Consider the following 57,671-nt stretch of genomic DNA (forward strand, 5'->3'; position numbering starts at 1 on the left):
GGCAGCGCGCCCGCGTGGTGGCCGATGCGGCGGGGCTCGACCAGCAAGACCAGGTGCGCCTGGCGACCGCGCTCAGCGAGGTCGGCCGGGAGGTGCTCACCCAGGCGGGGGGCGCGAGAATAGCCTTCTCCATCGACGGTTCGCTGCGGGTCCGCGTCCGCGGCTACGGTCCGCTCAGCCCGGCCGCCCCGGGCTTCGCGGCGGCGGCCCGGTTGGTCGACGAGGTGTCGCACGAGGGGGAGGACGTCATCCTGAGCAAGGGGTTGCCCCCCGGCCGTTACACCGGCGACTGGCTGCGCAACCTGCGCGCCCTCCTGGCGGGGTTGGCCAAGCCGAGCCCGCTCGACGAACTGCGCGCCCAGAACCAGGAACTCATGGCGGCGCTGGAGGACGTCCAGTCGCAGCGCGACGAGCTGGAGGAGACCAACCGGGGCGTGATGGCCCTCTACACCCAGCTGTCGGAGGAGCTCGAACGCACCAACCAGGGTGTGGTGGCCCTCTACGCCGAGCTGGAGGACAAGTCGGCCCAGCTGCGCGAGGCGAGCGAGGCCAAGAGCCGGTTCCTGGCCAACGTCAGCCACGAGCTGCGCGCCCCGGCCAGCTCGATCCTGGGCCTGGCCCGCATGCTGCTCGAACTCGGCGAACCCCTCGACGACGAGAAGCGCCGCCAGGCCGAGCTGATCCGCGAGTCGGGCCGCGACCTGCTCAACCTCGTCAACGAGCTGCTCGACCTGGCCAAGGCCGAGTCGGGCCGCATCGAGCCCGAGGTCGTCGACGTGTCGCTGCGCGGCCTGCTGCGCCGCCTCAAGGAGACGTTGCGGCCGATGGCGCGCGAGGGGGTCACGCTGGTCGTCGACGACCCCGACGGCGTGGAGATCCTGCAGACCGACGAGCTGATGCTCACCCGCGTGCTGCGCAACCTGCTCACCAACGGCCTGAAGTTCACCGAGCGCGGCGAGGTCAGGGTCGGCGCCCACGCCGACGGCGACCACGTCCTGCTGCGGGTCTCCGACACCGGCATCGGCATCTCCGATGAGGAGATCGAGCGTATCTTCGAGGAGTTCCACCAGGTCAGAGGCCCCATCCAGGCCTCGGTGACAGGAACCGGCCTGGGCCTGCCCTATGCCCGGAGCCTGGTCGCCATCCTCGGGGGCGAGATGTCGGTCCGGAGCGTGGTCGGGGAGGGCACGGTCTTCGAGGTACGCCTCCCGCGCCTCGACCGCATCCGGCTGGGCCGGGTCGTCATCGCCGACGACGACGCCGCCTTCCGCACCATGCTGCGCGGCCTCCTCCACGGGGTCGCCGAGGAGATCGAGGACGCCGCCGACGGCTACGCCGCCCTCGCGGCCGTCCGGCGGGCCCGGCCCGACCTGCTCCTGCTCGACCTGCGGATGCCCGGCCTGACCGGCGAGGAGGTCATCAGGGAGCTGCGCGCCGACCCCGACCTGGCCGCCACCCGCGTCATCGTGGTCACCTCGACCGACACGGACGGCATCGACGGTGTGGCCCTGGACAAGTCACGCCTGACCCGGGGGGAGTTGCTCCGGGCGGTCGGCGAGATCGGAAAACGCGATGCCTGAACGAATCCTCGTCGTCGACGACATCAGCGCCAACCGCTACGTCATCGCCACCTGGCTCCAGCACTCGGGGTACGCGGTCGTCGAGGCCGCCTCCGGCGGCGAGGCGCTCAGCCTGATCAAGGAGTCGCTGCCCGACCTGGTGCTGCTCGACGTCCGCATGCCCGACATGTCGGGGTTCGAGGTGTGTGAGCGGATCAAGGCCGACCCGGTCAGCGCGGCCGTGCCGGTGATCCACCTGACCGCGTCGGCGGTCGGGGTCGGCGACCGGACGCAGGGCCTGGCCCGCGGCGCCGACGGCTATCTCGTCGAACCGGTCGAACCCGAGGTGCTGCTGGCCACGGTCAACGCGACCCTCCGGTACGCCCGCGCCCGCCGCCAGGCCGAACGGCTGGCCGGGCGGCTGGCCGGCCTGTCGGACACCACCCTCGCCATCAACATGGCCGGGACCCTCGACGAACTGCTCGGGGCGGCGGCCGAGGGCGCGCTCCGGATGTTCGGCGGGCCCGCGACCGTGTTCGCGCCGACCGAGGTGGGCAGCCGCTTCGTCACCTGCGATCTCGACGGGATGGTCGCGGGCGATTCGCCGCTGCTCGACCCCGGCGGGGTGCCGCGCGGGCCGACCCTGCGCACCACCCCCGGGTCCGACTGGGCCGGGGTGCTGGCGCCGTCGGTCGCGGCCGAGGAGGTCAAGGTCGCGCTGGCCCGGGTGCAGGGGAGGCCACCGGTGGGGGTGCTCGTGGAGGCGGCGCTCGCCTTCGGCGACGACGACGCCCACGTGCTCAGCCAGCTCTCGATGGGGGTGGCGCTGGCGGTCGAGGCGCTGCGGTCGATCGACGAGGAGCGGCGCATCGCGCTCACCCTCCAGCGGGCCCTGCTGCCCCGGTCACTGCCCGAGGTGGAGGGGGTCGAGCTGGCCGCCCGCTACGTGCCGGCCAGCTCGAATGCCGAGATCGGCGGCGACTTCTACGAGGTCATCGAGATCGGCGGCAAGCTCATGGTCGCGATCGGCGACGTGATGGGCCACTCGCTGCACGCCGCGACCGTGATGGCCGAGATCCGGCACGCCGTGCGCGCCTACGCCAGCGAGGGCCACCCGCTCGACGAGATCCTGCGGCAGGTCAACCTGCTGATGCTCCGGTTCCTGCCGCGTGAGCTGGCCACGGTGGCGCTGCTGCTGCTCACCCCGTCGACGGGTGAGATCGTGATGTGCAACGCGGGGCACCTGCCGCCGCTGCTGGTCTCGAAGCGGCGTACCGACTATCTGAGCATGCCCGGACCGCTGCTCGGCGCCCGCCTGCACCGGCCCGGCGAGGCGCGGTTCACGCTCGAACCGGGCGAGTCGCTGGTGCTGGTCACCGACGGGCTGGTGGAGCGCCGCGACCTGACCCTGCAAGAGGGCATGGCCCGGCTCCAGGAGCTGTCGGGCAGCGTCGAGGACGACCTGGAGGCTTACTGCGACCGGGTGATCGACGCGATGATGCGCCCCGATCACGAAGACGACGTCGCGCTGGTGGTGCTGCGCAGGGCGGCCTGAGGCCGGAAGGTCTGCCGGTAGGCGATGGGGGAGACGCCGACCGCCGCGTGCAGGTGCTGGCGCAGCGACACGGCGGTGCCGAACCCGGCCTGCCGGGCCACCTCGTCGACCGGCAGGCCGGTCGTCTCCAGCAGCCGGCGGGCGTGCTCGACCCGCTGGCGGTTGAGCCAGCGGGCGGGTGACAGGCCGGTCTCCTCGCGGAAGCGGCGGGTGAAGGTGCGCACGCTCATCCGGGCGTGCGCGGCCAGCGCGTTGAGGTCGAGCGGTTCGGCCAGCCGCGACAGCATCCAGGCCCGGGTCGACTCGGTCGAGGCACCCTGGGCGGGCGGCAGCGGACGTTCGATGAACTGGGCCTGGCCGCCCTCGCGGAACGGCGCGGTCACGCAGCGGCGGGCCACCCGGTTGGCGACCTCGGTGCCGAAGTCGGACCGGATGATGTGCAGGGCCAGATCGGTGCCGGCCGCGACGCCCGCCGAGGTGAGGATGTCGCCGTCGTCGACGAACAGCACCTCGGGGTTGAGCAGCACGTCGGGGTAGAGCCGCCGGAACCGGTTCGCGTTGCGCCAGTGGGTGGTCGCGGCGCGCCCGTCGAGCAGCCCGGCCGCCGCCAGCACGAACGCGCCGGTACAGATCGACACGATGCGCTTGCGCCCGGCGACCGCCCGGAGCGCCTCGGCCACCCCGGGTTCGAGGGAGCCCTCGAACGGCAACCCGCCGTGGACGCCCGGGACGATCACCGTGTCGGCGTCCTCCAGGAGCGACAGGTCGTGGTCCGGCACGATGGCGTAGCCCGCGGCGCAGCGGACCGGCCCGCCGCCGGGCGTGCAGGTCCTGACGTCGTAGAGTTTCCGCCGGTCGGCGTCTTCGGCGATGCCGAAGAACTGGCCGGGGATGCCGACGTCCATGGTCGCGAAGTCGTCGAGCACCAGCATGGCCACACGATGGAGCATGGCCCGATTCTTTCACATATTGGCTTATGGGCCACTAGTGCCCTCCACCTGCTCTTGAGCAGGATGTCCGGCATGACCATCACACGGGGGGTGACCCGGCCCGCACGCGTGCACCGGGCCTGGATCGTGGGCGGCATCGCCCTGATCGCGATCATCGGCGCGGCCGGGTTCCGGGCGACGCCCGGCGTCCTGATCACGCCGCTGCAGGACGAGTTCGGCTGGTCGCGCGGCACCATCGGGTTCGCCGTGTCGATCAACCTCATGTTCTACGGCCTCACCGCCCCCTTCGCCGCCGCCCTGATGGACCGCTTCGGCATGCGCAGGGTCGTCACCTACGCCCTCGCGCTGGTCGCCCTCGGCAGCGGCGTGACCGTCTTCATGACCGCGAGCTGGCAGCTCGTGCTCTGCTGGGGCGTGCTCGTCGGGCTCGGCACCGGCTCGATGGCGCTGGTCTTCGCCGCCACGCTGACCCAGCGGTGGTTCGTGCGCAGCCGGGGCCTGGTGACCGGCATCCTGACCGCCGGGGGCGCGACCGGGCAGCTCATCTTCCTGCCGGTGCTCGCGCTGCTCGTCGAGGGCAGCGGCTGGCGGACCGCCGCACTGGTCGTGGCGGGCTCGGCGCTGGCGGTGGTGCCGCTGGTCTTCTTCCTGCTGCGCGACCACCCCGCCGACGTCGGGCTGCTCCCGTACGGCGCCACCGAGCCCCCGCCGCCCCCCGTCCCCGCCACGGTCGGACCGGCCACGCGCGCCCTGTCGACCCTGCGGAGGGCCGCCCGGACCCGGTCGTTCTGGTATCTGGCCGGCGGGTTCGCCATCTGCGGCGCGTCGACCAACGGCCTGGTCGGCACCCACTTCATCCCGGCCGCCCACGACCACGGCATGGCCGAGCCGGTCGCGGCGGGCCTGCTGGCGGTCATCGGGATCTTCGACATCGCCGGGACGATCCTGTCGGGCTGGCTGAGCGACCGCATCGACGCGCGGGTGCTGCTGGGCGTCTACTACGCCCTGCGGGGCGCCTCGCTGCTGATCCTGCCGCAGCTCTTCAGCGACTCGGCCCACCCCAGCATGGTCGTGTTCATCGTCTTCTACGGCCTCGACTGGGTGGCCACGGTCCCCCCGACGGTGGCGCTCTGCCGCAAGATCTACGGCGACGACGGGCCGATCGTGTTCGGCTGGGTCTTCGCCTCCCACCAGATCGGCGCGGCCTTCGCGGCGACCCTGGCCGGGGTGACCCGCGACCACCTCGGCACCTACGACCTCGCCTGGTACGTATCGGGCGGACTTTGCGCACTTGCCGCCATCATGTCGATACGGATCGCGCGCGGGGCTGGCAGTATTGGCCGGTGAGCCAATACGTGCTGCCGCTGGTGGTCCGGATCGAACGGGCGACTCCGCCACGGCGTACCGACGCGCTTGAAGCCGCCGCGCTGGCCGTGCTGCGCATGGTCAACGACCACCGTTCGGGCGGCGAGGGCGAATGGGCCGAGGCCGTCCGGGGCTGGGAGAGCCACGGCATCCGCAAGGTGGTCCGCCGGGCCCGCGGCGCCGAATGGACGCGGGTGCTCCAGCTGCCCGGCGAGACGGTGACCGCCGGAACCGCCGCCGTACGCGTCCACCCGCCCATCCCGCTCGACGGCTGGCCCAAAGACCTGTCGCGGCTGCAGGTGTCCGGGACCGACCTCGACGACCCCGAGCCGCCGGGGCCCGCCGGGGCGCCCTGCGTGCTGTGGATCAACCCCCACCTGGAGATGACCGCCGGCAAGGCGATGGCCCAGGCCGGGCACGCCGCCCAGCTGGCGTGGTGGGCGACCACGCCGTCCGACCGCGCGGCGTGGGCCGAGACCGGGTTCGCGGTGTCGGTCCGGACGGCCAGCCCCTACGACTGGGCCAAGCTGGCCGAGGCCGACCTGCCGGCCGTCCGCGACGCGGGGTTCACCGAGATCGCGCCGGGCTCGGTGACGGTCGTCGCCACCGCGCCGTGGCTGCGCGAGGGCGGCTTCCGCCCGGCGGGCCGGGGCCCGCTGCGCAACACCTAGACGGTCAGCACGTCGGCCCAGACACCTTCGGGCGTGAGCCGCGAGGGTGAAGGGCTGTCGTGGACGATCATCAGCTGCCCGTCGCCCAGCACCGCCAGGCCTTCGGGGCGGTCGTCTCTGACGCCCGTCGCCAGGTCGGCGACGTGGATGGGCGGGTCGGCGAAGCCGTTGCCGGGCGTCCAGCGCACGATCTTCACCGGACCGTCGTGGGTCATGGTGGGCCCGGCGAGAATCAGGATCTCCGCGCCGAGCGGGCACAGGTCGCGGATGCCCAGGCCGTCGAGGTCGACGAAGTGGGTGCGGTAGCGGGCGTCGCCGACCGGAGCGAAGCGCAGCCGGCTCTCGTCGTGGGGGTCGGGCTCGGGGCGGATCTCCAGGATGACGGCCCAGCCGCGCAACACGGGCCCGCGCAGGCCGACGAACACCCGCTCGCCGATGACCGCGATGCCCTCGATGTCGACGCCGTTGTCCTTGCCCGGCAGCCGCAGGAACGGCGCGAGATGGGGGTCGTGTTCGAGCATGTCGGCCAGGTTGCGCCCGGGTCCGCACAGGATGGCGGCCCGGCGCGCGCCGTCTCTGCGCACCGGCACGGGCAGGCCGTCGCGGTCGACGAGAGGGAGGCGTACGAGAACGAAGCGGTTCTCCTCGCGCAGGACCGTGGCCAGCCGCTTGCGGGCCTTGTCGCCGTTCTGGCCGGGTTTGACGCGCTTGCGCTTGAGGCTGTGGGAGCCGACGGCCCAGAGCCAGCCGTCGGCGCGGGCCAGGCCCTCGATGTCGGCCTCGTCGTCGGGACCGGCGGGCAGGTCGACGAAGTCGGCCAGCCGGAAGGTCTGGTGATCCTGGAAGGCGCCGTCGCGCCACGTGAGCCGTTCGACCCCCGCCCACTCGTCTCCGGCGACCCAGAGACACCGGCCATCCTGGCGCACGGCGGAAAGATCGTGATGGATCGCCGATCCCGGGGCGAACCGGAGCTCTACCTGCACCCAGTCATTATGAGCCGCAAACCTCGTTCCCGAAGTGTGATGGCTATCGCACCCGAATTGCCGTGATTTGCCGTACGCTCGCCGACGTGCCACCTGGGGACTATGGGACGAAGGCCACTCCTTCGTACGTTGCGGCGGAAGCGGAGACCAGCCCGTTACCGAAGATCACGATCCCGGACCCTCCACCACCGCCGTCGATCAAAGGCCTGGGCGATCTGCCCATGCGGCTCGTCTACCGGACCGCCGCCGTCGTGACGGTCGTCGCCGCCCTGGGAGTGGTGGCCGCAGGGGTCGTCCTCACCCGCAACGACCCCGGTGAGGCCGCCGCGGCCGCGCCCGCCCCCAAGGCCGACCCGGTCACGGTCGCCGCGACGACCGCGCCGCCGCCCTCGCCCTCGCCGGTGCTCCCGAGCCCGCCGCCGTCCCCCTCGGTCAGCGCGCTCTCGACCGCGATGACCGACGCGCTCGACGACCCCCGGGTGCCCGAGCTCCCCGGAGACCAGAAGAAGCTGCGGACCTTCGCCGGCAAGCCCGCCAAGATCCGCGGCTCGATCAAAGACCAGCGCTCGGGCGTGGCCTTCCCCCGCTTCGCCGGCGACTGGGATCTGGCCTCGGCCTCGCCGTTCGCGTCCCGCCAGCAGCTGCCCAAGGTCAAGGGGTCGGCCTACCGGGGCCTGCTGGTCTCCTGCCCGGTGCCGATCGAGGTGCAGGACGACCTGAAGGACACCGCCTTCCTGGCCGCCCGCTGGACGCTCAACCACCACCCGGCCGGCGCCACCCTCAAGTGGACGTCCGCCGATCTGACCACGATCGACGACCGCCCGGCCTGGGTGCTCGGCTACGACGTCACGTACACGATCAAGGGCGACAAGCGGAAGTCGACCGCCGCGATCGCGCTCGTGGACGTGCCCGCCGCCAAGCCCGCGCTGGTCTTCATCAGCATCCCGGACAGCCAGAAGAAGAACTACCGCGACATCAACACGGTGATGAGCAAGATCAAGGTGCTTTAGACCCGGTCTCATCTGGGGAAATATCCCCTTATCTGGACTTCGGGGGGAGCTCCATCATGGCTACATTGATCGCCATCGCGTATGACGACCTCGGTACCGCCGTACAGGTAAGGGACAAGCTGTTCCAGCTCCAGCAGGAACACCTGATCACACTCACGGACGCCGCCATCGTCGAGCACACCGCCGAGGGCAAGATCAAGATGAAGCCGGCCGTCAACATGGCCGCGACCGGGGCGGCGGGCGGCGCCCTGTGGGGCGGCCTGATCGGCCTCATCTTCTTCATGCCGCTGATCGGCGCGGCCGTCGGCGCCGCGACCGGCGCCCTGGTCGGCGCCAAGACGGACATCGGGGTCGACGACAAGTTCATGAAGGACGTCGCCGAGGGCCTCAAGCCGGGCGGCGCGGCCCTGTTCCTGCTCGTCGAGGACAGCACCCGCGACAAGGTGCTGCCGCAGGTCGCGCCCATGGGCGGGCGCATCATCCACACGTCCCTGACGCAGGAGGCCGAGAACCAGCTCAAGGAGGCCATCGAGGCGGCCCGACACCACTGACGCCTGCCATAGAGCCGAGGAGCCGACGTGGGTGAGCCGCCGAACGATTTCCGGGAGGGGGACCGCGACCGCCCGGACAGCCGTCCAGAGAAGAACGGGGACGAGCCGAAGCCCTGGCGGTCAGAAGGGTTGCCACCGCCCAAGCCGAACCGCCCCAAAGTCAACTGGTGGCGGTTCGCGCTGACCATGGCGCTCACCTACGCGGCCTTCTTCATCATCAGCTCGTTCTTCGACGGCGAGGCCCGGCAGACGATCTCCTACACCGAGTTCGCCCGGCAGGTGAACGGCGGGAACGTGAAGGACATCTACGCCACCGGCCTGTCCATCCAGGGCGACCTGAAGAAGGCGCAGCCGATCCCCGGCGACAAGCAGCGCGACACCTTCACCAAGTTCTCCACGGTGGTGCCGGTCTTCGCCAACCAGGAACAGATCTTCCAGCAGCTCAGTCAGCAGAACGTGACCATCCAGGCCGAACCCGCCGACGGTCAGCGGGGCACCTTCTGGAACCTGGTGCTCTCCCTGCTGCCCATCCTGCTGCTCGCGGGCGTGTGGATCTGGCTGATGCGCCGGGCCGGCAGCATGATGGGCGGTGGTGGCGGGGGCCTCGGCGGGATCGGCCGCAACCGCGCGGCCAAACCGGTCGAGAGCGGCAAGGTCCGGGTCAACTTCAGCGACGTCGCCGGCATCGACGAGGTCGAGAACGAGCTCATCGAGATCGTCGACTACCTGAAGGAACCGGGGAAGTACCGCCGCCTGGGGGCCAAGCTCCCGAAGGGCGTGCTGCTGACCGGCCCGCCCGGCACCGGCAAGACCCTGCTCGCGCGGGCGGTCGCCGGAGAGGCGAGCGTGCCGTTCTTCTCGGCCAGCGCCTCGGAGTTCATCGAGATGATCGTCGGCGTCGGCGCCTCCCGCGTGCGGGAACTGTTCGACGAGGCCAGGAAGGTCGCGCCGTCGATCGTGTTCATCGACGAGATCGACGCGATCGGGCGAACGCGTGGCGCCTCGACCATAGGGGGTCACGACGAGCGCGAGCAGACCCTCAACCAGGTCCTCACCGAGATGGACGGCTTCACCGGCAACGAGGGCGTCATCGTCATCGCGGCCACCAACCGTCCGGAGGTCCTCGACGCGGCGCTGCTGCGGCCGGGCCGCTTCGACCGCAACATCGTCGTCGCGCCCCCCGACCAGCAGGGGCGCGTCGCGATCCTGCGCGTCCACACCCGCGGCGTCCCGCTGTCGCCGGCGGTGCAGATCCCGGTCATCGCCAAGAGCACGCCCGGCATGACCGGCGCCGACCTCGCCAACCTCGTCAACGAGGCCGCGCTGCTGGCCGCCCGCCGCGGCCACAACGCCGTCAGCCCGGCCGACTTCGCCGACGCCCTGGAGAAACTCCAGCTCGGTACGGCCCGCGCCATCGTCATGCCGGAGGAGGAACGCACCCGTACCGCCTACCACGAGGCGGGCCACGCCCTCCTGGGCATGCTGCTGCCGGGCGCCGACCCTGTCCGCAAGATCTCCATCATTCCCCGGGGACGCGCCCTGGGCGTGACCCTGTCGACCCCCGAAGACGACAGGTACGCCTACGACGAGCGCTACCTCCGGGGCCGCATCACCGGCGCGCTGGGCGGCATGGCGGCCGAGCAGGTGGTGTTCGGCATCGTCACCACGGGCGCGGAGAACGACCTCGAACAGGTCACCTCGATCGCCCGCGGCATGGTCGGCCGCTGGGGCATGTCGCCGCTCATCGGCCCGCTGACCATTCTCCCGACCGAGGGCCCGCCGCAGGCCGCGTCGGCGACCCTGGCCTCCGTCGACGACGAGGCCAGGCGCATCGTCGACGAGTGCTACGCCGACGCGCAGCGCCTCATCTCCGACAACCGCCACCGGCTGGAGGGCATCGTCGCGGCCCTGCTCGACCAGGAGACCCTCGACGAGGCCGACGCCTACGCGGCGGCCGGGCTGACCCGCGACTGACGCCACCACCGGGCGGTCACCGCCACCGACACGGCGAGCCCGGCGGTCGTCAGCACGCCGCCCTCACCCAGCAGCCAGGGCGAGTGGGGCTGCGTCATGGCCTGCCCGACGAAGTAGATCGCGGCGTTGAGCGCGGCGTGCAGGACCAGCACCGGCCAGATCGACCCCGTCCTGAGCCGGAACCAGACCAGCGGGAAGGCCAGCACGACCGACTGCGCGGTGAACCAGAGCAGCGCGTAGGCCATCGGCACCCCCGGGTCCACCGCGCCCGGGACGAACAGCATCAGCGGCACGTGGAACAGCGCCCACGCGATCCCGACGACGACCGCGACGACGTCGGCGGAGTGCCGCTCCCCGAGCCGCGTGACGAGGAACGAACTCCACCCGAGCTGCTCCCCGAGCGCGAGCAGGAGATAGGGCGCCAGCCCGGGGACGAGCCCCACCACGACCATGAGCAGCGGCGGCATCGGCAGCCCGTGGGCGCCGAACGAGGCCAGCCCGGTGAGCCACCCGGTGCCGTAGGCGAGCCCGACCCCGATGACGGGGATCGCCCAGGCCGTCAGCAGCGTCATCCACGGGACCTTGACGAACCCCCACGGAAACCCGCGCCCCCGGAAGGCGACGGCGGCGGCGATGGCCGGGGCGAGCGCCTGGCCGTAGAGGGCGAGCTGTACGGGAATCGGCGCCTCCCCGATGTGGTCGAGGTCGACCCCCTGGGAGACGGCGTAGGCGACGGCGGGGAGCACGAGAACGGGCAGCACGAGGGCGAACGTGGTGAGCTGGCGGGATATGTCGGTCTTCACGGTGCAAGCAGACCCGGCGACCGGTCCCGACCGCCTGAACACCGGGTCCCCTTGTGGTCCCGCCTCACTCCAGACGGTCCTCCCCGCCGGTGCGGCGCCCTCCGGAGCTCGCGGACTCCGGAGCGGGTCCCGGGACCCACGGGACTCTGGTCCCATTCCGCCAACTGCGGATATCCCTGACAATTGCCGCATGCCGACCGTCCGATGGCCCTGGATCGTGCCCGTGCTCTGCGCGGTCGCCGTGGTCGTGGGCGTCGTCCTGACCGCGGGCGTCGAGCACGCCGACACCGACTATCTGGTCCTGGACGCCATCGTCGGCCTCACCTACCCCCTGACCGGCGCCCTCATCGTCACCGCCCGCCCCCGCCACCCGGTCGGGTGGCTCTTCTGCCTCGGCGGGGCCGGGCTGGCCCTCCAGGCGCTGGCCGGTGGCTACGCCGCCTTCGGGGAGGTCCACGGCTGGCCCGGCACCTTCGCCGCGGGCTGGCTCACGAACTGGGTGTTCCTGACCGGGTTCGGGTCGCTGCTGCTGCTTCCGCTCTACCTGCCCGACGGCCGCCTCCCGTCGAGCCGCTGGCGTCTCCCGGCCGGCCTCATGATCGCCGCGCTCGCGGGGCTGCACGTCGTGCTCATGCTGCGCGACCACATCTGGGTCTGGGGCGTCGAGCGCCCCAACCCCTTCGGTTTCGTCCCGACCGAGCCGCACGTCAGCACCGCCTTCGCCGTCGTCGTGACGGTTCTGGGCATCGGCGGGGCGGCGGCGCTGGCCACCCGGCTGCGGCGCGACCTGCGGCGGCTGCTGCCCGTCTTCGCGGCCGTGGTGACGCTCGCCGCGGCGGTGGTCGCCGACTCCCTGCTGGCCGCCGAGCCGCAGATCGGGGTGGTGCTGCTATCGGTGGCGCTGCCGCTCGTCCCCGTCGCCACGGCCGTCTCGATCTTCCGCTACCGGCTGTTCGACATCGAGATCCTGCTGCGCCGGACCCTCGTCTACACGCTCCTCACCGGCCTGCTGCTGGCCGTCTACCTGGGCGTCGTCGCCACCGCCCACGCGCTCGTGGCCTCGACCGAGGCCCTGATCGCCACCGCTGTGGTCGCGGTCGCGTTCGCGCCGCTGCGGGCCGCGCTGCAGAAGGCGGTGGGCCGGTGGCTGTTCGGCCACCGCGGCGACCCGGTCACCGCGCTCAACCAGCTGGGTGTACGCCTCGAGGCCGCCGCCGACCCCACCCGTCTCCTCGACGACGCGGCCGAAACGGTCGCCTCGAGCCTGCGGTTGCCGTGGGTGGCGGTGGTGTCGGCCGACGGGGTGACCGTGTCCGAGACCGGCCGGAGGGTGGGCGGAGCCGTACAGCTCCCCCTGACGGCGAGCGGGCACCACGAGGGCGAGCTGAGAGCGGCCCCGCGCTCCCCGGGGGAGCCGCTGTCCCGCGCCGACCTGGCCGTGCTCACCGACCTGGCCCGGCACCTGGCGGTCGCGCTGGCGGCGGCCCGGCTGGCGCGCGAGGTGCGCGAGTCGCGCGCCGACCTGGTCAGGGCCCGCGAGGAGGAGCGCCGCCGCCTGCGCCGCGACCTGCACGACGGCCTCGGCCCCGGGCTGGCCGCGATCGGCATCGGCCTCTACCTGATCGAGGCGGCGACCCCCGGCGAGGAGGTCCGGAACGTGCGCGAGCTGACCCAGACGCTGGTCGCGGACGTCCGGAGGATCGTCCAGGGCCTGCGTCCACCGGCTCTGGACGAACTCGGACTGGCCGGCGCCCTGGAAGACCTGGCGCTGGACGCGATCGGCCCCCAGGTCACCGTCACCGTGTCCGACCTGCCGGAACTCTCGGCGGCGGTGGAGGTGGCGGCCTACCGGATCGTCCAGGAGGCGCTGGCCAACTCCCTGAAGCACGCGCGGGCCGACCGCATCGACATCAGCGCGACCGCCGAGGCCGGACAATTGACAGTGACCGTCACCGACGACGGCTGCGGCCTGCCCGACCCCCTCGTCGAGGGAGTCGGCAGCGGCAGCATGCGCGACCGGGCGGCCGAACTCGGCGGAACCCTGCGCCGGACCTCGACGAACGGCACGACAGTGAAGGCGGTGCTCCCGCTGTGAAGGTACTCCTCGCCGACGACCACCCCCTGCTCAGACACGGCCTGCGGGCCCTCCTGGAGCAGGTGGGCGGCGCCGAGGTCGTCGGCGAGGCCTCCGACGGCGAGGAGGCCGTCGCGATGGCCCTGTCGCTGAACCCCGACGTGGTCGTGATGGACCTGGTGATGCCCGGCGTCGGCGGCCTGGAGGCGACCCGACGCCTCATCGACCAGCGGCCCGACCTGGGCGTGCTGGTCCTGACGATGTCCGAGGACGACGCGTCGGTCTTCGCCGCGCTGCGCGCCGGCGCACGCGGTTACGTGCTGAAGGGAACGGCCGGGGAGGACTTCCTCGCCGCCGTCACCGCGGTCGCCAGAGGCGAGGCCGTCTACGGGCCCGCCGTGGCCCGGCGCATCCGCCGCTTCCTGACGACCGGCCCAGGCACCGGACCCTTCCCGGAGCTGACCCAGCGGGAGCGCGAGATCCTCGACCTGCTCGCCAACGGCAAGACCAACGCCGAGATCGCGAAGGCGCTCTACCTCAGCCTGAAGACCGTGAAGAACCACCTGACGAGCGTCTTCGCCAAACTCCAGGTGGCCGACCGCGCCCAGGCGGTGGTCCGGGCCAGGCAGGCCGGCCTCGGCACCTGATCACCCGATGGTGGCCGACCACCGTTCCCGCCTCAGGTGGATCGTCCCGTCGGGGGAGACCGTGACCTCGGCTCCGTAGAGCGGCAGGGCGCTGTGCCGCAGCCAGTGGTCGCGCACCCGGTCGAGCTCGTCCCACAGGCGCCGCGGCCCGCCCTGGTGCACCGTCGCCGGCGCTCCTCCGACGGACTCGGCGCGCGCCCACGACCCGTCCTCGTGCACCATGACGGCCGTCCGGACGTCGCCCTCCTCGGTGTGGACGTGTTCGACGTCCGGCACGTTCACCTCCAGCATGCTGCGGATCTCCCACGCGTCCAGGAGGTTCAGGATCGGGAACCGGGCGGTCGTCACCTCCTCGCCCTCGGCCACGCGGGCCGCCGCCACCTGCCCGGCCATGAGGGGCGGGTAGTCGGTGCCCGTACGCGTGGTCATGAACATCGCCCAGTCCCGCTCGACCAGGCCGGCCGCGCCGCCGTCGGGTGTCTTGACGCCGGTGACGATCAGGCTCGTGTTCGTGATGGTCGTCGCGAAGCGGCCGCCGGTCGGCAGCGCCGCCAGCCACGCCGCCGGGATCGGCCGGACCGCGACGGTCGCCACGATCCGGTCGTACTCCCCGGGCAGCGGCGTCGTGGCGTCCGCGTTCACCAGCCGCGGGCGGTGGCCCAGGTCGGCGAGGCGTTCCGCCGCCACGTCCACCAGACGGCGTTCGACGTCGATCGTGGTGACCCGGTCGTCGCCCAGCAGCCGGCAGAGCAGGGCGGCGCCGTAGCCGCTGCCCGTGCCGACGTCGAGCACGCGGTCGCCCGGCCCGATGCGGGCGTGCCGGAACATCCGCAGCACCAGTCCGGGCAGCGTCGACGACGACGTGGGGCGGCCGCGTGCCACCCGGCCCTCGGCGGCGTCGTCGGCGTGCAGCTCCCCGATCCGGGTGACCAGGGTCTGGTCGGCGTAGGTGTGCCGGAGCCAGCCCTCTTCGTCGGATGACCCGCGGCAGGCGGTCCAGCCTTCGGCGCCCGGCCGCCACCAGGCGGGGACCAGCAGGTGGCGCGGAGTTTCGGCGACCGCCTCCCGCCAGCGGGAGCCGGGATGGGTGACCTGGTCGGCGAGACGGTGCGCGTGCTGACGCCAGTTCATCGATTCGTCCCCTCGCTCGGCGACGCGATCGTCTCAGAAGGGCGGGAGCCGTACCGGCGGATTCCACCAGCCGACCCGCAGGCGAAAGCGGTGATTTGGTGCAAAGCAGGCATTACCCCTAAATCGCGCCGGGCAGATCACTCGCGGAACACTTCTGAAACGGGGGAGAACCGACCGTGAGTCAGTCGAGTCAGTCGATGCACGAAGAGATCATCTCCAAGCTGGGCCCGCAGGGGATCCAGCAGATGGCGTCCCTCCTGGGGACCGACGCCGAGTCGGCCAAGCCGGCCATCCAGGCCTGTCTGGCCACCGTCATCTGCGGCATGGCCCGCAACTGCGGCGAGCCCAAGGGGGCCCAGTCGCTGCGTGCCGCCATGGACGACCACTCGGCCGCCGAGCCCTTCCGGGACATCGCCGCCCTGGCGAACGACCAGGACGGCCAGCGCATCCTGGCCCACGTCCTCGGGGTCCCCGGCAGCCGTCAGGCCGCCGAGGGCATCGCCCAGTTCATGGGGATGAACTCGGGCGCCATCACGAAGATGATGGCGATGGTCGCGCCGATGGCGATGGCCATGATGGCCCAGCGGATCGAGGCCAACCACATGGACGCCACGGCGATGGCCCGTGAGCTCCGCCGCCAGGAGTCGGCGATGAGCACGAGCAGCTTCGGCGACATGCTCAGCGGTGTCCTCGGCAAGATCTTCGGTGGCGCTCAGGCGCAGGGTGGTGCCAAGCCGAAGAGCAAGCCGCAGCGGGGCCAGCGCGTCTAACGCTCCGCCAGCACTATCACCTTGTCACCGGCCGAGAACTCGAGCTCGGCCGATTTGGCGGGGTTCAGCACGACACCGAAGTGGGGCGCTTCGCTGACGCGATCGGCCCGCCGGTAGCCGATGGCCGTCTCGCCCCTGCGGCGGGCCGACTCGATCACCGTCGCGAACGTGACGGGACGGCCCTCGGTGACGTAGTCGCTCGCCGGTCTCGGATAGATCTCCGAGCCGCGCGAGTCGAAGAGGTAGCCGAACACCTCCGACAGGTGCCGGTTCTCGGCCAGCTGCGCGAGCAGCAGGCCGATGACGGTGTCGCTGATGACGATGTCGTCGGCCTCGGTGACCTCGGCGAGTTCGCGGTTGTTCTCGTCGTGCATCTCGCTGACGATCGAGTACCGCTCGTGCATGACCGTCTGCATGTCGCGCAGTTGCAGCAGCGACATCAGCGTGCGCGTGTCGGCGTGGTGGGGCTCGAAGCGGTCGTCCGACAGGACGATGACGTGCTGGTAGAGACCGACGCTGAGCGATTCGAGCGCGTAGCGGTCGGTGGTCTCGCACTCCTTCACGTTCAGCGTGAGGTTGCGCAGCCCGCCGAGTCCCGCGCCCGCGTCGGGATGCCCGGCCGCCACGTCGAGCACCGACCCCGGTGCGACATAGCCGTCGAGGTAGCGCACGATCGTGCTCGCGCGGCCGTTCCACCCGAGCACCAGCGTGCGCTCGGGCTCCAGCCTGGTACGGCTCGCGCGCACGATCGCCGTCTCGTCGACGGCCGCCGGCCGCGCCGCGAGGCTGATCGTGGAGTCGTCCTGCGCGATGACGATGACGTCGTCGCCGTCGGCGATGACCGTCTCGGTGGACGGGTTGAGCTCGACGCCCGTCGCCCGCTTCAGGCCGATGAGGGTGGCGTTCTCGAACGCGCTGAGCGCCTGGCCGTAGGTCTTCCCCGTCAGCGAGGGCGCCTTGCGCAGATAGATCTCGCCGTCGTCGAAGTCGAGCAGGTCCATGCAGACGACCGACATGCCCGACTGGCGCGACGACTGCACGATGAGCCGCGCGGCCGTGTCGTCGGAGTCGACCAGGTGCACGCCCGGCCCGCCCGCCAGCCGCGCCGCGGCCATGTTGCCCGAGTCGGCGATGGCGGCCACGACCGGCGGATGGTCGCCCCGGCGCTTGGCCAGCGCGAGCAGGGTCTTGATGACGTGGGCGTCGGGATCCTCCCCGGAGGGGGACAGCACGACGATCGACTTGGCCGCCCCGAGGTTCATGAGGTCGAGGTGGGCCGACTCGGTCGGCCGGCCGGTGCGGCACACGACGCGGACGCGACCCGTGTCGGGGATGCGGTCGCGGAGGTCGTCCTCCATCGAGACCTTGTCCTTGTCGGCGAGGATCGCGATGACCGACTTCTGCTCCCGCGCCTTCACCAGTTCGGCGACGATCGTGAAGACCTGGTCGGACCAGCCCAGGATGACGGTGTGCTGCGACTCGATGATCCGCGACCGGCCCTTGCGCAGGTCTTCGACCTTGGTCTTGAGCCCGGCCGAGAGCAGGCCGACGAACAGCGAGACGAAGAACAGCCCGCCGAGCGAGGCGATGAGCATGATGGCCAGGTAGGGCGCGGTGCCGTCGTCGGAGGCGATCTTGCCGGGGCTGAGCGTGCGCATGAGCGAGGTCCAGAGCGCGCCCGGCACCCCGTTCTCGACCTCGCCCGGCGTCAGCCAGACGGCCAGCATCGCGGCCGCGACGATCAGCGCGGCGCAGAACGCGGCCAGCCAGCCGATCAGTGCCCCGGTTCCCCGGGACATGGTGTTGTCGAACCAGTACCGCGCCCTCTCGCGCGTCTTCGCCTTCGCCACGTGGCCTCCCCGCCGCCGATCAACCCGGACAAGGTACTCCTCATGACCATCAGCCCGCATATCGGTTGACAAACGATGAAAGCGACTTCGGGACTAAGGTGGGCTGACGTGACCGAGCTCATTCTCGCCTCCGCCTCCCCGGCCCGCCTCGGCGTTCTGCGCGCCGCCGGTCTGGAGCCCAAAGTCATCGTCAGCGGCGTGGACGAGTCGGCGATCACCGCCCCGACCCCGTCCGACCTCGCCCTCGTCCTGGCGAAAGCCAAGGCCAGAGCGGTCGCCGACACGCTGTCGGGCCCCGCGCTGGTGATCGGCTGCGACTCCGTGCTGGAGCTCGACGGGGTGGCCTACGGGAAACCCGCGTCGACCGGCGAGGCTACGGAACGGTGGCTCTCCATGCGCGGACGAACCGGACGCCTGCTGACCGGCCACAGCGTGATCGACGTGGCTTCGGGCCGCGAGGCGGCCGAGACCTGCGCGACGACCGTGCGTTTCGGCACCCCGTCAGAGGCGGAGATCGCGGCCTACGTGGCGAGCGGCGAACCGCTGCGGGTCGCGGGCGCCTTCACCCTCGACGGCCTGGGCGGCTGGTTCGTCGAGGGGATCGAGGGAGACCACGGCAACGTCCTGGGCATCTCCCTCCCTCTCGTCCGCCGCCTCCTGTCCGACCTGGGCGTCGAGGTCACCTCGCTCTGGACGACGCGGGCCTAGACCGATCGGCGCAAGTCGGTAGATCGCGGTCAGGGCGCGGATTCGCTAGCCTCGCCCTCATGGTCGGTGGTGGGCCGGTGCGCAGGCAGGCCGGTGGGTTCTTCGATGGTGTCGGGTGCTACCTGCGCGGGATCGGGTGGATGGCCCGGCATCCCCGTTGGTGGCTGTTCGGGTTGATTCCGGCGCTGATCGCGTTCGCGGTCTTCGCGGGGCTGCTCGTGCTGCTGGCCGTCAACGCCGCCGACGTCGCCGCCTGGATGACGCCGTTCGCCGACGACTGGGGATGGCGCGAGTTCTTCCGCACCCTCGTCGGGGTCCTTTTGGTCATCGTCGGGGCGCTGCTGTCGATCGTGCTGTTCACGGCCGTCTCGCTGGCGATCGGGGAGCCGTTCTACGAGAAGATCTCCGAGCAGGTCGAGGAGAGCCTCGGCGGGCCCGTCCACCACGACGACACGCCGCTCGTGCTCAGCATCCTCCGGTCGATCAAAGACAGCCTGGTCACCCTCTGCTATGTCCTGCTGTTCACGATCCCGCTGTTCGTGCTGGGGTTCGTCCCGTTCGTCGGGCAGACGGTCGTGCCGGTCATCGGTGCGCTCGTGTCCGGATATTTCCTGACCGTCGAGCTCACCGCACTCGCCATGGAGCGGCGCGGGGTGCGGCGGAAGTACCGGTTCGCCGTGCTCAAGGCGAACCGGGGCATGTCGCTCGGGTTCGGTGTCGCCGTCTTCGTGACGTTCCTCGTCCCGTTCCTCGCGATCGCGGCCATGCCGTGCGCGGTCGCCGGGGCGGCGATCATGGTGCGCGACCGGATGCTAGTTCAGGGGCCTGGGCAGCCGGCCTTCCAGCCGCCGCCGCGCCGCCTGTAGCTCCGCGATCCCCTCGTCGATCAGGCCGATCCACCTGCGGATCGCCTCGGGGGTGGGCTCGCCGTCGAGCTCGCCCATCAGGTCGCGTACGGCCGTCAGCCGGGGCTCCGGCTTGCGGCCCATATTGGCCATCAGCCCGGCGGTGGCGATCTGGCGGTTGGCGTGGTGGCGGGTGAACCCCCAGCGCTGTCGGCAGTAGTCGTCGAACCCCCCGTAGGCGGCCCGGTAGAGCCGCAGGTCGCGGATGCGGGTCAGGGCGTGGCCGACCCGTCCGAGCCCGCCGATCCCGGCCGCCTCGATCTCGGCCTCGGCCTCGGCCAGGGCGGCCCGCTCGGCCGGTGACAGCGACGGCTTGGCCACCACGCCCCCGGCGAGCCGCTTGAGCACCTGCCCGTGGCACGGCCCGGGGACGCACCAGCACCCGAGGGCCTTGCCACGCAGTTCGGGGACGCGCGCCAGCAGTTCGGGCCGCTCGGTCAGGTAGGACTCGAAGCGGCGCAGCTGCTCGCCGCGCAGCACGTCGTCTTTCTCGTGGGGGTTGGCCCAGTCGCTGCGGGTGTCGATGCGGACGTACAGGCCCGCGGTTCGCGCCCACGCGATCAGGTTCGGATGCCCGCGGCGGCGGTTCATGCTGACGATGACCGTCTCCCCGGCCAGCAGGCTCTCCAGCCGGGCCCGCTCGTGGCCGGACCATTCATCGGTGACCGGAACATCTCGCATGCCCGTCAACGCTGCTCCCCTCGACGCACAACCGTCCCATGCCGCGCGGTTCCTTTTGCGGTTTCCAGAGCTATGCCCACAGCGAACACGGTTTTCCACAACCGGATCCATGTCCGTTTCTCATGTCCCGTACGCCGCCACGATCGCCCCATGCCCACCGACCACCGGCTCCGCCTGTCGTCCCCGGCCGACATCCTGGCGGCCATCCCCTACCTGCTCGGCTTCCACCCCGCCGACAGTCTCGTCGTCATCGGCCTCGAACGTGCCGCCGTCCGCGTCGCGACCCGCTGGGACCTGCCGCTGACCCCCGGCGCCCTCGACGACCTGCGGCCGCTGCTCGCCCGCGAGAAGGCCGACGCGACCGTGCTCGCCGCCTACGGCGAGGCGGCGCTGACCGCGCCCGCCCTCGACGACGCGGCGCGCTTCCTGGCGGCGGCCGGGGTCGCCGTCCACGACGCGTTACGCGCCCACGACGGCCGCTACTGGTCCCACCTGCACGCGTGCCCGCCGGGCGGGATCCACTACGACGCCGCGGCCCATCCCGTCGCGGCCGAAGCGGTGGTGCGCGGCATGGTCGCGCTGCCCGACCGCGCGGCGCTGGAACGCACGGTCGCGCCCGTCACCGGTGCCGCCCGCGCGGCGATGGACCGCGCGACCGAGCGGGCCGAACACGAGGTGTGGGGCTGGGTGGAGAAGGCCGATCCGGCCGCCTACCTGGCCGACGGCATCGCCCGGGTGCGGTCGGCCGTCGAGTGCTACGAGCGCGGCGGCCGGCTGTCCGACGACGACGCCGCGCGGCTGGGCCTGGCGCTGTGGCTGATCCGGGTGCGTGACGAGGCCTGGACCCTCATCGACGACCGCCCCGCCCACCTGACGCTGTGGCGCGACCTGACCCGCCGGCTGTCACCCGGCCTGGTCACTCCGGCGGCGGCGCTGCTGGCGGCCGCGGCCTGGCGGACGGGCGACTGCGCCCTCGCCTCGATGGCGCTCGACCGGGCGCTCGCGGCGGAACCGCGCTACACGATGGCGCTGATCCTCACCGAGGCGATCGCCCGGCTGCTGACCCCCGACGACGTCGGCGAGCGCATGCCGACACCCGAACAGCTCGACCGTGAGATGGGACCGCCGCTGATGAGCTGGTTCACCCCGCTCCTGCGGAGGCTCGCCGAACCGGGGCCGGCCCACGCGACCGGGAGATGACGCGCCGCACGAGGTGTCCGGGCCGCCTCCGCGAACGGCGGCCGGCCCGGTTCAGACCTCGTCCGCCTGGCGGCGGCGTTCGTTGTAGGCCCTCATCCGGGCCGGGTAGCCGACGAGTTGCACGTCGTAGACGGGCAGCCGCAGGTCGCGGGCGACCTTCCGGATGACGGCGGGGGAGCCCACCCGGCGGCGCGTCCATTCGCCGTCGTGGGCGACCGCGACGGCGGTGGTGTCGGTGGCGAAGGTTTCCGGTTCGACGTAGAACTCCACGCCGATGCGGGACTTGGCGAACTCGATCAGGGACTCGATGTCCTGATCGGTGGCCTCCCGGTCGAAACGCTGCACTTTCGGACCCCGGTTACGCCGTAGTCCGTAGCGGTCACGCCATCTCATACCCCTTGTATACCGTCCGATCGGGCGGAGCGCGCCCCTCTGGCGGATCTCCGGGGCGCGTCGGGGTCATCCCCGATTCTTCGCCGTGACGGCTTCGGTCACCATGGAAGGAGGCAGACTCGAAAGACACGTTTCTTCGGAGAAGGGCAGGGGTTTCATGGCGACGTCGTTCTCACCCGCACCGCCGGGGCGCGGACCCGTTCCACCCGCCCGGCTCCGCGTCAGCGACGCCGACCGCGACCAGGTGGTCGAACACGTCAAGGCGGCCTACGCCGAGGGGCGGCTCGACAAAGACGAGATGGACCTGCGGCTCGACCACGCGATGACCGCGCAGACCCACGCCGACCTGATGCCCGTCATGGCCGACCTCTACGACCGCCCGCCCACGCTGACGGTCTACCCGAAGCCCCATGACGAACCGGCCCGCGCCGCCGACGCGTCCGACCGCGTGGTGGGCGCCGCCGCCCATCTCATCACCCTGACCGGCCTGTTCGTCGTCGGCCCGCTCATCATGCTGCTGACCGCCGGCCGCACCTCGCCCTACGTCCGGCGGCACGCCATGGAGGCCCTCAACTTCCACCTGACGGTTTTCGGCGCCACGATCCTGCTGCCGTTCACGGTCGTGGGTATCGTCCTGGTGCCGCTGTTCTGGGTCCTCGGCATCGTGCTGTCGATCGTCGGCGGCATCTCGGCCCTGGCCGACGGAGAGTTCCGCTACCCGCTGACGATCCGGCTCATCAAGTAGGAGCCCGCTCCGTTACGGCTCCGCCCACCCCGGCACCCCCCGCCCCGCCACGGGGCGTGTCAGGCCGGGGGCAGTAGTGCGCGGACCGCCGAGACCGTGTCGGCGTCCTCCGCGCGCTTGTCGGGCCGGTAGCGGAGCACCCGGGCGAACCGCAGCGCCATGCCGCCCTCGTAGCGCGTCGACCGCTGCACCCCGTCGAAGGCGATCTCGACGACCTGTTCCGGCTTGAGGGGCACCGTCCAGTCGGTGGTGGGGCCGTCGGCGAGTTCGAGGAAGCGTTCGGTCTGCCATGCGAGCAGGTCGTCGGTCAGGCCCTTGAAGGTCTTGCCGAGCATCACGAACCCGCCCGTCTCCGGGTCGTAGGCCCCCAGGTGCAGGTTCGACAGCTTCCCCTCGCGCCGCCCGTGGCCCCACTCGGCCGCCAGCACGACGAGGTCGAGGGTGTGCCGGGGCTTGACCTTGATCCAGCCCGCCCCGCGCCGCCCGGCGGCGTACACGGTCCCGGGGGCCTTGACCACCACGCCCTCGTGGCCCTTGCGGACCGCCTCGGCGAAGAACTCCTCGCCCTCCTCGGCGTCGGCGGTGACCAGCCGGGGAGTGATCAGCGACGGCGGCACGGCGGCCGTGAGGGCCGCGTGGCGGTCGGCGTCGGGCAGGTCGAGCAGGTCGGCGCCGTCGACGCGCAGGGCGTCGAAGAAGAAGACGCTCAGGGGCACCTCGCGCGGGCCGACCTTGGTCGCCACCCGGCTCGCGGTCACCTGGAAGGGCAGCGGGCTCGCGTCGTCACGCAGGGCGATGACCTCGCCGTCGAGCACGATGTCGGTCGCCGTCAGGCCGCGGACCGCCTCGACCAGTTCGGGGACCTGCTCGGTGATGTCGTCGAGGGTGCGGGTGAAGACGCGCACCTCGTCGCCCGAGCGGTGGGCCTGGACGCGGATCCCGTCGAGCTTCCACTCGATCGCCGCCGGGCCGCCGATCTTCTCCAGGGCAGCCGTCACGGTGGGGGCGCTCTGGGCCAGCATCGGGGCGACCGGGCGGCCGACCTCCAGGTGGAAGTCGCGCAGCGCCGTCACGCCGCCCGCCAGCGCGGCCGCGCCCACGGCGGGCAGCCAGCCGCGGAGCATCAGCGCGCGGCGCACCTCGGCGGAGGGGACGTCGGCCGCCTTGGCGATGGCCTCGATCATGACCCCGTCGAGCGCGCCCTGGCGGAGCTCGCCCGTCAGCAGGCGGCTCAGGAAGGTCTGCTCCTGGCGGGTCGCGGCGCCGAACAGGTCGGCGACGAGGCCGCGCCGGGCGGCCTGCGAACCGGGGCCCGACTGGGCCTTGATGCGTTCGAGGAAGGCGTCGATCTGGGTGAGGGTGGCGGTCGCGGCCAGGCGGGGTTCGGGCAGGTCCTGGAGGGAGCGCCAGCCGACGCCGATCTGACGCTGGGGGAGTTCGCCCGACAGGTAGGCGATGGCGATCTCGGCCTCTTCCGGCCCCACCCGGGCGAGCAGTTCGGCCAGGTGGCGGATCTTCGCCAGCCGGGCCGAGTCGGCGGCGACGGCCGCGGAGGTCCTGGCAAGATCGATCAGCAACACACCGTAATCCTGCCGTACCCGACCTTCCAATGCCACGGCCCGGCACCCTCTCGGGAACCGGGCCGTGACGAACGGGCGAACGTCAGCTCACGCCGAGCAGGTCGACGACGAAGATCAGGGTCTCTCCGGGCTTGATGGCCCGTCCGGCGCCCCGGTCGCCGTAGCCCAGGTGCGGCGGGATGGTGAGGCGGCGGCGTCCGCCGACCTTCATGCCGGCCACGCCCTGGTCCCAGCCGGCGATGACCCGGCCGCCGCCGAGGGGGAACTGGAAGGTGTCGCCGCGGTTCCACGAGGCGTCGAACTCCTCGCCGGTGGAGAAGGCGACGCCGACGTAGTGCACGCTCACGGTGTGCCCCGGCTTGGCCTCAGGACCGTCGCCGACCACCAGGTCGACGATCTCCAGGTCGGCGGGCGCCTTGCCCTCCGGAAAGTCGATCTCGGGCTTCTCGAGTGCCACGTGGGTCTCCTTGGTTCATGGCGCGCCGCTCGGTTCGCCCGGACACGCCGGCCGGAGTGACGCGCCGCCCCCGACCGGCCGCCGACCGCTCTGCGGGCCGGACCGCACGACTCTACCGGCACCCCCGAGCCGCCCGCCGGGCGTGTCGCCCTCTCGGGTCAGCGGTGCTTGGTGCCCGCGTCGGCGTCGGCGTCCTCGGCCCGGCGCTGGGCCGGGATCTCGTGCTCGGCCGTGGTCCCGTCGGAGGTCGTGGGCGGCGCGGTCGTGGGCGGCACGGTGCCCGCGCTCGGCGGGCGCTCGACGACGACCGTGTCGGCCGGGGCCAGGCCGCCCTGGAGGATGGTCTGCGCCCGCTCCCAGACGCCCGACGTCACCAGGACGTCGTAGCGTCCGGCCACGATCGCGTTGCGCGAGGTGAAGTCGCGGACGCCGCCCTGGAACAGGTGGCTGGTGAAGCCGAACGCCGCTCCGGCGATCGCGCCCCACAGGATCGACCACAGGACCAGCGCGACGAACGAGGTGGTCGTGGTCGTGAACAGGCCCAGGAACAGGCCGACGACGAGGCCGAAGACCCCGCCGCTGACGGCCCAGGTTAAGGCCGCGCGGCCGTTGGTGAGGCGGCCGGTGACCTTCTCCTCCGTACGGAGGTCGGTCCCGACGATGGCGAGTTCCTGGACCGGGAAGCCGGCGTCCGACAGCGTGTCGACGGTCTTCTGGGCGGCGGTGTAGCGGTCGTAGCTGACGAGCAGGCGCCGGTCCGCCAGAGGCATGGCCGGGCCGTGCGTGGGCGTTTCGTACATCAGGGCCTTCTCCTCAGTCGTTCGGTGGAAGACCCGCCCACTACCCGCACGGCCCGGTAAATCACCAGCTCTGGTGGAGCGGCATGCCCTCGCTGTAGCCCGACGCGCTCTGCACGCCCACGACCGCCCGCTCGTGGAACTCCTCCAGGCTGGTGGCGCCGGCGTACGTACAGGAGGACCGGAGGCCCGCCACGATGGCGTCGATCTGGTCCTCCACTCCCGGGCGGGCGGGGTCGAGGTACATGCGCGAGGTGGAGATGCCCTCCTCGAACAGCGCCTTGCGGGCCCGGTCGAACGGGGTGTCCTCGGCGGTGCGCAGTTTGACCGCGCGGGCCGAGGCCATGCCGAAGTTCTCCTTGTAGCGGCGGCCGTCGGCGGCGGTACGGGTGTCGCCCGGCGACTCGAAGGTCCCGGCGAACCACGAGCCGATCATCACGTTCGACGCCCCGGCGGCCAGCGCGAGCGCGACGTCGCGCGGGTGCCGCACACCGCCGTCGGCCCACACGTGGCGGCCCAGGCGGCGGGCCTCGCGGGAGCATTCGAGCACGGCCGAGAACTGCGGGCGGCCGACGCCGGTCATCATGCGGGTGGTGCACATCGCGCCCGGCCCGACGCCGACCTTGACGATGTCGGCCCCGGCCTCGACCAGGTCCCTGACGCCCTCGGCCGTCACCACGTTCCCGGCCGCGATCGGCACCCCCGGGTCGAGGGCGCGCACCGCCTTCAGCGCGGCGATCATCTTCTCCTGGTGGCCGTGGGCGGTGTCGACGACGAGCACGTCGGCCCCCGCCTCGACCAGTTCCTTGGCCTTCGCGGCGACGTCGCCGTTGATGCCGACCGCCGCCGCGATCCGCAACCGGCCCGAGCCGTCGACGGCGGGCTGGTAGAGGGTCGCGCGCAGCGCGTTCGTGCGGGTGAGGACGCCGACCAGCCGGCCCTCCCCGTCGACGACCGGGGCGAGCTTGTGCCGCCGGTCGTGCAGCAGGTCGAAGGCCCGCTGCGGGTCGATGCCCTGGGGCAGCACCTGCGGCGAGGGCGTCATCACCTCGCCGAGCTGCGTGAACATGTCGACGCCCTGGCAGTCGGCCTCGGTCGCGACCCCGACGGGCCGGTTGTCGAGGTCGACCACGATGACCGCGCCGTGGGCCCGCTTGGGCAGCAGGGTCAGCGCCTCGCCGACGGTGTCGTGGGCGGTGAGGGTGATCGGGGTGTCGTGGACGAGGTCCCGGCTCTTCACCCAGGAGATCACGTCGGAGACGACGTCGATCGGGATGTCCTGCGGGATGACGGTGATGCCGCCGCGCCGGGCGACCGTCTCGGCCATGCGGCGGCCGGCGACGGCGGTCATGTTGGCCACGACGATCGGGACGGTGGTGCCGGTGCCGTCAGGGGAGGACAGGTCGACGGCGAGTCGCGACCCGATGTCCGACCTCGATGGGACCATGAAGACGTCGCTGTAGGTGAGGTCGTACGGCGGGGTCATGTCGTTGAGGAATCGCACGTCTGTCCAGACTAGTTGTTTGAGGCAGATTCATGGCGCGAGCCACAGCCGGCCTGCGGCCGTCTGCCTCTCGCTCGGGTTACATAAGATTGCGGCTGATCACCATTCGTCGAGGGGAACGATCTTGATCATTGCCGACAGGCCTGAGCTGCTCGTCGTGGGTTACGCCATCCGCACCACCAACGAGGCCGAGGCCGACCCGGAGCGTGCCGCGCTTCCGGGGTTGTGGCAGCGCGCCGGTGCGCCGGGCGCCTTCGCCCACGTGCCGGGACGGGTCGACGAGAACATCTACGCCGTGTTGACCGACTACGAAAGCGATCACACCGGGGCATATACCCAGATTATCGGCATAGCCGTGCACACCGCCGCGCGGCTGCCCGAGGGCATGGTCGCGGTGCGGGTGCCCGGGGTGCCCTGCCTCCATCTGGAGGTACGCGGCCCGCTGCCCCAGACGCTGATCGAGGCCTGGCAGTTCCTCTGGCAGCACCCCGACCGCCGCTCCTTCACCACCGACCTGGAGGTCCACCACCAGGCCGGCGTCGACCTCTACATCGCGGCCCGGCCCACCTACTCCGAGGCCGGATAGTTCCACAGGGGCTCGTCGGCCTCGAAGCCGACCGGCTCGCCCCACTGGTTGCGGTAGCTCACCTCGTGGACCGGACGCCGGGGGGCCACGCCCCACCTGCCCGTCGGGTAGCCGAAGGTGACCGTACAGGCGAGTTCCCAGCCCTTCCCCTCGGGCACACCGAGGATCTTCATCGCCTCCGCGCCGTGGAACAGGCCCATGACCGTGGTGAGGGCGGTGCCGACGCCGTGGCCGCGGGCCGCGAGCTGGGCGTTCCAGACCGACGGGAAGATCGAGCCGCCGCTGGGGTCGTTGCGGGTGAACGCGAACAGCAGCAGGGGATAGTCGGCGAAGTGGTCGGCCAGGTGCTGCGACGACTTCATGACGTTCAGCGACCGCTGGTCGCCGGTCTCCTCGGCGATCTCGCGCTGGCGCTTGTAGTGGCCGGCGTAGAGGCGGGCCAGCGCGTCCTGGTAGAGGGGCGCGAGCTGGTCTTTGACCTGCCGGTCGTCGACCAGCAGGAAGCGCCAGCCCTGCGCGTTGCCGCCGCTGGGGGCGCGGACGGCGGCGTCCATGATCTGCTTCTGGATGTCGAGGGGGATGGGGTCGGGCTTGACCCGGCGCATCGCGCGGGTCGTGTAGAGGGCCTCCAGCAGGTCCATCAGGCCAGTACTCCTTGTGCTCGCAGGCGGGTCGCCGTGTCGTCGGGCAGGCCCCACGCGGTCAGGTCGTCGAGGCGGGTGGCGGGGGCCAGGTCGCCGGTCGCGGCGCCCAGCAGGCGGGGCGCGGGGGCCGCCTGCGCCAGGCCGCCGATCTCGACGAAGGTGCCGCGCGCGACGTTGTGGGGGTGGTCGGGCGCCTCGGCCATGTCCAGAACGGGGGAGACGCACGCGTCGGAGTCGGCGAAGACGGCCTCCCATTCGGCGCGGGTGCGCGTCTTGAACGCCTCGGTGAGGCGCTCTCTGATCGCCGGCCAATTTCGGGGGTCCTGGTCGGGCATGTCGGGTACGTCGAGCCGGGCCACCAGCTCACCCCAGAACTGGGGTTCCAGGGCGCCGACGGCCATGAACCCGCCGTCCTTGGTCTCGTAGGTGTCGTACATCGGGGCCCCGCCGTCGAGCAGGTTCGTGCCCCTCGGTCCCCAGAAGCCCGACTGGGTGAGCGAGTAGAACATGGAGAACAGCACCGCCGCCCCGTCGACCATGGCGGCGTCGACCACCCGGCCCCGGCCGGTGCGCTCGCGTTCGAGCAGGGCGAGCAGGATCCCGTACGCCAGCATCAGCCCCCCGCCCGCGAAGTCGCCCAGGATGTTGATCGGCGGCGTGGGCTTCTCGCCGGCCCGGCCGAGCTGCGAGAGCACCCCGGAGACCGCGACGTAGTCGATGTCGTGCCCGGCCCGGGGGGCCAGCGGGCCGTCCTGGCCCCAGCCGGTCAGCCGTCCATAGACCAGGCGCTCGTTGACGGCGTGCAGGTCGGCGGGGCCGATGCCGAGGCGTTCGGCCACGCCGGGGCGGAAGACCTCGATCACCGCGTCGGCGTGCCGGGCCAGTTCGAGGAAGGCCGCCACGCCCTCGGGCGACTTCAGGTCGAGCCCGATCGAGCGCTTACCCCGGTCCATGACCTCACGCCGGGGCTTGTCGGTCACCGCGGCGACCCGGTCGACGCGCAGGACCTCGGCGCCGTGGTCGGCCAGCATCATCCCGGCGAACGGGCCGGGGGCGAGGCCCGCCAGTTCGAGCACCCGAAATCCGGCCAGCGGGCCGCCCGTCTCCATGGTCACGGAGCTCAGTAGAACAACATTCGGCAACGACTCGCAACCCGGTCGCAGCGTGTCGGGCGCGGCATGGCAGTCTGAGCGCATGACCGACTTAGGGCGTCCTTGGCGGTTGCTGGCGCTGCCGCCGCTGCCCGCCGACGCGGTTCGCGGGCTCCTGTCCGGTCTGGGCGACCGGATCGACGTCGTCACCCCCGAGACCCGGGACCGGGCCGAGGTGCTCGACCTGCTCCCCGAGGCCGAGATCGTCGTCGGCGACTGGAGTTCCCAGCTCGTCCTCGACGCCGAGGCGGTGGCGCGCGCGCCGAAGCTGGCGTTCGTCCAGCAGCCCGCCGTCGGGGTCGACGGGCACGACCTCGGCGCGCTCGCCGACGCCGGGGTGCCGCTGGCCAACACGGCCGGGGTGAACGCCATCGCGGTCGCCGAATGGTGTGTCGCGGCGGCGTTCGCGCTGGTCCGGCGGCTCGGGCAGGGCGACGCCGCGGTCCGCGCGGGCGAGTGGCCGCAGCTCACCCTCCAGCCGAGGGAGCTCTCGTCGTGCAAGGTCGGCCTGGTCGGGTTCGGCCCGATAGGGGCGGCCTGCGCGCGGATGTTCGGGGCGATGGGCTGCGAGGTGGCCTACTGGTCCCGCTCCGGCAAGCAGGAGACCTACGGCGCGGCCTATCAGGACCTCGACGGGCTGGTCGCCACCAGCGACATCGTGGTGATCGTCGTCGCGCTGGCCGACGAGACGCGGGGCCTGTTCGACGCGAACCGGCTGGCGATGATGAAGCCCGGCTCGTTCCTGGTCAACGCGGCGCGGGGCGGGATCGTCGACGAGAAGGCGCTGATCGAGGCGGGCCAGCTCGCCGGGATGGCGCTCGACGTGTTCACCACCGAGCCGCTGCCGCCCGGCGATCCGCTGCGGTCGGACGAGCGGATCCTGCTGTCGCCGCACGCCGCCGGGGTGACCCCGCAGTCGACCACGCGGCTCATCCAGTGTGTGGTCGGGAACCTCGCGGCGGCCGTCGGCGGGGCGCCCGTCATCAACGTGGTGAACGGGGTGAATCCCGTTGTAAAACGCCGTTGACCAGGTGTGGACAGTTTTCCGGCGCTTAACGTGTCGAGTCTGGTATGCGGGGGTTTAGGGGGATATGGTGCGCTTGGGAAGATCTCTATCACGACTACATATGGGGGTGGCGTCATGCCCGAGCGCATGACCAGTATGACCACCCATAGGAGAGCGGTCGAGCAGATTCGCGACTCCTACGCGGCGATTCCCGACGGGTCGGCCCCACGGCTGGCCAAAGCCACCACGAACCTCTTCCGTTTCCGCGAGCCGGCCAACGGCGCCAAGCTCTCGGCGCGCGACCTCGACCAGGTCATCCACGTCGATCCGGAGACGATGACCGCCGAGGTCCAGGGCATGACGACGTACGAGAACCTCGTCGACGCCACCCTGCCCCACGGCCTGATGCCCTACGTGGTGCCGCAGCTCAAGACGATCACGCTGGGGGGCGCGGTCACCGGCCTCGGCATCGAGTCCACGAGCTTCAAGGACGGCCTGCCCCACGAATCGGTGGAGGAACTGGAGATCCTGACGGGCGACGGGCGCATCCTCGTCGCGCGCGCGGACAACGAGTACGCGGACCTCTTCAACGCCTTCCCGAACTCCTACGGAACGCTCGGCTACGCCCTGCGCATCAAGATCAAGCTGGCGCCGGTCAAGCCGTACGTGAAACTCACCCACCTGCGCTTCACCGACGCGGCCAAGTGCATGCTGGCCATGCAGGAGATCTGCGAGCGGATGGAGCACGAGGGCGAGAAGGTCGACTTCGTCGACGGCACCTACCACTCGCCCGACGAGATGTACGTGACCGTCGGCACCTTCGCCGACCGGGCGCCCTACGCGTCCGACTACACCGGCATGCGCATCTACTGGCAGTCGATGCGCAGCCGCAGCCGCGACTGGCTCACCATTCGCGACTACCTCTGGCGCTGGGACACCGACTGGTTCTGGTGCTCCCGCGCGTTCGGCGTCCAGCAGCCGCTGGTGCGTTCCCTGATGCCGAAGCGCTGGATGCGGTCCGACGTGTACCGCAAGCTCGTCGGGCTCGACCAGCGGCACGGCATCACCGCCCGAATCGACCGATGGCGGGGCAACCCCCCGCAGGAGTCGGTGATCCAGGACATCGAGGTGCCGATCGATCGCGGCGCCGAGTTCCTGGACTTCTATGTCAACCACGTCGGGATGACCCCCGTGTGGATGTGCCCCCTCAGGGCGACGCGCGACTGGTCCCTCTATCCGCTGGAGACCGGACGCCTCTATGTGAACTTCGGATTCTGGGGCATGGTGGCCCTGCCCCGGGGCCAGCAGGACGGCTACTACAACCGTGCGATCGAGCAGGCCGTCCACCAGCTCGAAGGACACAAATCCCTCTACTCGTCGTCCTACTACGAGCGCGAGGAGTTCTGGGAGTTCTACAACGGGGAGGCCTACTGGCCGGTCAAGCGGGCGTACGACCCCGGAGGTCGGCTGCTTGACCTGTATGAGAAGTGTGTACGGGGAAGGTGATGCACGCATGACACTCGCCGAGATCTTCGAGAAGGTCGTCGGCACGGGAGCCGGCATCGAGTTCCACGCCTACGACGGGAGCAAGGCGGGCCCGTCGATGGCCGACATCAGGCTCGAGGTGAAGTCTCCGGTCGCGGTGGCCTACCTCGCGCAGGCACCCGGCGAAATGGGGCTGGCCAGGGCATACGTCTCCGGGCACCTCGACGTGCACGGCGACATGTACTCGCTGCTCGACCGGATGTGGTCGCTCACGATCAACGATCTGCCGCTTTCGGAGAAGGTCGCCGCCATCAGGGCCCTCGGGCCCAAGCCGCTGCTCATGCGGGTGCCGCTGCCCCCGCAGGAGGTGCGGAAGTCGGCGATGGCCAAACTCGGCAGCCGGCACGCCAAACAGCGCGACGCCGAGGCCATCCACCACCACTACGACGTGTCCAACAGGTTCTACGAATGGGTGCTCGGCCCCTCGATGGCGTACACCTGCGCGGTCTACCCGCGGCAGGACAGCACGCTGGAGGAGGCCCAGTTCGCCAAGTTCGACCTGGTCGCCAAGAAGCTCGACCTGAAGCCCGGCATGCGGCTGCTCGACGTGGGCTGCGGCTGGGGCAGCATGGTCCGCCACGCGGCCAAGGAGTACGGAGTGAAGGCGCTCGGCGTGACGCTGTCGAAGCAGCAGGCCGAGTGGGCGCAGAAGGCCATCGCGGAAGAAGGCCTCGGAGACCTCGCTGAGGTGCGATTCTCCGACTACCGCGACGTACCGGAAGGCGACTTCGATGTGGTCAGCTCCATCGGTCTCACGGAGCACATCGGCGCCAACCAACTGAAAAGCTACTTCTCCTTCCTGTACGACAAACTCAAGCCGGGCGGCAGGCTGCTCAACCACTGCATCACCCGCCCGTCCGGTAAAGAACGGTCCATCAACCGCACCGGCTTCATCAACCGCTACGTCTTCCCCGACGGGGAACTCGAGTCGGTCGGCACGCTGGTCCGCGAGATGGAGGACCTCGGCTACGAGATCCGCCACGAGGAGAACCTGCGCGAGCACTACGCGCTGACCCTCCGCGACTGGTGCAAGAACCTCGACGACCACTGGGAAGAGGCCGTCGCCGAGGTCGGCCAGGGCACCGCCCGCGTGTGGCGTCTCTACATGGCCGGCTGCATCGTCGGCTTCGAGCGCAACAAGGTCCAGCTCCACCAGGTGCTCGGCGTCAAGCTCGACGAGGACCGCAAGGCCCACGTCGCGCTCCGGCCCTCGCTCGACTGGCCCTGACCGTACCGAAGAGAAGACCCCCGGGCTCCGCGGCCCGGGGGTCTTCTTCTTTCCCTAGGAGTTCAGGCTCACCTTGACGATGCGGTCGGAGCCGTCGGGCTGGCCGCCGTTGTCGTCGGTGTTGCTGGTGGTGATCCAGATCGCCTGCTCGTCGGGCACCCGCTCGACCGCGCGCAGGCGGCCGTAGGCGTCGGTGTAGTGGGCGACCGGGTCGCCCGCCTCGGTGCCGGTGAGCGGGATCGCGTAGAGCCGTTTGCCGCGCAGCGCCGCCATGTAGACGACGTCGTCGACGATCGCGATGCCGCTCGGCGACGCCTCGGCCGTCGACCAGGTCTTCTTCGGGTTGGTCATGCCGGGCTCGGAGCACTCGCCCTCGCACGTGGGCCAGCCGTAGTTCTTGCCCGGCTCGATCAGGTTGAGCTCGTCGGTCGAGCTCGCGCCCAGTTCGGCCGACCAGAGCCGGCCCTCGGAGTCCCAGGCCAGGCCCTGCGCGTTGCGGTGACCGAGCGAGTAGACGCGGGACCCGTCGGGGTTGCCCTCGGCCGCCTCGCCGGTCTTGGTGATGCGCAGGATCTTGCCGTTCAGCGAGCCGGGGTCCTGCGACAGGCTGGTCTCCTGCGCGTCTCCGGTGGAGACGTAGAGGAACCCGTCGGGGCCGAACTTCAGCCGGCCGCCGTTGTGGAAGGTGCTCTTCTTGATCCCGGTCAGGATCGGCGTGTACGCCGACAGGGAGGTTCCGTCGTACTCCATCTTCGCGACGCGGTTGCCGTCGGAGGAGGAGTGCATGAAGAAGACCTCCTTGTCACTGTCGCCGTTCCACCCCGGCGAGAAGGCCACGCCCATCAGGCCGCCCTCACCGCCGGTCCCCATCGACTCGGGCACCGACCCGGCCTCGGTCTTGGCGCCGTCCTTGGTCACGCGGAAGACCTTGAAGCTGTCCCGCTCGGTGACCAGCGCGAAGTCACCGGCGGGCGACCAGGCGATGTCCCAGGGGACGGTCCACTGCTCCGACACGACCTCGGGCGTCCCGGGCGCGCCACCGCCGCCACCGGGGGCGGTGGGCGTCGGGGTCGGGGTCGGGGTCGGCTCCACGGTCGGCGTCGGCTCCACGGTCGGCGTCGGCTCCACGGTCGGCGTCGGTTCAAGGGTCGGGGTCGGTTCGACGGTCGGGGTCGGTTCGACGGTCGGGGTCGGCTCCACGGTCGGCGTCTCGACCGGAGGAGTGGGCTCGGGCGTCGGAGTCGCCGGAGGCGTCTCCACCGGGGGGGTGGTGCAGGTCGGCGTCGGCGTCGGTGTGACGGGCGGCGTCGGCGTCTCGGAGACGGTCGGGAGGCCGGTCGGCGTCTCGCTCGGCGTGACCGACGGGACCGGTTCCGGCGTGGTGAACGTCGTCGCGGGCTCGGCCGCCGGGGGCGGCACCGGAACCAGCGAACACGGCGGCGGCGGCGTGCAGGTCGGCGTCGGGGCCGGCGTGACCGTCAGGGACGGCGTCGGCTCCGGCGTGCCCGACGGAACGCTCGACGGGGTCGGCGTCGGGATGTCCGGCGTGGGAGTGGTGTCCGGAAGGCCCGACGGAGTCGGCTCGGGCGTCGGCACCGGTGTGGTGCCCTCCGGGACGCCGGGCAGGGTCTGCACGGCGGTCGGCGCCGGGAAGCCGGGCACCGGATCGATGGGCCGGACGACCTCCAGGTCACACGGCGGCGGCGGGGTGCAGGTCACCGTCGGCGTCGGCGCCGGGACGGGCGGCACGCTCTCGCTCGGCGTGGGCAGCGGGCCCGTGGTTGCCTCGGTCTGCGTCCGCGCGGCCACATCCGGCATCGCGGCGGGGGTCTCGGAGGGCGTCGCCGAAGGCGTCACGGAGGGGGTCTCCGAGGGGATCGCGGTCGGCGTCTCCGACGGCGGGACCGAGGGCGTGGGTTCCGGGCTCCAGGTCGGGCACGGTTCCGGGACGACGCAGCCGTCGTCGGGCGGGCTCGGCTCCGGCGCGGGAGGCGGTGTCTCGCCGCCCGGCGGCATCGGACTGACGCACGGAGTCGGCGTGGGCTCCGGTTCCGGCGTCGGTTCCGGCGTCGGCTCGGCCGTGGGCGCCGGGGTGACCGGGAACAGGGTGATGCTGTCGAGGTGGGGGTTGCCCCGCCTCGTGGTGGCGACGATCCGGATCGACGACTCGCCCTCGGGCAGGTCGACCGCGAGGGCGAGGGTGCGCCACCAGCGGGACGGCCGGAACCGCACGTCCTCGGCGACGACCTCGTCGTTCACGAGGAGGTCGGCCCGGAGGGTCCGGCTGGTCAGATAGCGGATGTGGACGTGGTTGTTGCCCGCTGCCAGCGGGGTGACCGTCCACTCGACGAAGTTGCCGCGGCGGTCTGCGCCGTTGACGTAACCACGCCCGGTGTATCCCCAGAGGCGTTTCTGGACCACGCCCCGGGATATGGCGGCCGTCTCGGCTTCGTACCGGATTCCCTTCACATACGGTGTCGTGCGTTTGGATGGTGTGCTTGTGCTGGCCGTGGACACGGGCACCATCACCGATCCGGTGATGAGTGCGCCGGTCACGAGCAGCAGTAACGAACCGGTGAGCGCGCGCATGGAGTTGTCTCTCCCCGACATCGACTACGGCGGCACGCGCGCCTCCCTACCCGCTTCGCCACAGCGGAATCATCCAAAATCCGGCACTGAACGGCCGCGCCGGAAGGGAACCGGCGCGGCCTCCGGTGCGTCTCAGCGCAGTTCGCGCTTGAGGATCTTGCCCGTCGCGGTCATCGGGAGCGCGTCGCGGAACTCGACGATGCGCGGGTACTTGTACTGCGCCATCATCTCCTTCCCCCACTCCACCAGGGCTTCCTCAGTGATCGTCACCTCGGGCTTGAGGATGACGTAGGCCTTGATCTCCTCGCCGTGCGACTCGTGGGCGACGCCGACGACGGCGGCCAGCGACACGGCCTCGTGGGTCATCAGCACCTCCTCGATCTCGCGCGGATAAACGTTGAACCCACCACGGATGATCATGTCCTTGGCGCGGTCGACGATGAAGTAGTAGCCGTCTTCGTCGCGGGTGGCGATGTCGCCGGTGCGGAACCAGCCGTCGTTCATCACCTCGGCGGTCGCCTCGGGCCGGTTGTAGTAGCCCTTCATGACGTTGTGGCCGCGGATCGCGATCTCGCCGATCTCTTCGGCGGTGTTCCAGGTGGCGTCGATGAGCTTCATCTCGACGCCCCAGATCGGGGTGCCGATCGAGCCGGCCTTCGCCACCTTGCCCGGCTGGTTGAAGGAGGCCACGGGGGAGGTCTCCGAGAGCCCGTACCCCTCGAGGATCGGCACCGAGAAGGTGGTCTCGAAGTCCTTCAGCACCTCGACCGGCAGCGCCGCGCCGCCCGAGCAGGCGGTCTTCAGCGTGGTCGGGACCTGCCCGCCGCCCGCGTGGACGGTCGTCAGCAGCGCCCAGTACATGGTGGGCACCCCGGCGAACAGGGTGACGCCCTCGGCGTTCATCAGCCGCAGCGCCTCGACCGGCTCGAACCGGGGTAGCAGCACCAGCGTGGCCCGCCGCCGGAAGCCGCCGTTCATGACGACGGTCTGGCCGAACGAGTGGAACAGCGGCAGCGTCGCCAGATAGACGTCGTCACCCGCCGAGGGGAACATCGTGTCGGCCACCATGGCGTTGAGCAGCATGTTCTGATGACTGAGCTCGGCGCCCTTGGGCTGCCCGGTGGTGCCGCTCGTGTAGAGGATGACCGCGGTGTCCGACGGGTCGGTCTGCACGGGCTCGAACTCCCCGCTCATCCCGCCGAGGGCGGCCCACAGGGTCTCGCCGAACTCCGACTCGGTGGCCAGCGGCGTCGCGGGCAGCACGAAGAAGATCTCGGCCCCGGACGCCTCGAACCCGGCCAGGCCGCGCTCGCCGAGGGGCAGCTCGGGGGTGCCCTCGAAGCAGAAGAACGCCTTGGCCTGCGAGTCGTCGAGGTGGTAGGCGATCTCGCGTCCCTGCAACAGCACGTTCAGCGGTACGACCGTCGCCCCCGCCTTCAGGATCCCGAAGTAGACGAAGGGGAAGTAGGGGGAGTTCGGGCACGCGAGGGCGACCTTGTCACCCCGCCCGACGCCCCGTGACACCAGCAGGTTGGCCACCTGGTTGGCCACGGTGTTCACGAACGAGTAGGACAACCTCAGGTCGCCGAAGACGACGGCGGTGCGGTCGGGCGCCTCCCGGGCGCTGTCCTCCAGCACGATCGACAGGTTGAGCATGGCTCACTCCTTGTCTTGGGGCAGATTCATGACGCGAGCCACAGCCGGCCTCCGGCCGTCCGCGTCTCGCTTGGGGGATCGACATACCTACCGGTACGTAGCTCACCATAAAACCTGGACGGGCCGGAGTGTGAGGAGTAAGTACGAGGGATGGAGTTCGACTATGTCATCGTCGGAGCGGGTTCAGCCGGTTGTGTGCTGGCCGCCCGGTTGTCGGAGCACGCGTCGGTCACCGTGGCCCTGATCGAGGCCGGTGGCAGCGACCGCAAGCTGGAGGTACGCATGCCGGCGGCCTTCAGCAAACTGTTCGGCACGAGCTACGACTGGAACTTCACCACCGCCGCCCAGCCCGGCCTGTCGGGGCGGGAGATCTACTGGCCGAGGGGCCGCATGCTCGGCGGCAGCTCGTCGATGAACGCCATGATGTGGCTCCGCGGCAACCCCGTCGACTACGACCAGTGGGACCTCCCCGGCTGGTCGTACGACGAGGTCGAACCCTACTTCCGCCGCGCCGAGCACCGCGTCGGCTCCAACGTCGGCGGCGTCTACGGCACCAGCGGCCCGATCCACGTCTCGGAGCTGCGCTCGCCCAACGAGGCGACCGGCGCGTTCCTGAAGGCGTGCGCCGAACTCGGCATGACGCGGCTCGACGAGCTCAACGGCCGCTCGAACGACGGCTACGGCCCGACCCCCGTCACCCAGGACCGGGGTCACCGCTGGAGCTGCGCCGACGCCTACCTCCGCCCGGCCATGTCGCGCGGCAACCTCACCGTGCTGACCGCCGCGCAGGTCGACCGGATCGTGGTCGAAGACGGCCGCGCCGTCGCGGTCGAACACGGCGCGGGCGAGCGCGTCGTCGCCAGGAAGGAGGTCATCCTGTCGGCCGGCGCGATCGGCTCGCCGCACTTACTGATGCTGTCGGGCATCGGCGACCCCGACGTGCTGACGCGCAACGGCGTCGCGGTGGTGCGCGAGTCGCCGAACGTCGGCGCCAACCTGATGGACCACCTGGCCACCGGCGCCTACTTCCGCTGCCCGAAGCCCATCACGATGACCGGCGCGGAGAGCGTGCCCAACCTGCTCAGCTACCTGGTCGGCCGCAAGGGCATCCTGACCTCGAACGTCGCCGAGGCGGTCGCCTTCATCCGGACCTCCGACGCCGAACCGGCCCCCGACGTCGAGCTCATCTTCGCGCCCGCCGTGTTCGTCGACCACGGCCGCACCCCGCCCGCCGGGCACGGCCTGACCGTCGCGGCGGTGCTGCTCCAGCCGGAGTCGCGGGGCCGCGTGACGCTCGACGGCCGCGACCCGGTCATCGACCCCGGCTATCTGACCGCGCCCGCCGACCTGCGCCGGCTCGTCGACGGGCTCAAGGCCTGCCTGCGCGTCGCCGAGGCCGAGGCGCTGCGGCCCTACGTCGACGGCACGATCGAGCCGTACACCGATCCGAAGACCGACGACGAGATGGCCCAGTGGGTGCGCGACAGGTCGGAGACGCTCTACCACCCGGCCGGGACCTGCCGGATGGGCGCCGACGAGGAGTCGGTCGTCGACCCGGAACTGCGGGTGCGCGGCGTCGAGGGGCTGCGGGTGGTCGACGCGTCGGTCATGCCGACGCTGAACCGGGGGCACACCCACGCGCCCGTTGTGATGATCGCCGAGCGCGCGGCAGAGTTGGTATGGCAGCATTAATACCGAATGTCGTTCTGTTCTGTGAGGCAGATTTCCTCCCCCGGAGGCTCCACTCATGACGATGCCGCCGATCACCTCGGCCGCCGATGTCGACCTGTCGGACTGGGAGTTCTGGAAGCGGCCGATGGCCGACCGGGAACACTCCTTCCAGTTGCTCCGCGACCTCGACAGACCCGCCTTCTACGCGGAACCCACGGTCTCCTTCGCCAGTCAGGGCCTCGGCTACCACGCCCTGGTCAGGCACGCGGACATTCTGGAGGCCAGCCGTACCCCCGAGATCTTCTGCTCCGGTGACGGCGGCGCGACCAACATCGTCGACATGCCGCCGGAGTTCGTCGAGTACTTCGGCTCGATGATCAGCATGGACGACCCCCGGCACGCCCGCCTGCGCCGCATCGTGTCCCGGGCCTTCACCCCCAAGATGATCAGGCAGTTCGAGGACGACGTCGCGGTCGCCGCCACGAAGATCGTCGACGACCTGCTGGAGAAGGGGCCCGGCTGCGACTTCGTCGAGGAGGTCGCGGCCCGGCTGCCTCTGAAGATCATCTGCGACATGATGGGCATCCCGGAGAAGGACTACCGGTTCGTCTTCGACCGCTCGAACATGATCCTCGGCGCGCAGGACCCCGAATACGTCAGCGACCCCGAGGCCATCGCCACCGCGCTGCTCACCGCCGGGCTGGAGCTGCAGCAGCTCGTCCAGGACCTGGCCGCCCATCGGGAGAAGAACCCCACCAACGACCTCATCTCGTCGCTGGTCAACGCCAACATCGACGGCGAACGCCTCACGCTGCAGGAACTCGGCTCGTTCTTCATCCTGCTCGTGGTGGCAGGCAACGAGACCACGCGGAACGCCATCTCGTACGGCCTGCGCCTGCTGACCGTCAACCCCGACCAGAAGGCGCGCTGGCTCACCGACGTCGACGGCCTCGCGTCCGGCGCGGTAGAGGAGATCGTCCGGCTGGCCAGCCCGGTCAACTACATGCGCCGCAAGGTGACGCGCGACTACGTCATGAACGGCAACGAGTACAAGAAGGGCGAGAAGGTCGTCCTCTACTACTGGTCGGCCAACCGCGACGCCGCCGTCTTCGACGACCCGCTGCGGTTCGACATCGGCCGCAACCCCAACCCCCACGTCGGGTTCGGCGGCCCCGGGCCCCACTTCTGCCTCGGGGCCCACCTGGCCCGGCGCGAGATCACCGTCATGTTCCGGGAGCTGCTCACCCGGGTGCCCGCCATCGAAGGCGGCTCACCCGAGCGGCTGTTCTCCAGCTTCATCAACGGGACGAAGCACATGACCTGCGAGTTCTAGGACTTCTTGATCGAGTCGAGGATCGTGTTGACGTCGGGCAGCAGGTCGTCGCGCAGATCCGGGACCTGTATGTAGACGATCGACGGGACCTCGGCGCCGGTGTTGACCGCGGCCACCACGACCAGGGTCCCGCCGCCGTCGTCGGTCACCTTGTAGGCGGCGGCCTGGCCCAGGCCGCCGGGCAGTTTCTGCGCGCCGACCTTCGCGACCTTGTTCGGCCTGGGGAAGATCGACTGCCGGGCCTTGAACACCACGCCGTTCAGCACCGGCCGCATGTCGGTCGGCGACTTGTACTGCGAGGCCAGGTCGGCGGGCAGCTTGCCCGTCATCACCGTGGCGAACCACGGCTTGCCCTTGGAGGTGAGCCCGGCGCTGACGAACTGGCGGGTGGAGTAGCCGTACGTCGACATGACCGTCTGGGTGTCGGCGTCGGTCTTCCACTGGCCGCCGAGCTGCGAGACCGAGATGCCGGCGGCCTCGTCGGTGACGGTCCCCTTGACGGCCGACTTCTCGCCCTCGTACTCGGGGATGCCGCCCGACCCGGCGTTCGCGGCCGGCTTGGCGGCCGACGGCTTGGCCGACGGTTTGGCCGGCTGGGCGGCGGTGGGCTCGGCGGCCGAGCTGAGCGGCCCGGCCAGGAACGCCCACAGCAGCGCCACGATCAGCGCGACCAGTACAGACCCGACGAGCGCGAACAGCCAGACCGGCTTGCCCTTCTCGTCGTCGTCGTCATCGTCGGTCGTGTGCTGACCGTCGCCCCACACGGTCTCCCACAGCTCCTGTTGCCGGGCCGCCGGGGGCGTCTTCGGGCCGCTGATCTGGCCCGCCGTGACGAACGGCTTGTAGGGGTCGTCGCCGGGGAGCTGCTGCACGAGGTGCTCGCCCGTGGTGGGGCCGCCGTAACCCTGCTGCTGCGGCTGCTGCGGCTGCTGCGGCTGCTGCGGGGGCGCCGGCGGGTTCATCGGCGGGGCCGGCTGCTGGGCCGTCTGCTGCGGCGGCGCCGCCTGTCCGGGCGGGCCCATCGTGACCGTGCGGTCGGTGGCGGGCGCGGCGGTCTGGACGGCCTGGGCGGGCGGGAACGGCTGCTGGTCCATCGGCGGCTGGGGCACGCGCGGGTCGAACGGGCCGCGCGGGGTGCCGAACGTGGTGGCCGGTTCCTGGTAGGAGAACGGCTGCTGCGGCTGCGGCTGCTGCTGCGGTTGCGGGCCGGGCTCGACCGGCCGGGGCGGGAACGACGGGTTTCGGTCGTCGGCCCTCGGGAAGACGTTGGGCGCCGAGGCCCAGGGCCCCTCCTCGGGCGGCAGCTCGGGGAAGCCGGGGCCCGTGTTGGTCCGGGCGGGCTGCCGGGCGGCCTGCTGCTCCGGGAAACCCGGCGGGTTCATCGGAGGGGGGAACACCGGTCCGCTGCCGGCCCTGACGGGCGGGAAGTCGGGGGTGTTCGCGCCGCCGAAGGCGGGGTAGTCGTCGGCCGGGCCGAACGGGCTCACCGGGGGCGGCGGCGGGGGCGGCACCGGGAACGGCGGATGCTCCTGGAACGGGGCCTGGGGGATCGGCGGGCTCTGGGGGCCGGTCTGGTGGTCGGGCCGGGGCTCGTGCCGGGCCTCGGGCCAGGCGGCGACCGGACTGGGCGGGAACGAGCCGCCGGGTGAAGGACCGGGGCCGCCGAAGGGGGCCTGCTCAGGTCGGCCGTGGGGTGCGGCGACCGGATTGGGCGGGTACGAGGCGGCGGGCGGCGGCACCTCGGGCCAGGCTGGCGGGACTTCCGGCCAGGCCGGGCCGCGCCGTGGATCGCTGTGCTCCGAGGGCATGGAACCTCCCGAGATCATGCCCGAATTAGACGTGCTTGGCATGATCTCATGCGGGCTGGGGGGCGGCGCAGCCAAACTGGAGAAGAGCCCCCTGAACGATTCGCCCGTGGGGTCGGTCGGCGGATCCTGCATCGGAAGGTCCGCCTGCGGGAAGTCCGGGCCATGCCTCGGGTCGACAGGGTTCACGAGATGAGGGTAAACGAAAGGGACAACCGAGGTCACAATGGATCTATCACCATCCGATATCGTCACTTTACTCTCGGTGTAAGATCCACGCCTATTCGTCGAAGCCTGTTCGATCGGGCGGATTCGATGCGCGAGTCGCGCCTTGCGTTCTGCGCTACCCTTGGCCTATGCGTGCCGCGAACCTGCTTCTTACCGGGCCGCGTCGAGCGAGCTGACAGCAGCCTCGACGCGGCCGCCCCTCGTGCCTGAGCCCGGGGGGTTTTCTTATGCGGAGAAGCAGGCGTCGATAAATCAGGAGATCATACGTGGACGAGCAGGTATACGACCCCCAGGCGCTCCAGGCCAAGTGGCAGCCCCGCTGGGAGGAACTGAAGCCCTTCGCCGTCGTGGAGGACGACGCCGACCCTCGGCCGCGGCGCTACATGCTCGACATGTTCCCCTACCCGTCGGGTGACCTGCACATGGGCCACGCCGAGGTGTTCGCCATCGGCGACGTGGTGGCCCGCTACTGGTTCCTGAAGGGCTACAACGTCCTGCACCCGATCGGGTGGGACTCCTTCGGCCTGCCGGCCGAGAACGCGGCCATCAAGCGCAACGCCCACCCGGCCGAGTGGACGTACAGCAACATCGACACGCAGGCCGCCAGCTTCCAGCGCTACGCGATCTCCTTCGACTGGACCCGCCGCCTGCACACCAGCGACGCCGAGTACTACAAGTGGAACCAGTGGCTGTTCACGCGCTTCTTCGAGCGCGGCCTGGCCTACCGCAAGGGCGGCCTGGTCAACTGGTGCCCCAACGACCAGACGGTGCTGGCCAACGAGCAGGTCGTCGCGGGCAAGTGCGAGCGCTGCGGCGCCGACGTCATCCGCCGCGAGCTGACCCAGTGGTACTTCAAGATCACTGACTACGCCGACCGCCTGGTCGACGACATGGCCCGCCTGGAGGGCGGCTGGCCCGACCGCGTGCTGACCATGCAGCGCAACTGGATCGGCCGCAGCACCGGCGCCGACGTCGAGTTCGAGATCGAGGGCCGCAAAGACCCGGTCACCGTCTACACCACGCGCCCCGACACGCTCTACGGCGCGACCTTCTTCGTCGTCGCCGCCGACGCCCCGCTGGCCGCCGAGATCGTCACCGAGGAGCGCCGCCCGGCCCTGGAGGCCTACCGCGCCGAGGTCGCCAAGCTGTCCGACATCGAGCGCATGTCGACCGAGAAGGAGAAGACCGGCGTCTACCTGGGCGTCCACGCGATCAACCCGGTCAACGGCGAGCGCATCCCCGTCTGGGCCGCCGACTACGTCCTGGCCGACTACGGCCATGGCGCGATCATGGCCGTCCCGGCCCACGACCAGCGCGACCTCGACTTCGCGCTGAAGTTCGACCTGCCGGTGAAGGTCGTCGTCCACACCGGCATGGCCGACCCGGGCGAGAGCGGCAAGGCGACGCCCGGCGAGGGCAAGCTGGTCAACTCCGGCCCGCTCGACGGCCTGGGCAAGACCGAGGCCATCGAGAAGATCATCGAGATCCTGGCCGAGCGCGGCACCGGCAAGGCCACGGTCAACTACCGCCTGCGCGACTGGCTGCTGTCGCGCCAGCGGTTCTGGGGCACCCCGATCCCGATCATCCACTGCGGCGAGTGCGGCGAGGTCCCCGTCCCCGACGCCGACCTGCCGGTCGTGCTGCCCGACCTGCGCGGCGAGGCCCTGGCGCCCAAGGGCGTCTCGCCGCTGGCCTCGGCCACCGACTGGGTCAACGTGCCGTGCCCGTCGTGCGGCGGCCCCGCCAAGCGCGACACCGACACGATGGACACCTTCGTCGACAGCTCGTGGTACTTCCTGCGCTACCTCGACCCGAAGTTCGACGACGGCCCCTTCGACCTGGCCAAGGCCGAGAAGTGGGGCCCCATCGACCAGTACGTCGGCGGCGTCGAGCACGCGGTGCTGCACCTGCTGTACAGCCGGTTCTTCACCAAGGTCCTCCACGACATGGGCATGATCACCTGGGACGAGCCGTTCCTGCGGCTGCTGAACCAGGGTCAGGTCATCAACGGCGGCAAGGCCATGTCGAAGACGCTGGGCAACGGCGTCGACCTGGGCGTCCAGATCGACAACTTCGGCGTCGACGCGGTCCGGCTGACCATGGTGTTCGCCGGCCCGCCGGAAGACGACATCGACTGGGCCGACGTCTCGCCGGCCGCGTCGCTGAAGTTCCTGGCCCGCGCGCTGCGCGTGATGACCGACGCGTCCGGCGCCGGGACCGACGTCGCGGCCGGTGACCTGGAGCTGCGCAAGGTCGTCCACCGGACCATCGACGAGGTCACCAAGCTGGTCGAGACCCACCGCTTCAACGTGGCGGTCGCCCGCCTGATGGAGCTGACCTCGGCCACCCGCAAGGCGATCGACTCGGGCCCCGGCGCCGCCGACCCCGCCGTGCGCGAGGCGGCCGAGGCGCTGGCCGTGATGCTGTCGATCGTGGCGCCGTACACGGCGGAAGAAGGCTGGGAGCGGCTGGGCCACCAGCCCTCGGTCGCCCGCGCCACGTGGCCGGTCGCCGACCCGGCGCTGCTGGTGCAGGATTCGGTGACCGCGGTCGTCCAGGTGGCGGGCAAGGTGCGTGACCGCCTGGAAGTTTCACCCGACATTTCGGACACCGATCTGGAGGTGCTGGCCCTGAGCTCAGAGAAGGTGAAGGCTCACCTCGACGGCGCCCCCCGCAAGGTCATCGTGCGGGCGCCCAAGCTGGTCAACATCGTTCCGTAGGAGCAGCATTGGCGCCCGAGCCGATATCTCGAACATCGTCGGGCGTGCGGTCAGGGCATGCCTCGGCGGGGCATGCCTGAACCCGTTCCGGCTCGACGGCCAGGCGTGCCCCCGCTTTGGAGGCACTCTTGTCCAGATTCACCGCCTGGTTGGCGGGGCTCACGCTGATCACGGGACTCCTCGTGGCGATCAGCGCCCCCGCCAACGCGGCCGGCACGGGGACCGGCTACCTGCGGACCAACGGCAACAAGATCGTCGACAGCACCGGCGCGACGGTCCGCCTGACCGGCATCAACTGGTTCGGTATGGAGACCGACAACAAGACCTTCCACGGTCTGTGGGCCAGCGTGACGTGGCGGTCCCAGCTGGACCACATGGCCCAGCTCGGCTACAACACCCTGCGCATCCCGTTCTCCAACGACGCGCTCAAGCCCGGCGCGGTCGCGACCGGCATCAACGACTTCACCAACCCCGACCTCGTCGGCCTGTCACCCCTGCAGATCCTCGACAAGGTCATCGAGTACGCCGGCTCGAAGGGCATGCGCGTCATCCTCGACCGCCACCGCCCGACCAGCGCCGGCCAGTCGGCCCTCTGGTACACCTCCACCGTCTCGGAGGCGACCTGGATCGCCGACTGGCGCATGCTCGCGCAGCGGTACGCCGGCAACACCACCGTCATCGGCGCCGACCTGCACAACGAACCCCACGCCGACGGCACCAACCCGAACGCCACCGGCGCCTGCTGGGGCTGCGGCGTCGAGACCCGCGACTGGCGGCTGGCCGCCGAACGCGCCGGAAACGCCATCCTCGCCGTCCAGCCGAACTGGCTGATCTTCGTCGAGGGCGTCTCGTGCCCGTCGGGCGGTCTGTCCAATGTGTGGGACAACGACACCTCGAACGACGAGGACTGCGGATGGTGGGGCGGCAACCTCTCCAAGGCCGGACAGTTCCCGGTTCGGCTCAACGTGGCCAACCGGCTCGTGTACTCGCCGCATGAGTACGCGACGTCCGTCTACAACCAGTCCTGGTTCTCCGACCCGACCTACCCCGCGAACATGCCGGCCATCTGGGACCGGTACTGGGGCTACCTGTACAAGCAGAACATCGCGCCCATCATGATGGGCGAGTTCGGCACGACGATGACGAGCAACGTCGACCGGATCTGGCTGACGGAGCTGATGAAGTACACCGGGACGGGCGTGAACGGGATGTCGTTCACCTACTGGTCGTGGAACCCGAACTCGGGTGACACGGGCGGGATCGTCCTGGACGACTGGGTGACCGTCCAGACGGCCAAGCAGAACATCCTGCAGCCGTATCTGATCGCCCCGGTGCCGCCGGGGACCTCACCCTCGCCGTCGCCTTCGGGCTCACCCAGCCCGTCGCCCAGCCCGTCGCCCTCTCCGTCACCTTCCCCGTCTCCGTCGCCTTCCCCGTCGCCTTCGCCCAGTCCGTCGCCATCGCCCTCGCCTTCGCCGTCTCCGGGTGGATGCGTGGCGACCTATCAGGTGACCAACCAGCACCCGGGCGGATTCCAGGCCGCGGTGACGGTACGGCCGACGGCCGGGGCCATCACCAGGTGGACGGTCCGGTGGAACTTCCCCAACGGGCAGACCATCACCCAGCTGTGGAGCGGCCAGCACACGGTGAGCGGGTCGCAGGTCACGGTGAACAACATGACCTGGAACGGCTCGATCCCCGCCAACGGCGCAGTGACGTTCGGCTTCAACGGGACGTGGAACGGCACCAACGCGGTGCCCTCACCGATCTCCTGCAGCTGACGCTCTGAGGCGACCGGCCTGCTTCGGGCGGGCCGGTCGTTTCAGTGGCCCCGAAACGCGTCGTCCATGCCAGGGTGTCGAGATACCAGGCCTCCCATTCGCCGTCGGCGGTGGACGCAGGTGAGGGATGGGACGTCCCAGCCGTGGGGGACCTGGGCGAACGGCTGATCAGCCGCGTGCGCTTCCATAGCTGAGGGCCGGGCGGGAGTTGCGGTGACACGGGTGCTCTTCGCCGAGCCATTCGGTGGTGAGGCGGAATCCGGTGATGTGTTCGGCGAGGGCCAGCACGTTCGCCTGCCAGTCGGAGGAATCGAGGTCCTCGCTCAGGAGCGGGACATCGCCGATCACCTCGTCCACGGATATCGGACCGCTGATCATCGGTTCGCTCAGCCACTCGACGATCAGGAGTGTTTCGCCGCCGGCGGCGTAGGTGAACCGGTGGGAGGACGCGGGGTGCAACAGAAGGGAGAAGGCGATTCCGCCTTGGGAGAGGGCCGACACCGTGTCGGGGTCCGAACCCTCGTCTCCCAGGGGTTCGATGCAGACGAGCCACGACCCGGCCCGGTCAAGGAGAATCTCGGTGCAGTGGGCGCCCCGGGTCTCGAATTCGCGTGATGCCGAGTCATAGGCGCCGGTGAACGAAAGCGTGCGTCCGGATGAGGGATCGCCGCCGAGAACGCCGAGCACGTCGGCGGGTTCCAGTCCCGAGATCCAGGTGATGGTGCCCCAGTCCGCCAGTTCCCACTGGTCTTCCAGTAACCGGAGATAATGCGCGACGTCGCTCATATCCGGATTCTGTCGAGGATCTCGTCCAGGATCGGACCCGAGGTGCCGAAATTCAGCCGGATCCAGGTGTCGGGAGCGCCGTAGATCGACCCCGGCGCGACCTTGACGCGGGCCTCGCGCTCCAGAACGGCCGCCGCGTCGGGAATGCCGGTGTCGATCCAGGCCAGATAGGTCGCGTCCGGAACCCGGTAGGTCCATCCCGCCGGCAGCCGCTGCGCCAGCGTCTTACGGTTGCGGTCGAGGACGGCCACGACCCCGTCGAGCCAGGCGTCGCACTGCCGCCAGGCCGCCACCGTGGCCGCGACGCCGAGGACGCTCGGCTGCCCGTAGAGCGCCGGCGGCCGCGTCGCCAGCGCGGCCCGCGCCCGGGGAGAGCCGAGGTGGGCGATCGCGCAGTGCAGTCCGCCCATGTTGAAGGCCTTGCTGGCGGACGTGATCGTCACCGTGCGCTCGGGGCGCAGCAGGCCGAACGGGATGTGCTCGTTCGGGGCGAACACGAGATCGGAATGGATCTCGTCGGAGATCACCACGAGGTCGTGCCGGTCGGCGTAATCGGCCAGTTCCTCCAGCTCTGTACGGGTGAAGCAGCGTCCTGTCGGATTGTGTGGATTGACCAGAAGCAGCACCCGCGCGCCACCCGGGTCGGCGGGAAGCTCGGCCCGCCAGGTCTCACCGTCGGGGACGAGCGGGATCGGGACCGGCGGCCGGTTCATCGCCTCCATGGTCATCAGGAAGGCGTTGTAGGTCGGCGTGTGGGTGAGCACCCCCTCGCCCGGCTCGGTCAGGACGTCGAGGAGCGCCTGAAGCGACTGGTTGAGATCGGTGAACGGCTTGACGTGGACGGGGTCGGGATGGAAGCCGTAGCGGGCGGCCATGCGTTCGGCGAACACCTCGGGCAGCGGGAGACCGGGCTGCTCCCAGGGCCAGTCGGGGTAGCCCATGTCGGTGGTGACCCGATGCATGATCGCGTCGCGGATGGGGTCGGCCACGGGGAAGTCCATGTCGGCGACCCAGGCGGGGATCACGTCAGGACCGGCCTGCACCCACTTGGTGCCGTCGCGCTTCCGGGCCTGCTCCACCGTCAAACGATCAAAGTCCACGCAAACAGCGTATGACGGGACATCCCGCCCTGCATCGGCATTTACCGCCCCCAGGCCGCAGCTGGGTGAGCGCATGAGAGCACCCTTCCCGTCCGGGAGGATCGGACCGTCCGCGTAGATCAGGGCTGGCTGACAACCGATGTTCCGGCGGGCAAGAAAGAAGCCCCCGGGGTGAACACACGCGGGTACCCAACCCGCCCCGGAGGCTTCTCCTCTACCACCACCGGAGAACCAGCGGAACGCAGTATGCCCACTGACGCCCAGCCTGCGAGGGTGGAACCCGATTTCCGGTTCGCACCCTCAGCGAAGGGTTCGAGAGGGCCTGACGCGAAACGTGCTCACAGCACCGAGGCGAGGGCTGCCTGTCCATGAGGCTTGGCGCTCTGGTTCGGATCATGTGGGCGGCGCTCGGCGCCGCTGCAGGACGTGGGCGGGGTGCTGGTCTGCGTGGCGGAGCGCTTCGGCTCGGGGGCGCTCGCCTCGCGACAGGGCACGGGAAGCCGCCCGTCCGTGTAGTCGGGCTATCTGGTTCGGGGATCGCGCGGGCGGCGGGAAGCCTCGCTGCAGACACAGGAAGGGCGCCTGTCCGGGTGGTCAGGCGCCCTCGACCCGTCGTGACTACAGCTTGCGGAGGACGGCCGTGACCTTGCCGAGGACGGTTGCCTCGTCGCCGGGGATGGGCTCGTAGTTGGGGTTGTGGGGGACCAGCCAGACGTGGCCGTCTTTGCGCTTGAAGGTCTTCACGGTCGCCTCGCCGTCGATCATCGCGGCGACGATGTCGCCGTTGTCGGCGACCGGCTGCTGGCGGACGACCACCCAGTCACCGTCGGCGATGGCGGCCTCGATCATCGAGTCGCCGGAGACCTGGAGGAGGAACAGGGTGCCCTCGCCGACGAGCTGCTTGGGCAGGGCGAAGACGTCTTCGAGGTTCTGCTCGGCCAGGATCGGCCCACCTGCGGCGATGCGCCCCACGAGGGGAACATAGGCCGCCGTCGGACGGTTGAAGGCGGAGTCTTCCACGGCGGCGTCGGGATCGACCCAGAGAACCGGCTCGCCGGGCAGGCGCACCTCGAGGGCGCGCGGGCGATGGGGGTCGCGCCGCAGGTAGCCCTTGCGCTGAAGGGCGGTGAGCTGGTGGGACACACTCGACGTGCTCGTGAGCTGCACCGCCTCACCGATCTCGCGCATCGACGGTGGGTAGCCCCGCTGCTGGACCGAGTCGCGGATCACCTCCAGGATCTTGCGCTGCCTGGGGGTGAGCCCGAGCGAGTCGCGGCGGCGAACCGCCAGATCGCTCACGCTCTCGTCGCGCTGGCCGGCCAGCCCGTCGTTGTTCACCTGGGCACCTCCCAATCCGTGTTCCTCGCGTCGCACAGAGCGACGCTACCGCGATTCAAGATCAATATCAAACAGTTGTTCGATTGCCCTCGAAAACGTCGGTGGCGTGGTGTACAACATCGTACGGGAGTTCGATCGACATCGTGTTCGATTTGCGCGATCTTTCTTCCCTTCTTGCAGGGCAGTCGAGGAGGTTCACGATGAAGCCCACGCAGAAGGACACCCCTACGACTCCACCCGCACACTCGAACATCCGACCGCCGAGGGCCGCGGATCCGCGCCCGGCGGAGCGCCCCCATCTACGGCGCGGCCACCTCACTCTGGTTCCGTCGCCACTGGCCGGAGAGTCCGGAAACGAGGCCGGCCCGGTCCGGCGAACCGAAGCCCGGTCCGGCCCGAGACAAGACGCGAAGACTCAGCCCGGTCCGGGGCGGGGTGCAGATGCTCAGAAGGGCCTGAAGCGGGGGCCGGCGGCGCAGGCCAAGCGAGGGCAAGGTTCGGCGGGTCGGGTAGGGCCACGGCAAGGCGCGGAGGCGCAGGCCGGTCCGGGTCGGGACCCCGAGGGGCAGACCCGCCCGGAGTGGGAGTCGCAGGCTTTCTTTGGCATGCGGGTGTCCTCGTATCGGGGCTCCAACGGCGCTACGGGCTTCTCCCGTCTCCACGGCGCCTCGGATGATGGCGGCGCCTCAGGCCGGAACGGGGCCTCGGGCCGCGAGGGCTTCTGGGGCCGCGATGGGATCTTCGGCCGTGGCCGCGCCATTCGGTATGACCACGCCCTCGGTCGCGACGTCACCTCCATCGCCCCGGTGGGAAGCGCCTCTTCCAGGCCCCCGCGATGGGGTGACGTCCAGCGCCCGCCACACCCGATCGTCCCCGCCGCCCCCGGAGGCGGGCGTACAGGTCAGGAAGCCACCCAGCCCCTCCGGCTCACCAGGCGCGGTCGGATCGTTCTCGTCGTGCTCATCGCGGGATTGAGTTTGGCCGTCCTCTGGCTGGGCACGCGGGCTGCCGTGACCGCGTCCACGACCCGCTCGGTCCAGGGGTTGCCGCATGTAACGGTCCAGGAAGGTGACACCCTCTGGGGGATCGCCATATCGGCCGGCGATGGCGGCGATCCGGGGGCCGTCGTTCGCGAGATCATGGATCTCAACGGTTTATCCGACCCCCTCATCCGGCCAGGCACGACGCTCTACCTTCCCCGCGACGTCCCAGGTCAGTAGGCCCTTGAGGGGCGTGGGGTTTGAGTTGCGATCTAGGGGACTCACTTCTAGGGTTGGGGAACCACAACATCTAGTGGTCGTGGTCAACTGAGCGAACCATAGATTGTGTTTCCTTTGCCGCACCTCATCACATGTGGGGGCGTGCGCGAGCGTCTGGTCAGTGAGGAGGCGACGGCGTGCATTGCCCGTTCTGCCGTCATCCCGACACCCGGGTCGTCGACAGCCGGTCGACGGAAGACGGCGGGGCGATTCGCCGCCGGCGCACCTGTTCCGAATGCGGGAGGCGGTTCACCACGCAGGAGACGGTTCTGCTGATGGTGAGCAAACGCAGCGGGGTGACCGAGGCCTTCTCCAGGGAGAAGGTCATCGCCGGGGTCCGGCGGGCCTGCCAGGGGCGGCCGGTCAGCGAAGACTCGCTCGCGCAGCTCGGGCAGAGGGTCGAGGAGAGCATCCGCGCGTCAGGTGTCGCCGAGATCCCGGCCCACCAGGTCGGCGTCGCGGTCCTCGGGCCGCTGCGCGACCTCGATGAGGTGGCTTATCTACGTTTCGCCTCGGTCTATCGGGGGTTCGAGACCCTCGCCGACTTCGAGGCAGAGATCCAGCAACTCAAGGCACATGCCAAGGGGGAGTCATGACGGAGACGGTCAACGGCACATCCACGCGCGCACGGCGTGGGCGGGCCAAGGGGCTGAAGGTGAAGCGGATCTTCACCACCGAGGGCGTCCACCCCTATGACGCGGTGGAGTGGGAGCGCCGTGACGTCGTCATGACCAACTGGCGCGACGGCTCGGTCAACTTCGAGCAGCGCGGGGTCGAGTTCCCGGCGGCCTGGTCGGTCAACGCGGCCAACATCGTGACGACCAAGTACTTCCGCGGCGCGCTCGGCACGCCGCAGCGCGAGTGGAGCCTGAAGCAGCTGGTCGACCGGGTGACGGGCGTCTACACCCGGACCGGCGTCGAGAACGGCTACTTCGCCACCGACGAAGACGCGGAGATCTTCGACCACGAGCTGAAGCACGCCCTGGTCCACCAGCTGTTCGCGTTCAACTCGCCCGTGTGGTTCAACGTCGGCACCCTGTCGCCGCAGCAGGTCAGCGCCTGTTTCATCCTGGCCGTCGACGACACCATGGAGTCGATCCTCGACTGGTACAAGGAAGAGGGCGTGATCTTCAAGGGTGGTTCGGGCTCGGGTGTGAACCTGTCCCGCATCCGCTCCTCGAAGGAACTGCTCTCTTCCGGCGGCACGGCCAGCGGGCCCGTCTCCTTCATGCGCGGCGCCGACGCCTCGGCCGGAACGATCAAGTCGGGCGGCGCGACCCGCCGGGCGGCCAAGATGGTCGTCCTCGACGTCGACCACCCCGACATCGAGGAGTTCATCGAGACCAAGGCGCGCGAGGAAGACAAGATCCGCGCGCTCCGCGACGCCGGGTTCGACATGGACCTCGGTGGCAAGGACATCGTGTCCGTCCAGTACCAGAACGCCAACAACTCGGTCCGCGTCAGCGACGAGTTCATGCGCCAGGTCGAGACCGGCGGCAAGTTCGGCCTGCGCGCCCGCCTCACCCACGAGGTCATCGAGGAGATCGACGCCAGAGACCTCTTCCGCAAGATGGCCAAGGCGGCGTGGGAGTGCGCCGACCCGGGCGTCCAGTACGACGACACGATCAACGACTGGCACACCTGCCCCGAGACCGGCCGGATCACCGCGTCCAACCCCTGCTCGGAGTACGTCCACCTCGACAACTCCTCGTGCAACCTGGCGTCGATCAACCTGCTGAAGTTCCTCACCGACGACGACACGTTCGACATCGCCCGGTTCGTCAAGCTGACCGAGCTGATCATCACCGCGATGGACATCTCGATCACCTTCGCCGACTTCCCGACCGAGAAGATCGGCGAGACCACCCGCGCCTACCGGCAGCTCGGCATCGGCTACGCCAACCTGGGCGCGCTGCTGATGGCCACGGGCCACGCCTACGACTCCGACGGCGGCCGCGCCATCGCCGGGGCGATCACGTCGCTGATGACCGGGGTGTCCTACCGCCGCAGCGCCGAGCTGGCGGGCATCGTGGGGGCCTACGACGGCTACGAGCGCAACGCCGAGCCGCACAAGCGGGTCATGCGCAAGCACGCCGCCGCCAACGACGCCGTCCGCACCATCGACGCGATGGACAAGGCGATCCACGCCGAGGCGACCAAGCAGTGGCAGGAGTGCCTCAAGCTGGGCGACAAGAACGGCTGGCGCAACGCCCAGGCGTCGCTGCTCGCCCCGACCGGCACCATCGGCCTGATGATGGACTGCGACACCACCGGCATCGAGCCCGACCTGGCCCTGGTCAAGTTCAAGAAGCTCGTCGGCGGCGGCTCGATGCAGATCGTCAACCAGACCATCCCGCGCGCCCTGCGTCAGCTGGGCTACCAGGAGGAGCAGGTCGAGGCGATCGTCGAGTACATCGCCCAGAACTCCCACGTGGTCGGCGCCCCCGGTCTCAAGGAGGCCCACTACGAGGTGTTCGACTGCGCGATGGGCGAGCGGGCGATCGCGCCCATGGGTCACGTCCGGATGATGGCCGCGACCCAGCCGTTCCTGTCGGGCGCGATCTCCAAGACGGTCAACCTGCCCGAGTCGGCGACGATCGACGACATCGAGCAGGTCTACCTCGAGGGCTGGCGTCTCGGCCTGAAGGCCCTGGCCGTCTACCGCGACAACTGCAAGGTCGGCCAGCCGCTGTCGGCCGGCAACAACAAGAAGACCGAGGAGGCCGCGGTCGTCGAGCCCGAGACCAAGGTCATCGAGGTCTCCCGCCCGACGCGTCGCCGCATGCCCAACAGCCGCCCGAGCATCACGACCCGCTTCACGGTCGGCGGCGCGAAGGGCTACATGACCGCCTCGTCCTACCCCGACGACGGTCTCGGCGAGGTCTTCCTGAAGATGTCCAAGCAGGGCTCGACCCTCGCGGGCGTCATGGACGCCTTCTCCGTGGCGATCTCCATCGGCCTCCAGTACGGCGTGCCGCTCGACACCTACGTGCAGAAGTTCGTCAACATGCGCTTCGAGCCGGCCGGCATGACCGACGACCCCGACGTCCGCATGGCCCAGTCGGTGATGGACTACATCTTCCGCCGCCTGGCGCTCGACCACCTGGCCTACGAAGACCGGGCCGCGCTCGGCATCTTCTCCGCCTCCGAGCGGGCCGCGCAGCAGCGCGGCGAAGACCCGGCCGCCCAGCTCGACACCGCCGCCCTGGCCCAGTCGGCCCCGATCGAGCCGCCGGTGACCAAGCCGGTCCCGATCGCCGAGCCGGTGAGGGCCTCGCAGCAGGGCCACCTGGAGGGCCACCAGGGCTTCACGGCCGACGCGCCGCTGTGCATGACCTGCGGCACGAAGATGCGCCCGGCCGGTAGCTGCTACGTCTGCGAAGGCTGCGGCAGCACCAGCGGCTGCAGCTGATCCGCGAATCCCGGGCCGTCCCGTCCAAGGGCCGGCCCGGGAATTTTTCCGTTACGGCTCAGCCCACCCCGGCACCGTCCGCCGCCCCGGGTGCGCCCGGCACCCGGCGCCGACCGGCCGCACCACCGGCTCGCCGTCACGGCAGGAGGCCGGCCCGCCGGGCGTGCAGTTCCGAGCGGACCAGTTCGAGGAGACGCCCCGCCCAGTTGCGCCCCCGGCCGGCGTTGTCGCCCCAGAACCCCGATTCCATGTCGTCGTAGACGATGGTCGCGTCCCCGGTCGCCAGCAGGATCTCCGCCAGGGCGGGATGCCGGTCGAACTTGGCGCGCAGCAGGTCGGCCATGACGGCCGTGCGGGCGTGCTCCCACCCGTCGCGGCGCGGCCCGTCGACGGCCAGCGCACGGGCCTCGGCGACCGTCTCGGCCGTCCTGATCGCCTCCCGCACGCCGGGGTCGGCGACCGAGAGCGCCCAGTAGGCGCGGGCGGCGGACGGGTAGGTCACCGGTCCGACGGCGATCGGGGCGGGGTAGTCGTGGCGCAGGCCCAGCGGCCCGGGGTCGGGCGCCGGCTCCCGCGGAAACGAGTGGTACAGGTGGACGGCGGGCGCGAACGACGTCACCGGTCCGTCGGCCGGGACCCGGGAAGGCTGCTCGGCGATCCACCGGGCCCGTTCCTCGAAATACTCGACGGCGCTGTCGTACACCTCCTGGGTGACGGGCCTGACGGGCCACGACCACGTGCTGCCGCCGGGCCCGGCCACCAGGACCTGAAGCGGGACGTCCTTGCGGTCGGCGAGGAAGACGTCCACGGCCGCGAGGCAGCGTTCGGTGGAGTCGGGGCGGCCGTTCAGTTCGTCGATGGTGTCGCGTACCTCGGCCAGCAGCAGGTCGGGCGTGAGCCAGGTGGACGGCTCGCTGAACGTCCACCGGGCCAGTTCGTGCGCGGACGCCTCGGCGCCGTCCGGGATGTCGGTGGCGACCCACCCGCTGCGGAGCTTGTCCGAGAACTCCTCGACGGTGACCAGGCCCCAGCAGTCGATGAGCCCGTCGGCGTAGATGAACAGGTCGGTGAGGAAGTGGGTGCCGCCGTTGCGGATGAAGGCGTGCCGCCACGTGCCGGGGACGCGGACGCCGTCGACGAGGCGATGAGTGATCCGATTGCCTATCACGCCGCGAATTGTGCCGGATCGGGCAGTGGTGCCGCGGTCAGCAGAGGGAGGCGAGCACGGCTCGCACCAGGTTTTCGGCGCGCTTGTCGGTGATCGGGTCGCGGCCGTGGTTCATGACGTAGCCGAAGGCCAGGCCGCGTGCAGGGTCGGCGAAGCCCAGCGAGCCGCCGTGGCCGGAGAACCCGAAGGCCGTCGGGCCGTGCCAGAACATGTCCGGCGTCGGCAGCCCGAAGCCCAGGCCGATCCTGACCGGCACGCGCAGGACCTTGTCCACGCCGTTGACCTGCTCGGTCGTCGCCAGGGCCAGGAGGCCGGGGCTGAGGATCCGGCCGTCGAGCAGCGCGGCGTAGAAGCCCGCGAGCCCCCGGGCGGTGCCGGCGCCGTTCGAGGAGGGGAATTCGGCCGCCAGTTCGGCGGGGTCGTTGTGGTCCAGGAACGGGGTCACGGCCATCGAGGCCCGCATCGTCAGCGACGTCGGGTCGAAGTAGGGGCGCAGCGCCTCGGGGAGGGTCGCCGGGTCGACCGACATGTCGATCTTCGGGGAGATGATCCGGGCGGCCCTGTGGTACTCCGACGCCGGGAGCCCGATCCAGAAGTCCAGCCCCAGCGGGCCGGTGATCTCCTCCCGCAGGTACGTCCCCAGCGAGCGCCCCGAGACCCGGCGGACCACCTCGCCGACCAGCCAGCCGAAGGTGTGGGCGTGGTAGCCCGATTCGGTCCCCGGCTCCCATAGCGGCTGCTGCGCCTCCAGGGCCGCGACCACCGGTTTCCAGGCGATCGCCTCGGCGGGGGTGACGGGCGTGTCCAGGGCGGCCAGCCCGGCCTGGTGGGTGAGCAGCCAGCGTACGGGGATGTCGGGTTTGCCGAACTCCGGCCAGTAGGCGGCGACGGGGGCGTCCAGGTCGAGCAGGCCGCGGTCGACGAGGTGCAGGGCGCAGGCGGCGGTGATCGCCTTGGTGGTGGAGAAGACGACCTGGAGGGTGTCCTCGGTCCAGGGCCGTCCTTCCGAGGCGGAGCCGCCCCACAGGTCCACGACCTTCTCGCCGTTCACGTACACGCAGACGGCGGCGCCGATCTCGTCGTGGTGGGCGAAGTTGTCCTCGAACGCGTCGAGGACGGGTTCGAATCCGGGTGCGGTGGTTCCGGGCATGCGTCATCGCCTTCTGTCGCGAATGGGGTCAGCGGCGCCAGCTCTCGATCAGCCAGGCGCAGATCTCCGGCTCGGTCATCTCGGGGAACTCTTCGGTGAACGTCGCGAGGGCGCGGAGCGCCTCGTCGCGGTCGAGGCCGCGTTCGACGGCCGCCTTGAGGTAGTCCTGACGGGCCGCCGACGGGCGGCCGCCGCCGGCGCCACGGCCGGGCAGGCCCTCGCGCCAGCGGACGATCTCGTCGAGGCGGTCGGGGCGCCAGCCGGGGGCGCCGTCGATCTCGACGTCAGGGTCGGGGAAGGGGTGGGCCGAGCCGGCCGGGTAGCGGGCCCGCCATTTGTGCACCGCATGCCGGCTCACCCCCAGCGCCTCGCCGATGCCGAGTACGCCGAGGAATCGCTCGGTCATGGTGCCTCAACTCGATCTGTCCGCCTCCTGGTGGGTCACTTTCTACCACGTCAGAACATCGTCTCTGTAGGAGACAATGTAGTACGTCGTCCACGGGAGAGACAAGGTTTTGTAAGATCGCCCCGTGCGTCACGTCTGGGAGAGATCGCTCCACATCGCCGGCCACGCGGCAACCCTCGCGGTCCGTCCCGACGCGATCGTCGTGTACGAGCGGCACACTCGGCTGGTGTGTCTCGACCCCCGCGA

48 protein-coding genes (2 of these 48 running past the window's edge) are annotated in these 57,671 nt (G+C 70.7%); 26 read left to right on the forward strand and 22 right to left on the reverse strand.

All coding sequences use genetic code 11. The annotated features are described in order from the left end of the window. Both FDA94_RS15665 and FDA94_RS15670 read left to right on the forward strand, forming a co-directional pair. Positions 1-1,580: the 3' portion of an ATP-binding protein gene (locus FDA94_RS15665; protein ID WP_137247793.1), read on the forward strand. The gene continues 61 nt to the left of window position 1, outside the view; 1,580 of the gene's 1,641 nt are visible here — the last part of the coding sequence; its start codon lies beyond the left edge, outside the window; its stop codon occupies positions 1,578-1,580. After that, positions 1,573-3,114 carry a fused response regulator/phosphatase gene (locus FDA94_RS15670; RefSeq protein ID WP_137247794.1) on the forward strand — a complete coding sequence of 514 codons (1,542 nt, stop codon included), beginning with the start codon at positions 1,573-1,575 and terminating at the stop codon, positions 3,112-3,114. The genes FDA94_RS15665 and FDA94_RS15670 overlap by 8 nt, the downstream gene beginning before the upstream one ends. Here FDA94_RS15670 and FDA94_RS15675 read toward each other — a convergent pair. Continuing rightward, complete coding sequence (locus tag FDA94_RS15675; RefSeq protein WP_137247795.1) at positions 3,069-4,064, reverse strand: GlxA family transcriptional regulator; 996 nt, start codon at positions 4,062-4,064, stop codon at positions 3,069-3,071. The two genes, FDA94_RS15670 and FDA94_RS15675, sit on opposite strands and share 46 nt — an antisense overlap. Before the next feature lie 72 nt (positions 4,065-4,136). Between FDA94_RS15675 and FDA94_RS15680 the strand changes: the two genes are divergently transcribed. Together FDA94_RS15680 and FDA94_RS15685 are read left to right on the forward strand one after the other, a co-directional pair. Then, entirely contained in the window at positions 4,137-5,411 is a 1,275-nt protein-coding gene (locus FDA94_RS15680; protein WP_170990964.1) for an MFS transporter, read from the forward strand. Beyond that, complete coding sequence (locus tag FDA94_RS15685) at positions 5,408-6,100, forward strand: aminoacyl-tRNA hydrolase (protein ID WP_212735338.1); 693 nt, start codon at positions 5,408-5,410, stop codon at positions 6,098-6,100. Before FDA94_RS15680 ends, FDA94_RS15685 begins: the two co-directional genes overlap by 4 nt. Here the strand turns inward: FDA94_RS15685 and FDA94_RS15690 are convergent. After that, complete coding sequence (locus FDA94_RS15690; protein ID WP_137247797.1) at positions 6,097-7,083, reverse strand: DUF3616 domain-containing protein; 987 nt, start codon at positions 7,081-7,083, stop codon at positions 6,097-6,099. The genes FDA94_RS15685 and FDA94_RS15690 overlap by 4 nt on opposite strands. Before the next feature lie 221 nt (positions 7,084-7,304). Between FDA94_RS15690 and FDA94_RS15695 the strand changes: the two genes are divergently transcribed. Genes FDA94_RS15695 through ftsH form a run of 3 tightly spaced genes read left to right on the forward strand, consistent with a single transcriptional unit; the run spans position 7,305 to position 10,618 of the window. Further along, positions 7,305-8,093 carry a hypothetical protein gene (locus FDA94_RS15695; protein ID WP_137247798.1) on the forward strand — a complete coding sequence of 263 codons (789 nt, stop codon included), beginning with the start codon at positions 7,305-7,307 and terminating at the stop codon, positions 8,091-8,093. A 56-nt stretch (positions 8,094-8,149) separates the two neighbouring features. After that, positions 8,150-8,644: a DUF1269 domain-containing protein gene (locus FDA94_RS15700; protein ID WP_137247799.1), complete on the forward strand. Its 495-nt coding sequence runs from the start codon at positions 8,150-8,152 to the stop codon at positions 8,642-8,644. 27 nt (positions 8,645-8,671) lie between these two features. Then, on the forward strand, positions 8,672-10,618 hold the full coding sequence (ftsH, locus tag FDA94_RS15705) for an ATP-dependent zinc metalloprotease FtsH (protein ID WP_246059952.1): 1,947 nt from the start codon (positions 8,672-8,674) through the stop codon (positions 10,616-10,618). On the opposite strand, the gene FDA94_RS15710 is transcribed toward ftsH, so the two are convergent. Further along, positions 10,588-11,421, reverse strand: a complete 834-nt coding sequence (locus FDA94_RS15710) for a CPBP family intramembrane glutamic endopeptidase (protein WP_170990965.1) — start codon at positions 11,419-11,421, stop codon at positions 10,588-10,590. The two genes, ftsH and FDA94_RS15710, sit on opposite strands and share 31 nt — an antisense overlap. 190 nt (positions 11,422-11,611) lie before the next feature. Here FDA94_RS15710 and FDA94_RS15715 point away from each other — a divergent pair, with 190 nt between their 5' ends. Both FDA94_RS15715 and FDA94_RS15720 read left to right on the forward strand, forming a co-directional pair. Continuing rightward, a complete protein-coding gene (locus tag FDA94_RS15715) occupies positions 11,612-13,516 on the forward strand; it encodes a sensor histidine kinase (protein ID WP_137247801.1) in 1,905 nt (634 codons plus the stop codon). Then, a complete protein-coding gene (locus FDA94_RS15720) occupies positions 13,513-14,142 on the forward strand; it encodes a response regulator (RefSeq protein WP_137247802.1) in 630 nt (209 codons plus the stop codon). Before FDA94_RS15715 ends, FDA94_RS15720 begins: the two co-directional genes overlap by 4 nt. On the opposite strand, the gene FDA94_RS15725 is transcribed toward FDA94_RS15720, so the two are convergent. After that, positions 14,143-15,273: a methyltransferase domain-containing protein gene (locus FDA94_RS15725; RefSeq protein WP_137247803.1), complete on the reverse strand. Its 1,131-nt coding sequence runs from the start codon at positions 15,271-15,273 to the stop codon at positions 14,143-14,145. Between the two features lie 176 nt (positions 15,274-15,449). On the opposite strand from FDA94_RS15725, the gene FDA94_RS15730 reads away from it, so the two are divergent. Continuing rightward, complete coding sequence (locus FDA94_RS15730; protein WP_137247804.1) at positions 15,450-16,043, forward strand: DUF937 domain-containing protein; 594 nt, start codon at positions 15,450-15,452, stop codon at positions 16,041-16,043. On the opposite strand, the gene FDA94_RS15735 is transcribed toward FDA94_RS15730, so the two are convergent. Further along, positions 16,040-17,893, reverse strand: coding sequence for a CASTOR/POLLUX-related putative ion channel (locus FDA94_RS15735; protein WP_137247805.1), 1,854 nt, complete (start codon positions 17,891-17,893; stop codon positions 16,040-16,042). The two genes, FDA94_RS15730 and FDA94_RS15735, sit on opposite strands and share 4 nt — an antisense overlap. A 108-nt stretch (positions 17,894-18,001) precedes the next feature. On the opposite strand from FDA94_RS15735, the gene FDA94_RS15740 reads away from it, so the two are divergent. Both FDA94_RS15740 and FDA94_RS15745 read left to right on the forward strand, forming a co-directional pair. Then, positions 18,002-18,601: a Maf family protein gene (locus FDA94_RS15740; protein WP_212735339.1), complete on the forward strand. Its 600-nt coding sequence runs from the start codon at positions 18,002-18,004 to the stop codon at positions 18,599-18,601. A 59-nt stretch (positions 18,602-18,660) separates the two neighbouring features. After that, entirely contained in the window at positions 18,661-19,467 is an 807-nt protein-coding gene (locus FDA94_RS15745; RefSeq protein ID WP_137247807.1) for an EI24 domain-containing protein, read from the forward strand. Here the strand turns inward: FDA94_RS15745 and FDA94_RS39895 are convergent. Then, positions 19,414-20,187, reverse strand: coding sequence for a DUF4326 domain-containing protein (locus tag FDA94_RS39895; RefSeq protein WP_137247808.1), 774 nt, complete (start codon positions 20,185-20,187; stop codon positions 19,414-19,416). The genes FDA94_RS15745 and FDA94_RS39895 overlap by 54 nt on opposite strands. A 150-nt stretch (positions 20,188-20,337) precedes the next feature. On the opposite strand from FDA94_RS39895, the gene FDA94_RS15755 reads away from it, so the two are divergent. Further along, the gene (locus FDA94_RS15755; RefSeq protein ID WP_137247809.1) at positions 20,338-21,387 is read left to right on the forward strand and encodes a DUF4192 domain-containing protein; all 1,050 of its coding nucleotides are present in this window, start codon (positions 20,338-20,340) and stop codon (positions 21,385-21,387) included. Positions 21,388-21,438: 51 nt separating this feature from the next. Here the strand turns inward: FDA94_RS15755 and FDA94_RS15760 are convergent, their stop codons facing one another. After that, on the reverse strand, positions 21,439-21,780 hold the full coding sequence (locus tag FDA94_RS15760) for a hypothetical protein (protein WP_137247810.1): 342 nt from the start codon (positions 21,778-21,780) through the stop codon (positions 21,439-21,441). Between the two features lie 157 nt (positions 21,781-21,937). Here FDA94_RS15760 and FDA94_RS15765 point away from each other — a divergent pair, with 157 nt between their 5' ends. Next, a complete protein-coding gene (locus FDA94_RS15765; RefSeq protein ID WP_137247811.1) occupies positions 21,938-22,525 on the forward strand; it encodes a DUF1707 and DUF4870 domain-containing protein in 588 nt (195 codons plus the stop codon). Positions 22,526-22,584: 59 nt separating this feature from the next. On the opposite strand, the gene FDA94_RS15770 is transcribed toward FDA94_RS15765, so the two are convergent. The 4 genes from FDA94_RS15770 to FDA94_RS15785 all read right to left on the reverse strand — a co-directional run bounded on the left by FDA94_RS15770 (position 22,585) and on the right by FDA94_RS15785 (position 26,863). Further along, a complete protein-coding gene (locus FDA94_RS15770) occupies positions 22,585-24,105 on the reverse strand; it encodes an ATP-dependent DNA ligase (protein WP_137247812.1) in 1,521 nt (506 codons plus the stop codon). Between the two features lie 82 nt (positions 24,106-24,187). Continuing rightward, the gene (locus tag FDA94_RS15775) at positions 24,188-24,562 is read right to left on the reverse strand and encodes an FKBP-type peptidyl-prolyl cis-trans isomerase (RefSeq protein ID WP_137247813.1); all 375 of its coding nucleotides are present in this window, start codon (positions 24,560-24,562) and stop codon (positions 24,188-24,190) included. Between the two features lie 158 nt (positions 24,563-24,720). Further along, on the reverse strand, positions 24,721-25,362 hold the full coding sequence (locus FDA94_RS15780) for a YflT domain-containing protein (protein WP_212735340.1): 642 nt from the start codon (positions 25,360-25,362) through the stop codon (positions 24,721-24,723). Positions 25,363-25,423: 61 nt separating this feature from the next. Beyond that, positions 25,424-26,863 (reverse strand): GuaB1 family IMP dehydrogenase-related protein, encoded by a 1,440-nt coding sequence (locus tag FDA94_RS15785; protein WP_137247814.1) that lies wholly within the window; start codon positions 26,861-26,863, stop codon positions 25,424-25,426. A gap of 124 nt (positions 26,864-26,987) precedes the next feature. Between FDA94_RS15785 and FDA94_RS15790 the strand changes: the two genes are divergently transcribed. Continuing rightward, entirely contained in the window at positions 26,988-27,449 is a 462-nt protein-coding gene (locus tag FDA94_RS15790; protein ID WP_137247815.1) for a GyrI-like domain-containing protein, read from the forward strand. On the opposite strand, the gene FDA94_RS15795 is transcribed toward FDA94_RS15790, so the two are convergent. Both FDA94_RS15795 and FDA94_RS15800 read right to left on the reverse strand, forming a co-directional pair. After that, complete coding sequence (locus FDA94_RS15795) at positions 27,431-28,090, reverse strand: nitroreductase family protein (RefSeq protein WP_137247816.1); 660 nt, start codon at positions 28,088-28,090, stop codon at positions 27,431-27,433. The genes FDA94_RS15790 and FDA94_RS15795 overlap by 19 nt on opposite strands. After that, the gene (locus FDA94_RS15800) at positions 28,090-29,202 is read right to left on the reverse strand and encodes a CaiB/BaiF CoA transferase family protein (protein WP_137247852.1); all 1,113 of its coding nucleotides are present in this window, start codon (positions 29,200-29,202) and stop codon (positions 28,090-28,092) included. Before FDA94_RS15800 ends, FDA94_RS15795 begins: the two co-directional genes overlap by 1 nt. 85 nt (positions 29,203-29,287) lie before the next feature. Here FDA94_RS15800 and FDA94_RS15805 point away from each other — a divergent pair, with 85 nt between their 5' ends. From FDA94_RS15805 to FDA94_RS15815, 3 genes are all read left to right on the forward strand, one after another. Further along, positions 29,288-30,271 (forward strand): 2-hydroxyacid dehydrogenase, encoded by a 984-nt coding sequence (locus tag FDA94_RS15805; protein ID WP_137247817.1) that lies wholly within the window; start codon positions 29,288-29,290, stop codon positions 30,269-30,271. 135 nt (positions 30,272-30,406) lie between these two features. Continuing rightward, entirely contained in the window at positions 30,407-31,756 is a 1,350-nt protein-coding gene (locus tag FDA94_RS15810; RefSeq protein WP_425460150.1) for an FAD-binding oxidoreductase, read from the forward strand. A gap of 7 nt (positions 31,757-31,763) precedes the next feature. After that, positions 31,764-33,023, forward strand: a complete 1,260-nt coding sequence (locus FDA94_RS15815) for a class I SAM-dependent methyltransferase (protein WP_137247819.1) — start codon at positions 31,764-31,766, stop codon at positions 33,021-33,023. A gap of 54 nt (positions 33,024-33,077) precedes the next feature. Here the strand turns inward: FDA94_RS15815 and FDA94_RS39195 are convergent, their stop codons facing one another. Both FDA94_RS39195 and FDA94_RS15825 read right to left on the reverse strand, forming a co-directional pair. Further along, positions 33,078-35,492 (reverse strand): PQQ-dependent sugar dehydrogenase, encoded by a 2,415-nt coding sequence (locus FDA94_RS39195; protein WP_212735341.1) that lies wholly within the window; start codon positions 35,490-35,492, stop codon positions 33,078-33,080. Between the two features lie 252 nt (positions 35,493-35,744). Beyond that, positions 35,745-37,268 carry a long-chain-fatty-acid--CoA ligase gene (locus FDA94_RS15825; protein ID WP_137247820.1) on the reverse strand — a complete coding sequence of 508 codons (1,524 nt, stop codon included), beginning with the start codon at positions 37,266-37,268 and terminating at the stop codon, positions 35,745-35,747. 150 nt (positions 37,269-37,418) lie between these two features. Here FDA94_RS15825 and FDA94_RS15830 point away from each other — a divergent pair, with 150 nt between their 5' ends. Continuing rightward, complete coding sequence (locus FDA94_RS15830; protein ID WP_137247821.1) at positions 37,419-38,960, forward strand: GMC family oxidoreductase; 1,542 nt, start codon at positions 37,419-37,421, stop codon at positions 38,958-38,960. 55 nt (positions 38,961-39,015) lie between these two features. Continuing rightward, positions 39,016-40,272 carry a cytochrome P450 gene (locus FDA94_RS15835; RefSeq protein WP_425460151.1) on the forward strand — a complete coding sequence of 419 codons (1,257 nt, stop codon included), beginning with the start codon at positions 39,016-39,018 and terminating at the stop codon, positions 40,270-40,272. Here FDA94_RS15835 and FDA94_RS15840 read toward each other — a convergent pair. Beyond that, complete coding sequence (locus FDA94_RS15840) at positions 40,269-42,080, reverse strand: hypothetical protein (protein ID WP_137247822.1); 1,812 nt, start codon at positions 42,078-42,080, stop codon at positions 40,269-40,271. The genes FDA94_RS15835 and FDA94_RS15840 overlap by 4 nt on opposite strands. A 491-nt stretch (positions 42,081-42,571) precedes the next feature. Here FDA94_RS15840 and leuS point away from each other — a divergent pair, with 491 nt between their 5' ends. Together leuS and FDA94_RS15850 are read left to right on the forward strand one after the other, a co-directional pair. Next, positions 42,572-45,025, forward strand: a complete 2,454-nt coding sequence (leuS, locus tag FDA94_RS15845) for a leucine--tRNA ligase (RefSeq protein WP_137247823.1) — start codon at positions 42,572-42,574, stop codon at positions 45,023-45,025. 128 nt (positions 45,026-45,153) lie between these two features. Continuing rightward, complete coding sequence (locus FDA94_RS15850; protein ID WP_212735342.1) at positions 45,154-46,806, forward strand: cellulase family glycosylhydrolase; 1,653 nt, start codon at positions 45,154-45,156, stop codon at positions 46,804-46,806. A 168-nt stretch (positions 46,807-46,974) separates the two neighbouring features. Here FDA94_RS15850 and FDA94_RS15855 read toward each other — a convergent pair whose 3' ends face one another. The 3 genes from FDA94_RS15855 to lexA all read right to left on the reverse strand — a co-directional run bounded on the left by FDA94_RS15855 (position 46,975) and on the right by lexA (position 50,015). Continuing rightward, entirely contained in the window at positions 46,975-47,592 is a 618-nt protein-coding gene (locus FDA94_RS15855) for a DUF6461 domain-containing protein (RefSeq protein ID WP_137247825.1), read from the reverse strand. Further along, positions 47,589-48,692: a MalY/PatB family protein gene (locus tag FDA94_RS15860; protein ID WP_246059954.1), complete on the reverse strand. Its 1,104-nt coding sequence runs from the start codon at positions 48,690-48,692 to the stop codon at positions 47,589-47,591. The genes FDA94_RS15855 and FDA94_RS15860 overlap by 4 nt, the downstream gene beginning before the upstream one ends. Positions 48,693-49,310: 618 nt before the next feature. Next, on the reverse strand, positions 49,311-50,015 hold the full coding sequence (lexA, locus tag FDA94_RS15870) for a transcriptional repressor LexA (protein WP_235966260.1): 705 nt from the start codon (positions 50,013-50,015) through the stop codon (positions 49,311-49,313). 971 nt (positions 50,016-50,986) lie between these two features. Here lexA and FDA94_RS39200 point away from each other — a divergent pair. The 3 genes from FDA94_RS39200 (at position 50,987) to FDA94_RS15885 (ending at position 54,701) form a co-directional block, all read left to right on the forward strand. Continuing rightward, complete coding sequence (locus tag FDA94_RS39200) at positions 50,987-51,250, forward strand: LysM peptidoglycan-binding domain-containing protein (protein WP_170990966.1); 264 nt, start codon at positions 50,987-50,989, stop codon at positions 51,248-51,250. A 176-nt stretch (positions 51,251-51,426) separates the two neighbouring features. Beyond that, the gene (gene nrdR / locus FDA94_RS15880) at positions 51,427-51,885 is read left to right on the forward strand and encodes a transcriptional regulator NrdR (protein WP_062334935.1); all 459 of its coding nucleotides are present in this window, start codon (positions 51,427-51,429) and stop codon (positions 51,883-51,885) included. Beyond that, a complete protein-coding gene (locus FDA94_RS15885) occupies positions 51,882-54,701 on the forward strand; it encodes a vitamin B12-dependent ribonucleotide reductase (protein WP_137247829.1) in 2,820 nt (939 codons plus the stop codon). The genes nrdR and FDA94_RS15885 overlap by 4 nt, the downstream gene beginning before the upstream one ends. A gap of 136 nt (positions 54,702-54,837) precedes the next feature. Here the strand turns inward: FDA94_RS15885 and FDA94_RS15890 are convergent, their stop codons facing one another. The 3 genes from FDA94_RS15890 to FDA94_RS15900 are packed head-to-tail and all read right to left on the reverse strand — an operon-like array spanning position 54,838 to position 57,425. Further along, a complete protein-coding gene (locus FDA94_RS15890) occupies positions 54,838-55,869 on the reverse strand; it encodes an NADAR family protein (protein WP_137247830.1) in 1,032 nt (343 codons plus the stop codon). A gap of 37 nt (positions 55,870-55,906) precedes the next feature. Then, the gene (locus tag FDA94_RS15895; protein WP_137247831.1) at positions 55,907-57,019 is read right to left on the reverse strand and encodes a serine hydrolase domain-containing protein; all 1,113 of its coding nucleotides are present in this window, start codon (positions 57,017-57,019) and stop codon (positions 55,907-55,909) included. A gap of 28 nt (positions 57,020-57,047) precedes the next feature. Next, entirely contained in the window at positions 57,048-57,425 is a 378-nt protein-coding gene (locus FDA94_RS15900; protein WP_137247832.1) for a hypothetical protein, read from the reverse strand. A 124-nt stretch (positions 57,426-57,549) separates the two neighbouring features. Between FDA94_RS15900 and FDA94_RS15905 the strand changes: the two genes are divergently transcribed. Beyond that, a protein-coding gene (locus FDA94_RS15905; protein WP_137247833.1) for an outer membrane protein assembly factor BamB family protein crosses the window boundary here: on the forward strand, positions 57,550-57,671 show its beginning. Its footprint extends 691 nt past the window's final position; 122 of the gene's 813 nt are visible here — the first part of the coding sequence; it begins with the start codon at positions 57,550-57,552; its stop codon lies off the right edge, out of view.

This window comes from Herbidospora galbida (genome assembly GCF_005233835.1).
GTDB lineage: Bacteria > Actinomycetota > Actinomycetes > Streptosporangiales > Streptosporangiaceae > Herbidospora > Herbidospora galbida.

Excerpts from the sequence above, each read along its gene's own strand:
- FDA94_RS15700 (WP_137247799.1), top strand. The coding sequence starts at position 8,150 with ATGGCTACATTGATCGCCATCGCGTATGACGACCTCGGTACCGCCGTA.
- FDA94_RS15745 (WP_137247807.1), top strand. The coding sequence starts at position 18,661 with ATGGTCGGTGGTGGGCCGGTGCGCAGGCAGGCCGGTGGGTTCTTCGAT.
- FDA94_RS15840 (WP_137247822.1), bottom strand. The coding sequence starts at position 42,080 with ATGCCCTCGGAGCACAGCGATCCACGGCGCGGCCCGGCCTGGCCGGAA.
- FDA94_RS15800 (WP_137247852.1), bottom strand. The coding sequence starts at position 29,202 with ATGGAGACGGGCGGCCCGCTGGCCGGATTTCGGGTGCTCGAACTGGCG.
- FDA94_RS15895 (WP_137247831.1), bottom strand. The coding sequence starts at position 57,019 with ATGCCCGGAACCACCGCACCCGGATTCGAACCCGTCCTCGACGCGTTC.
- FDA94_RS15765 (WP_137247811.1), top strand. The coding sequence starts at position 21,938 with ATGGCGACGTCGTTCTCACCCGCACCGCCGGGGCGCGGACCCGTTCCA.
- FDA94_RS39895 (WP_137247808.1), bottom strand. The coding sequence starts at position 20,187 with ATGCGAGATGTTCCGGTCACCGATGAATGGTCCGGCCACGAGCGGGCC.
- FDA94_RS15815 (WP_137247819.1), top strand. The coding sequence starts at position 31,764 with ATGACACTCGCCGAGATCTTCGAGAAGGTCGTCGGCACGGGAGCCGGC.
- FDA94_RS15810 (WP_425460150.1), top strand. The coding sequence starts at position 30,407 with ATGACCACCCATAGGAGAGCGGTCGAGCAGATTCGCGACTCCTACGCG.
- FDA94_RS15795 (WP_137247816.1), bottom strand. The coding sequence starts at position 28,090 with ATGGACCTGCTGGAGGCCCTCTACACGACCCGCGCGATGCGCCGGGTC.
- FDA94_RS15830 (WP_137247821.1), top strand. The coding sequence starts at position 37,419 with ATGGAGTTCGACTATGTCATCGTCGGAGCGGGTTCAGCCGGTTGTGTG.
- FDA94_RS15825 (WP_137247820.1), bottom strand. The coding sequence starts at position 37,268 with ATGCTCAACCTGTCGATCGTGCTGGAGGACAGCGCCCGGGAGGCGCCC.
- FDA94_RS15780 (WP_212735340.1), bottom strand. The coding sequence starts at position 25,362 with ATGTACGAAACGCCCACGCACGGCCCGGCCATGCCTCTGGCGGACCGG.
- FDA94_RS15725 (WP_137247803.1), bottom strand. The coding sequence starts at position 15,273 with ATGAACTGGCGTCAGCACGCGCACCGTCTCGCCGACCAGGTCACCCAT.
- FDA94_RS15900 (WP_137247832.1), bottom strand. The coding sequence starts at position 57,425 with ATGACCGAGCGATTCCTCGGCGTACTCGGCATCGGCGAGGCGCTGGGG.
- FDA94_RS15760 (WP_137247810.1), bottom strand. The coding sequence starts at position 21,780 with ATGAGATGGCGTGACCGCTACGGACTACGGCGTAACCGGGGTCCGAAA.
- FDA94_RS15885 (WP_137247829.1), top strand. The coding sequence starts at position 51,882 with ATGACGGAGACGGTCAACGGCACATCCACGCGCGCACGGCGTGGGCGG.
- FDA94_RS15855 (WP_137247825.1), bottom strand. The coding sequence starts at position 47,592 with ATGAGCGACGTCGCGCATTATCTCCGGTTACTGGAAGACCAGTGGGAA.
- FDA94_RS15670 (WP_137247794.1), top strand. The coding sequence starts at position 1,573 with ATGCCTGAACGAATCCTCGTCGTCGACGACATCAGCGCCAACCGCTAC.
- FDA94_RS15715 (WP_137247801.1), top strand. The coding sequence starts at position 11,612 with ATGCCGACCGTCCGATGGCCCTGGATCGTGCCCGTGCTCTGCGCGGTC.
- FDA94_RS15695 (WP_137247798.1), top strand. The coding sequence starts at position 7,305 with ATGCGGCTCGTCTACCGGACCGCCGCCGTCGTGACGGTCGTCGCCGCC.
- FDA94_RS15680 (WP_170990964.1), top strand. The coding sequence starts at position 4,137 with ATGACCATCACACGGGGGGTGACCCGGCCCGCACGCGTGCACCGGGCC.
- FDA94_RS15835 (WP_425460151.1), top strand. The coding sequence starts at position 39,016 with ATGACGATGCCGCCGATCACCTCGGCCGCCGATGTCGACCTGTCGGAC.
- FDA94_RS15805 (WP_137247817.1), top strand. The coding sequence starts at position 29,288 with ATGACCGACTTAGGGCGTCCTTGGCGGTTGCTGGCGCTGCCGCCGCTG.
- FDA94_RS15675 (WP_137247795.1), bottom strand. The coding sequence starts at position 4,064 with ATGCTCCATCGTGTGGCCATGCTGGTGCTCGACGACTTCGCGACCATG.
- FDA94_RS15755 (WP_137247809.1), top strand. The coding sequence starts at position 20,338 with ATGCCCACCGACCACCGGCTCCGCCTGTCGTCCCCGGCCGACATCCTG.